Here is a 56,753-nt window from a genome sequence, read left to right on the forward strand (position 1 = left end):
AATTCGGGAAACGCGCGTTCCAGCCGCCCTTCGGTCAAATGATGCAGGCCGAACTCCTGGAAGCCCGGTGAGTCGATCAGCGCGCCCGCTTCGCCATCCGCGCCGTGCTGCACGTCGCTGCCGGTGTCATTGCGGGCGAAATCCGGCAGCGGATAAAGACGCGTGAACGTCGTAGTATGGCGGCCGCTGTTCAACGCAGTTGAAATCTCCCGAGTGGCGACCTCCGCATTGGGAATCAGCAGATTCACAAGCGTGGATTTGCCCATGCCGGATTGGCCGAGCAAGAGCGTCGAGTGACCGCGCAAGTGCTCGATCAACGCCGTGCGGGCCGCCTCGGGCTGCGCCTTGATCGACACCTCCACGACCGTATAGCCGAGCGCGCGATAGGGCTCCAGCCGTTTGCGCGCGCCTTGGAGCTCATCGGTCACGTCGATCTTGTTCAGCACGATCAACGGTTTCAGCTCGTTGGCTTCGGCGGCGACGAGCGCACGCCCAAGCAGGTCCTCGCTGAAATGCGGTTCGGTCGCGAGCACGATCAGCAACTGGTCGAGATTCGCGGCGAACAGCTTCGACTTGTACTGGTCGGAGCGATAGAGCAGATTGCGCCGCTCGCCGATCTCGACGATCACGCCTTGGTCCGCGGAAGTCGGCTCATAAATCACGCGATCGCCGACCGCTACTTCGCTGCGCTTGCCGCGCGGAAAGCATTGCAGCATCGGTCCGCCGTCTTCGGGCGCGACCAGATAATGGCGGCCATGCGCGGCCACGACGAGGCCGCCTACGCGCGTGCTGGAGGTGGCGCGCGGTGCTTTCGGGGAGCGGCCGCTCATGCGTGCCGCAACAGTCGGTCGATCCGCTGCGACGCCGGCGGATGCGAGTAGTAGAACGCGGTGTAGAGCGGATCAGGCGTCAGCGTGGACGCATTGTCTTCGTACAGCTTGACGAGCGCGTTGACGAGGTCTTGCGCGTCGGTTTGCGTGGCGGCGAATGCATCGGCCTCGAACTCGTGTTTGCGCGAAGTCAGGCTGCCAAGGGGCGTCACGAAGAACACAAACACCGGCAACGCGAGGAAGAACAGCACGAGCGCAAGCCCGCTATTGCCGCCGACGAGCGACGGGCGCACGCCGAGCCCTTCATAGAACCAGACACATTGCGAGAGCCAGCCGAGCAGCGCGAGCATCGCGAGGCTGATCGCGAAGGTCACGAGCATCCGCTTGATCACGTGACGGCGCTTGAAGTGGCCGAGCTCATGCGCGAGCACGGCTTCGATCTCGCTGCCCGACAGACGCGCGAGCAGTGTATCGAAAAACACGATCCGCTTGGCCGCGCCGAAGCCGGTGAAGTACGCATTGCCGTGTGCGGAGCGGCGGCTGCCGTCCATCACGAAGAGGCCCTTGGCCGCGAAGCCGCAGCGTTTCATCAGCGCCTCGATGCGGCTTTTCAGCGCTTCGTCCTTGAGCGGTTCGAACTTGTTGAAAAGCGGTGCGATAAACGACGGATAGAGGACCAACACGAGCATCTGAAAGACGACCCAGACAATCCACGTCCACAGCCACCAGAAGTTGCCGGCCTGGTTCATCAGCCACAGCACGACGAAGAGCAGCGGCAGGCCAAACGCGGCGCCGAGCAACACGCCCTTCAACCGGTCGACGATGAAAATGCGCTTGCTCATCCGGTTAAAGCCGAAGCGTTGCTCGATCACGAATTGCCGGTAGTAATCGAACGGCAGATCGATTGCACTCGTAATCGCGATCACGGCGGCGACGAGTGCGATCTGCCCGACGTAGCCGCGGCCCAGCCAGTCCGTGATTGCGAGGTCGAGCGCCTGCACGCCGCCGAGCAGCGTGAGGCCGATCAGCACCGCGGCGCCGACGACGATCTCGATCATCGTGAGACGCGTACGCTCGACGGTGTAGTCGGCGGCGCGCTGGTGCGCAGTCAGCGCGATGGTGCCGGCAAACTGGCTCGGCACCTGCTCGCGATGACGAGCGACGAAGCGGATCTGCCGCGACGCGAGCCACAGCTTGGTGCCGACCATCGCCACGACGGCGACGACGAACAGGACGGTGAAGTACAGGGTAGGCATCCGTGGATTCCGTGGTATCTATGCGAGAATTATATGTTTCTTCCCGCCTCGCAGCGGGACATGCTCAAACCATCTCAAACGAACAACCGCCGCAGCAACGGGGCTTCCCGCAAGCTTCCTGCCCGGCCATCAGGGCTGCCTTCATGACTGACATCCTCGAATCCGCCAAACAGCTGCCGCTCGTGCGCAGCGACATGAATCTCATCTGGCTGGACATGGAAATGACCGGGCTCGACCCCGACTCGGACCGCATCATCGAAATCGCGGTAGTGGTGACGAATTCGACGCTCGACAGAATGGTCGAAGGCCCGGTTCTCGCGATTCATCAGAGCGACGAGACGCTCGCGAAAATGGACCAGTGGAATCAGAACACTCACGGCCGGTCAGGACTGATCGACCGGGTGAAAGCTTCCACGGTGAGCGAAGCCGATGCCACCGAGCAGATCCGCGAATTCCTCAGCGCTTATGTGCCGCCCGGCAAATCGCCGATGTGCGGCAACTCGATCTGCCAGGACCGCCGCTTCATGGCGCGCTGGATGCCGAAACTGGAGAGCTTCTTCCATTACCGCAACCTCGACGTCAGCACGCTCAAGGAGTTGTGCCGCCGCTGGCAGCCGGTCATCTACAAGGGTTTTCAGAAGCGCGCGCTGCACACGGCGCTGGCCGACATCCACGAGTCGATTGACGAACTCAAGTACTACCGCGAGCATTTTTTGATTCCGCCCACGCCCGACGCTTCCATGAACGCGGAATAAGCAGACAATAAGCACGTAATAGGCGCGTAACAAGCCCGCAACAAGCGCGCAATAACTCAGTCCGTCCGGGGCGCGCGCACCGCGCTCTTTGGGCGGAACGCCTTCACCACTTCGGCGTTGGTCTCCACATACGGCCCGCCGATCAGATCGATGCAGTACGGCACCGCCGCGAAAATGCCCGGCACCTTCACCGCGCCGCCGGCTTCGGCATCGCGCAAGCCCTCCAGTGTTTCCTTGATCGACTTCGGCTGACCGGGCAGATTGATGATCAGCGCCGCGTGATCCGCCGTTTCGCGGATCACCGCGACCTGGCGTGACAGAATCGCGGTCGGCACGAAATGGAGGCTGATCTGCCGCATCTGTTCGCCGAAGCCCGGCATTTCCTTCGTGGCGACTGCGAGCGTAGCCTCCGGCGTCACGTCGCGGCGCGACGGGCCGGTGCCGCCCGTGGTCAGCACAAGATCGCAGCCGACTTCATCGACGAGTTCCGTGAGCGTTGCGGAGATGGTTGGCGCGTCGTCCTGAATGAGGCGCGTGACCACTTGCCACGGCGAACTCAGGGCCGCGCCGAGCCACTCCTGCAAGGCCGGAATGCCTTTGTCCTCGTAGACGCCGGTGGATGCGCGGTCGCTGATCGACACGAGGCCGATCAGAATCTCGTCCGGGTGATTGCGCTTGAGCTTGAGCGTGGAGTCAGGCGTCGCGGTCGTCATCGTCGTCTTCCAGGGCGTCGTCGGCATCGGAATCGGTCGCGGCTGCGGGTCCGTCCGCGTTCTTGATCCACTGGAACAACTCCCGGAAATAGCGCGGCGGCTTGTTCTGCTCCGCTTCCTTGCGGGCGTTGCGGATTAGCGTGCGGCCTTGCTGCGGATCGGCGTTCGGATGCTGGCGGATGAAATCCGTCAGCGCGGCGTCGTCGGCGAGCAGTTTTTCGCGAGTGCGCTCGATCCAGTGCAGCTTGGCCGTTTCTGCCTTATTGACACCGTTATACGTGTCGAGCGCGGTGCGCAGCGCGGCGGTTTCTTCGTCTAGCAGCGAGCGCATCACGCGGCCAACGTATTGCACCTGACGGCGCTTGCCTTCGTGGTCAGTGATGCGGCGTGCCTCGCGCACGGCGTCGTCGAGTTTTTCCGGCATCGGCATACGCTTGAGCGCGTCTTTCGGCAGTGCGATCAGCGCCGAGCCCAGCTCCTGCAACTCGTGCATTTCGCGCTTGAGCTGGGACTTGCTGGGACGGTCGTAGCCGTTTTCGTCGACTTCCGGCTCGGCGGATTCGATGGGTTGAATGCGGGTTTTGCGTGTCATGCCGATATTGTAGCGTGCCGGGCCCGGCGAACCGGTTGCGCCGCCGTGCACGGCAGCGGACCGCGCGCAAAGCGGGCAGCGAATGCCAGGTACGCCAGCGCTTAGCTTGCTATGATCGCGGGATGCGTGAGTGCACTCGAACGCACAACAAATGCAGACTGACACTGGCACTGACGCGCGTACGAGCAGCTCACGAGGCGCACGCAAGTCGCGCGGCATGTGCGAACACCCAAGGGCCGCTCGGCCCCGAACAGGACGGCAACGACAATGGCAGCAGACATGGACGTCAAGCAGCGCTTTTTTCCGCATACCCAGGATGAACTGAAGGAAATCGCCTCGGACATCCTTCGTCACGCGAAGTCGCTCGGGGGCACCGACGCGGCAACCGAAATTTCCGAAGGCGATGGCCTGTCCGTCTCCGTGCGGCGCGGCGAAGTCGAGACGATCGAGCACAACCGCGACAAGATGGTCGGCGTGACGGTTTTCATCGGTAACAAGCGCGGCAACGCGAGCACGTCGGACTTTTCGTCGCAAGCGCTGAAGGACACGGTCGCGGCGGCGTACAACATTGCCCGCTTCACGGCGGAAGACGATTGCGCGGGCCTCGCCGAATCGGAGCTACTCGAAACCGAGCCGCGCGATCTCGATCTCTATCACCCGTGGAATCTGTCCGCCGACGAAGCCGTGGAAATTGCCCGTCGCGCGGAAGACGCCGCGTTCGCAACCGATCCGCAGATCAAGAACTCGGAAGGCGCGAGCGTGTCGGCGCAGCACTCGCAGTTCGTGCTCGCCACGTCGCGAGGTTTCCTCGCGGGCTATCCGTACTCGCGTCATTACATCGCGTGCGCGCCGATTGCCGGCAGCGGCCGCAACATGCAGCGCGACGACTGGTACACATCCACCCGCAGCGCCGAGCAACTGGCCGATCCGGAAGCGGTCGGCCGTTACGCGGCGCAACGCGCGCTCGCGCGCATCGGCGCACGCGGCCTCGATACGCGCAAGGTGCCGGTGCTGTTCGAGGCGCCGCTCGCCGCGGGTCTGCTCGGTGCGTTCGTGCAGGCCACCAGCGGCGGCGCGCTGTACCGCAAGACGTCGTTCCTCGTCGACAGTCTCGGCAAGCCGGTGTTCGCGCCGCATGTGCAGATCGTCGAAGATCCGCATGTGCCGCGCGCAATGGGCAGTGCGCCGTTCGACGAAGAAGGCGTGCGCACGCGGCAGCGCTCGGTCGTGAAAGACGGCGTCGTGGAAGGCTATTTCCTGTCCACCTATTCGGCGCGCAAGCTCGGCATGCAGACCACCGGCAATGCGGGCGGGTCGCACAACCTGTCGCTGCGGAGTTCGGACACGCGCGCGGAAGACGACTTCGAGGAGATGCTGAGGAAGCTCGGCACAGGCCTGTTGCTGACCGAACTGATGGGGCAGGGCGTGAACTACGTGACGGGCGACTATTCGCGCGGCGCGTCCGGCTTCTGGGTCGAGAACGGCAAGATCCAGTATCCGGTCGAGGAGATCACCGTCGCGAGCACCTTGCAGGAGATGTTCCGCCATATTGTGGCGATCGGCGCCGATACGATCACGCGAGGCACCAAGCAGACGGGCTCGGTGTTGATCGAACGTATGACGATCGCGGGGCAGTGAGCGGTTTTTTGCGGCGCTTTAGCGGTACAAACGAAAACGCCACGCAAGTTTGCGTGGCGTTTTGCATCTGGCGACGTGCCTGACCGCGCTGATGCGGCTCGCCTCAGCGGCTTTTGCGCTTATATGTGACGAACGCGTAGTCGAAATCGTTCGGTGCATCTGCGCGATGCGTTTCGTGCGCGACTTCTTCCCATTCGTTCGAATCGACTGCCGGGAACGTCGCATCGCCTTCGAAATCGGCGGAAATCTCGGTCACGATCAGTTTGTCCGCGAGACGCAGCCCTTCCACATACAGCTGCGCGCCGCCGATCAGGAACGCTTCCGGCGCCTGGTCCTGCGCGGCGAGCTCGAGCGCTTCGGCGAGCGTGGTGGCTGCGTCGCAACCTTGAAAGCGCCGCGCAGCATCCCGTGTCACGACGATGTTGCGGCGTCCCGGCAACGGCCTGCCGATCGACTCATGCGTCTTGCGGCCCATGATGATGGGCGCGCCCATCGTCGTCCGCTTAAAGAAGGCGAGGTCTTCGGGGAGTCGCCAGGGCAACTGGTTGTCGCGGCCGATCACGCCATTGTTGGCGCGAGCGACGATCAGGGTGAGCGTCGTCATTGAATGGAAGGGGGAACGTAACCGGACCGATTCTACCTGACGGGCGTGCTCGGGCTGCCGCTCAGACATGCTCGGTTCAGCCGCAACGCTCGGCTATTCGCGGCGATAGTTAGCCGCGCTGCCTTCCCCAGCATGCGCGGCGGCGGCAGGAATCGGCAGTGGCAATGGCGGAGCAATTTCATCCCATAACGTGACGGTTGCGCCATTCGCGCGCGGGCGTCGCGGTGGCGCGGCCGCCGCGCCGACCATGCCACATGGGCGCGCCGCGCCTACCATCACCAAGCCGAACGAACTGCGGCCATGCCGCGTGAGTGTGTGGCCGGCGAGTGAGAAATCCGTGACGGGGACAATGCGCGACGCGCTGTCGAGCGAATGGCTCGCGGAAGAGCCGGTAGTCCGTGAGCGCAGCTCGAGCGCGGCGCTGCCGATGACCAGACGTGCGGCCGGTCCGCTGGACATCAACGCAAAGCTTTCCCGGGCGTCCAGTCTGCCGGGTGCGGCGAGCACGACGGATGCGCAGGAAAATGCCGCGTACAACGCCACGCGGACCGAATCGGCAAGCAATAAAGCTGATCGCATGATGAGTCTCCCGTCATGCGTAGCAATTAGCGAAACATGTGCCACCGCTCGCAATCCATTGGTGCATAGGGTTGCAACTCGCCCATCGCGCAATCGGATTAAACAAAGGCGTTGGAAACGTTTCAGCTCTGAAGCGGCGAGAAGAAAATACCTATTAAGCGTTAATTGCAGCGGTACGAACTACCTGCGCCGCTATGTATGAGAAAAGCGCTTCCACAATTCGTTATTCGTAAGTTGATTACTTATCTATCGACGCGCGCGCCTTGCTGGACAAGGGCAGGCGGATTAAATTCGCATAATTGTTTTCCAAGCCGCGCGCGTATAGTAAGCTCTCGGAAAGAGCCTCAATTTTAAAAAAAGCCCGCTAACGGGCCGTCTCAAACACACACGCCGCTTTCTGGGGATCAGCTGTCCGCACGGAATGGAATGGCCGTTCGGTTTTTGCTATTTGCGAATCCCGAATGGGTCAGCGTGTCTGAATTGCGGTTCAGGTGCGTGCATCATCCTTAACGTTCGTTGACGAGAGGATCTGAATAATGGAACCCGCAACGCGGCAACTGATTTACGTTTCGCGAGAGCCAAGCGCGGAACTGAACACCCGCTTCCACCAGCGCGGCTGGCATGTGGAAGTGGTGGGATCGGCGCGCGACGCGCGCCGGGCCGTACGCGCCGGTTCGGCAGCGGGTGGCCTGCTCGATCTTTCCAGCCATTTCCAGCCGCATGAAATCGCTGCCTTCGAATCCTGCCTGACCATGCCGAACGTCGGCTGGGTCGCTGCGACCATGCCCGGGCAACTTCAGGACGCGGCGCTGCGCCGTCTCGTGCGCGACTATTGTTTCGACTATGTGACCGTGCCTTATTCCGGTGACCGGATCGTCGATTCCGTTGGTCACGCATACGGCATGATTTCGCTCGGCGAACCCGCTTCGAACGACGCCTCGCAAGGTGCCGAAGGCGAAATGGTCGGCTCGTGCGACGCGATGCTCGCGCTATTCCGCTCGATCCGCAAAGTGGCGATGACGGACGCGCCGGTCTTTATCTCGGGCGAATCGGGCACCGGCAAGGAATTGACGGCGGTCGCGATTCACGAACGCTCGGCGCGGCGCAACGCGCCGTTCGTACCGATCAACTGCGGCGCGATCCCGCCGCATTTGCTGCAGTCCGAACTATTCGGCTATGAGCGCGGCGCCTTCACCGGCGCGAACCAGCGCAAGATCGGCCGGGTGGAAGCGGCCAACGGCGGCACGCTTTTCCTCGACGAAATCGGCGACCTGCCGCTCGAAAGCCAGGCGAGCCTGCTGCGCTTCCTTCAGGAGCGTAAGGTCGAACGGCTGGGCGGTCATAGCGCGATCGATGTCGACGTGCGGATCATTTCCGCAACGCACGTCGATATGACGGCCGCCATGATCGAAGGCCGTTTCCGCTCGGACCTGTATCACCGCCTGTGCGTGCTGCAAATCGACGAACCGCCGCTGCGCGCGCGCGGCAAGGACATCGAACTGCTCGCCCGCCACATGCTGGAACGTTTCAAGAAAGACGCGAGCCGCCGTTTGCGCGGCTTTGCGCCGGACGCCATCGCGGCGCTGCACAACTACGGCTGGCCGGGCAACGTGCGCGAGCTTATCAATCGCGTGCGCCGCGCGATCGTCATGTCGGAGGGGCGCGCGATCACCGCGCGCGATCTCGAACTCGCCGAGTATGTCGAGATCGTACCGGTTTCGCTCGCGCAGGCGCGTGAAGCGGCCGAGCGTCAGGCGATCGAACTTGCGCTGTTGCGTCACCGCGGGCGTCTCGGCGACGCGGCGCAGGAACTCGGTATTTCCCGCGTCACGCTGTACCGGCTGCTGTGCTCGCACGGCATGCGTCACATGGAAAGCGAACCGCTTGCGTCGCCGCACGGTACGTTGCCGGCATCGGTGCCGCATCTTTGATCCGGCGGCGCGCGCCGCGATTCTGAACGCCCACGCGCTGGCCGGCGGAGCGGCTCCGACGCGTAGGCGTTGGGCGCGCGGTTTTGCGTTGTGCGCGTTCCCGCGGTGCATGTCGTTGCTGTGAGTCGCTGCTATCGATGTCGCTCGTGTGCCGGTCACGGCTGCGCATGTCACATAACCGCGCTTTCCCTCGATAGATCTCTCGCTCGCGGCGTCGGCGTCGGCGTCAGCCGGCCGCGCTTGGTAAAATCGGGTTTTCCGCTCAATCTCGCGGCGCACCGCTTTCGGCTCGCGCCGCGTCGAAGGAACCCGCATGAAACAATATCTGGACCTTGTCCGCACGATTCTCGACACTGGCACGTGGCAGGAGAACCGCACGGGCATCCGTACCATCAGCATGCCGGGCGCCATGTTGCGCTTCGATCTCCAGCAGGGTTTCCCAGCGGTCACGACGAAAAAGCTGGCATTCAAGTCGGCCGTGGGCGAACTGGTCGGTTTCCTGCGCGCGTCGCGCAGCGCGGCGGATTTCCGCGACCTCGGCTGCAAGGTGTGGGACGCGAACGCCAACCAGAGTCCGCAATGGCTTGCGAATCCATACCGTGAGGGTCCGGACGATCTGGGCGACGTGTACGGCGTGCAGTGGCGCCAGTGGCCGGCCTACAAGGTGCTCGATGCCAGCGCGAGCGCGCAGCTTGCCGATGCGGCCGCGCGCGGCTTCCGGGCGGTCACCGAATTCGACGAAAACGGCAGCCGCAAAGTGCTGCTGTATAAGGCAATCGACCAGTTGCGCCAGTGCCTCGACACCATAATGCAGAACCCGTCGGACCGGCGAATTCTGTTTCATGCATGGAACCCTGCGGTGCTGGATCAGATCGCGTTGCCGGCGTGCCATCTGCTTTATCAGTTCCTGCCGAATGTCGCGCGGCGCGAAATCTCGCTCTGTCTGTATATCCGCAGCAACGATGTCGGGCTCGGCACGCCGTTCAATCTGACCGAAGGCGCGGCCTTACTGCACCTGGTCGGACGCTTGACGGGCTACACGCCGCGCTGGTTTACCTATTTCATCGGCGATGCGCACATCTACGAGAACCAGCTTGACATGCTGAAGCAGCAACTCACGCGCGAACCGTACGACAGCCCGACGCTCACGATTTCCGACCGGGTGCCGGACTACGCGAAGACCGGTGTGTACGAACCGGAATGGCTCGAGAAGATCGAGCCGACGGATTTCTCGCTCGTCGGCTATCGGCATCACGAACCGCTGACCGCGCCGATGGCTGTTTGAGGCATCTGAAGGAAAAGCCCCCGCGTGGAAATCGCGGGGGCTTTTTTTATGCCGATACGGAGCTGTGGCAATGAAGAAGGGCGCTCAACCCCTGTGATGCTCGTCGTGGCCACCGGAATGCTGCTCACCGTGTTGCGGCTGAGGTTGCGGACGGGGCTGTTGGGCCTGCGGTTGCTGGCGTGGCTCTGGGCGCGGCTGGGCTGGCTGCGGATGAAACTCGGGACGAGGCACCTGTTGGGCCTGCGGTTGCGTATCTGACTTCTGACGCGGCTCCGACTGCGGTCGCTCAACCGCCCCACGGCCGCGTGCCTGCTTCATCTGATCTTGCGCCGCGCGTGGCTGCTGCACACTCGCCGCATTTTGCGCAGGACGTGGCAGGTCGCCTTGGTGCGTCGCTGCGTTCGGCTGAGCGCCAGCCTGCTGCGCGAGGTTTCCCCTAGGCGCCCGCGGATCTTCGCCGCCTCGCTGCCGGCTTTGCTGTGCTTGACCTGCCATTGGCTCATGCGGTTGTGTCCAGATGGGCTCATGGCGTCCAGTCAGGGCAGCTGCCTGGCTTTGCTGCCGGCCAGGTTGCCGGGCAGCTATTCCGCGTTGTTGCGCAAAGCCAGTGTTGCCGCCGGTCGCCTGCGGCGGACGCGGCACACCGTTCGACGACACGCCCGCTGCGCCCGGCTGCTGTCCGTTTGCCTGCCCAGGCATCCCGGGCCGCTCCTGCTGCCCGCCTGCGTGCTCCGGTTGACCTCTGACAGGCGCTTCGCCCGGCCGGTGCCCAGGCTGTTGCCCGCCATTCAGAGCACCGCCGTTCAGAGCACTCCCCGAAAAAGTACCGCCCGAAGCGCCCGGCCCGGGTCGCCCGCCGTGCTCCGGCTGGGGGGCCGGTGCTCCCGCGGCCGCTCCAAGCACTCGTCCCGGAAGGTGCGACTGCACGACCCGCACGTTCTGCATCGGCAATGTACCGGGCCGGCCAGCCATGCGCGCCGGGACTGATGCCCGCACGATCGGCTGTCCCGCGCCAGGCACACGTCCGCCGTTTTGCGCGAACCGCTGTGCGAGGCCATCCCGGTAAGCGGGCGGCATCGACGGACTGCGCGTCGCGACTACCGGACGGGTGATCACGCCCGCTGGCGGCCGGTAATTGGCGTTGCGCTGACCCGGTCCGAAACTCTCGCGCACCGGTGCGATGCCCGGAGCGCCCGGATTGATCCGCGCGTTGCGCCACTGCGCGGGATCCACCTTCTGCGCAAAGCGTCCCGCGGGCTGTCCATGCACGAAAGCCGTCGCCGGCACTGCCGTCACGGCGCGCGGAGCCCGATAGTTGACGTACGTATTGCGGACGTTGGTGACGTTGCGGTTGTAGTTGTTGATGACCGTCGTCTGGTTCACGCGCTCGTAGTAACGTGGGCTCCAGTGATCATGACCGCCCCAATGCGGCTGCCACCGTTCGCCCGGTCCGAGCGGGAACCACGCGACACCAGCCGCCACCGCGCCGCCGATCGCCAGGTTCACGCCCCAGTCGACTCCTCCCGCGCCCCTGCCGCCGACGAAAGCCACCAGCGCAGGCGCATAGACGGGCGGCGCGCTGGCCACGACCGGGCCCGGCACCCATGCCCAGGAATCGTCGACGTAAGCCCAGCGGCCGTAGTGGTAGGGCGCAAAGCCCCACGGCGCGTCGTCGACCCAGGTCCAGCCCCACGGCGCCTGCCATACCCAATGGCCGTCGTGATACGGCGCCCAGCCGACAGGCGTCGAGCGCGGCACCCATACTTCGCCGTATTGCGGACTGCTGCGCCACGTGCCGTTGGCGTCGAGGTCCTGATAACCCGGGATTTCGCGCGATACATACCGCGCCGACACTGAGCGGTCTTCCGCGGCGTCACGGCTCGCGGCCCATTGATCGAAGCTGTCACGGCCCGGCGCGCCATTGCCGGCGAGCGTTTGCAGATTGGTGCCGGCAAAACGGATCTGCTGGCCGGCCGCGACCGGCACCTGTCCGCCGTCGCCATACGCGGTCGCGCTGCCGTCGCGAACCGTGACGGTGGTGCTGCTGCCGTCCGGCGCGACGTCGACGCGGTAATCGCCAGGACCGTTCAGGCCGAGAGCCAGATTCGGCGTGTCGATTTCGTACGATGAGCCCGGCGGCAATTCCCGGACGTGCGCTGACAGCGTGCCTTGCGCGACCTTCAACTGCGCGCCGTTGTCGTCGAGATTGAGCAGATCGAGGCTGGTGGATTGCCCGAGGCGCACGGCCGTCGAACCGATATGCAGTTCGGAGCGGGCGTTCTGATCGTTCCACAACTGATCGCCGGTCGTGAGAGGGCGGTTGATCTGTGCGTACGACCAGTCGGCGGCGCCCGCAGGCTCCGCGGTCACGGTTCCGGCCATATAGTTCAGGCGCGCGACGCGCCCCGGCGGATCGGTGTTCGCCGTCGCGACGCCTTGCGGCGCGGGAGCGGGTTCTTGCGCGAGCGCGACTTGCGTCGCCAGCACAAAAGCTGCCGTGGCGATGAACGCGTAGCCGATGCGACGTCTTGACGGTAGCTGTGGGGTCCTGATTCTCATGATTCGTTCTCCGACGGACGATGCACGCGCAGCATCCGTGAACCACTGTACCCGCAGCGCTTGTTTCAAGGCCCCCACTTTTGTAAGCCCGGCTCACCACCGGTAACAAAAGGTCTCGATCCGGTGAGCGCCGGGTTTAGGGGCTTCATGCGAGCTTCAGGGGACGGCAAGAGGAACCACTCCCAAGCCTTCCGGCCCCCGTCGGCTACTCAGCGAGAAACGCGTCGAAATGTGTATGCCCGGTCGGCGTGATGCGTAAAATCCGCGGCCGTTCGGTGCGTTCCACCCAGCCATGAGCCGCCCAGGAGTCGAGCAATGCCGCGCCGAGCGCGCCGCCAAGATGCGGGCGGCGCTCGCTCCAGTCGGGACAGGTGCATGCGAAGCGGCGCCGGCGACTGCGCTGCGCCGACAGGTCGATGCCCCAGTCGGCGAAGCGGGCGGTGCCCTCGGACGTGGCTTCGAGCGACGCCCCGTTCAAGGCCAGCAGTCCCCGTCCGATGAGCCGCTCGAACACACGTACCGACAGCTCGCCGGCCATATGGTCGTAGCAGGTGCGCGCGTAGCGCATTTCGGTCGGGACGGTGCGCACCGGGCGCGGCACCGGACGCTGTGGCGCGCTGACTTGCGCGACATTGGCGAGCGCTTCGATAGACGCCGCAATGTCGGCCGACGCAATCCGGAAATAGCGATGCCGGCCGCGCACTTCGAGGGCGAGCAGGCCGCCGTCGGTGAGACGCGCGAGATGCGCGCTGGCCGCCGACGGCGACAGTCCCGCAATCATCGTCAGTTCGCCGGCGGGCCGGGCGCTGCCGTCCATCAGCGCCCACAACATGGCCGCGCGGCCGGGATCGGCGAGCAGCGCGCCGATCCGGCTCAGGCCGGGAAAATGATTGTGTTCGTCTACGAGGATGGCGGGCATTGGGCGTCTCCGGTGTGCTGGACGGTTTTCGATGCGCGGGCGGCGCAACGTTGTCATGCAGCCACTGTACGCGGCCAGTGCATTCGATGTTTCAGCTTAGCGTGAACAGTGGATTGCAGCAGCTACGAGAATGCGGTTGCGAGCCGGCCGCACTTTTGCCTGTGCGCCCGAACGCCCGGACGCCCGGACGCTAAGCCTTGCCCGTGCAGGCGCTTGCCGCGCCAGGCTAGAATCGACGCCTGTCTTTGCGGGAACGCAGTTATGAAAACAGTTTTGGCCGTGGTCGCGTCGATTGTGATGCTGAGCGCCTGCGCGCAGGGCGGTTCCGGCTCGGCGTCGGGCACCGGTAGCGTCACCATGTACGGCACGATCGACGAAGGCATCACCTTCCACAAGTAGGGGCGTCGCAGCGTCAGCGCCTGGGTTGGGGGAACGGACGTGGCTGGCAGAAAGTGATGCATCATTGTCATTGCTGCCACGCGCAGTCATGTGACGATGACGCTTTTGCCACCTGGGCCTATCCAGGCCACTGGAGTCACTAGTGCCGCTCAGGCTAGTGAGGCCATCCAGGGCCATCCAGGGCCACCTAGGGCCACCAAGTCCACCAAGTCCACCAAGGCACCAAGCTCCATCGGCCACTTTCGCCCCCGGACCCATCCATGCCGCCTGCCGTTACCGTTTCTTCTTCCACTGCCGCTTCCGATTTTCCCGACGATTCCGCAGACCTGCGCGGCTCCGACCCGCATGGCCGTCGCGCTGCCCGTGTGCTGGCCATATGCCAGGCGTTGTACACATCGTCGGTGTCGATCGATCTCACACTGACGGGCCTCGTCGGCTACACGCTCGCGGACGATAAGGCGCTCGCCACGCTGCCTTTCTCCCTGATCACCGTGGCGGCGGCGCTCACGACCATCTTCGCGTCGTTTCTGATGGCGCGCATCGGACGCCGGGCGGGCTTCGTGCTCGGCGCGGGCGTCGGCGCGCTGGGCGGGGCCGTTTCCGTGTGGGCGATCTTTCATCACGACTTCTGGGCCTTTTGCGCAGGCACCGCGACGGTCGGCGTGTTTCAGGCGTTCGCGCAGTACTACCGGCTCGCCGCCGCCGACGCCGTCGGGGTCGAAGGCAAGAGCCGCGCTATCTCGACGGTGCTCACGGGCGGCGTGGTCGCGGCCGTGTGCGGCCCGCTGCTCGCCGCGTGGAGCAAGGACTGGCTGGAGCCGGTGGCTTTCGCCGGTTCGTATGCGCTCGTCACCGGACTCGGCCTCGCGTCGATCGTGCTGCTGATGCTGCTTTATCGCGACATTGCACCTGCGCCGGCGGTGGCCGGCACGCATGACGCCGCGCGGCCGCTCGGCGAGATCGTGCGACAGCCGATCTTCGCGGCGGCGCTCGCCAACAACGCGCTCGGCTATGCCGTGATGATGTTTGTGATGACCGCCACGCCGATCGCGGCGGTCGCGTGCGGGCACACCATCGGCGAAGGCGCGGCGATCATCCAGTGGCATCTGGTCGGCATGTTTGCGCCGTCGCTGTTTTCGGCGCGGCTCATCAAACGTTTCGGCGTGCTGCCGGTGATCGGCGCGGGGATCGGGCTATCGGCATTGTGCGGCGTGTTCGCGTTGCGTTCGACGGATCTGCCGCATTTCTACGCGGCGCTCGCGTGTCTCGGCGTCGGCTGGAACTTCATGTTCGTAGGAGGCTCGACGCTGCTCGCGCAATCGTACCGGCCGTCGGAAAGGGCCAAGACGCAGGCCACCAGCGAATTCACGACGTTTGCGTGCTCCGCGCTCGGTTCGCTGTTCGCCGGGCAACTGCTCGCGCGCTTCGGCTGGGCGACGATCAACGCGGCGATCTTTCCGCTGCTTGGTGCGGCAGCGCTCGCCACGCTGGCCTATGCACGGTCGTCCAAGCGCCGCGCGGCGGAAGGGGTTGCGCGATGAGCGTGCGTCATATCGTGTTTGCTGTCGCGCCGGATCTCGTGTTGCTCGACGCATGCGGACCGCTGGAAGCGTTCTGGCGCGCCGAACTGACGATGGCCGCGGGCGACGGCGGTTCGCCCGCACCGCCGCGCACGCGACCAGCCGCCTACCGCATGACCGTCGCCTCGATCGACGGCGGCGTTCTGCAGACCTTTCCGGGCCTGCCGGTCGTGACAGAACGACTCGATTCGCTCGACGCCGAGCCGATCGACACACTTATCGTCCCCGGCGTTCCGGTCGATCAGCACTGCACGCTGCAACCGGAACTCGTCGCGTGGATCAGGCGCAACGCGCCGCGCGCCCGACGGGTGTGCTCCGTGTGCACGGGCGCGTTCTATCTGGCGGCGGCCGAGCTGCTCGACGGCCGCCGCGCGACCACGCACTGGCGCGAGGCGCCGCATCTCGCGCGCCGCTTTCCGAATGTTCGTGTCGATGCCGATCCGATCTTTATCCGCGACGCAGACCCTGACGGAGCCGGAGGTGAAGGGCAACGCGCGGTCTGGACGTCGGCGGGCGTGACGGCGGGCATCGATCTCGCACTCGCACTGATCGAAGAAGACTTGGGCCACGCCGTCGCGATGCAGGCCGCGCGGCGCCTCGTCGTTTTCATGAAGCGGCCCGGCGGGCAGTCGCAGTTCAGCGCGGCACTGGCGGCGCAGGCGTCGGCGCAAGGGCCGTTCGAGGCCTTGCATAGCTGGATGGCCGCCCATTTGCGCGAAGATCTGACGGTCGAGCGGCTCGCCGAGCGCGCCCGCATGACGCCGCGGACCTTCGCGCGCCGCTACGTCGACGAGGTCGGGCGTACTCCGGCGAAAACCGTCTCCGCGTTGCGTCTTGAAGCGGCCTCACGGGCACTGGCCGAATCGCGCCGGCCGCTCAAACGCATCGCGCTCGATTGCGGTTTCGGCAGCGAGCAGAACTTGCGGCGCGCGTTCGTGCGGCGCTTCGGCGTGCTGCCGCTCGAGTATCGCGAACGGTTCATGTCGGCGGCTGCGCGCTCGTCCGCGGACTATGCCGTGGCGGCCGTCCAAGCGGCCGAGGAGTCTCGCTGAACGGCAGCGGTGAACGCATCGCTGCGGTCGAGCGAACCGGGCGGCGTCGCCGTACTGGATAAACCAAGCAGCAGCCAAAGCGGCGACTGACCTCGCTGAGCGGCAGCGCGTCGCGAGGCTCGGCGCGTCGGACGAAATAATTCCGCATCCCCATGCCCGATAAGTGGCGACGCCGTCAATATTGCGCTCGTATAATCGCCTCCTTTCAATGCATCCGATTGACCGGAGTCAAGATGAGCACCCATCTCTCAGCGCCGCTGGAACGTTCCGAAACTACCTTCCGTTTTCTCGCCGAACCGAGCTCGGTCAACTTCGGCGGCAAGGTGCACGGCGGCGCGCTGATGAAGTGGATCGACGAAACCGCGTATGCATGCGCGGCGGTGTGGTCGGGGCGTTATTGCGTGACGGTGAGCGTCGGCAATATCCGTTTCCGTCGACCGATTCTGGTGGGCAACCTCGTCGAATTGCGCGCTCGCGTGGTGGCGACGGGGCGCACCAGCATGCACATCCATGTGTCGGTGCAGGCTGGCGACCCGAAGGGTGGCGAGTTGCTGCAAACCACCGATTGCCTCGTGGTAATGGTGGCGGTGAATGAGAACGGGCATCCGGTGCAGGTGCCGTCGTTTGTGCCCGAGACCGGCGAGCAGAAGCGCCTCGCGAAGTACGCGATGGACGTGAAGGAAGCGCTTGACGCGATCGTCGAACTGAAGCCGGAAGAAGTGGCGCAGGGTAAGGTTTGAACGACGCCTGGCGGGCGCTGGGCCAGGCGCTCGGAAGCAGCGGGCGGCGAGCCACCGGCGGAGAACCACTAGCCTGGCCACTAGCCGCGACCCCCTGCCCACAAGCGCCCATTTAAGCGACCCGCCGATATCGAATCAACCCGGGCGACTCACGGCGAGTCGCCCAACCCTGCAAAGCGCGGAAGCGACCACGCGCCGATCAACGCGCCGAATGGCCGACCATATCGCCCGGCCGCACCCATTCGTCGAACTGCTGTGCGGTGACATGGCCGAGCGCAAGCGCCGCCGCTTTCAGCGTGGTGCCTTCCTTGTGCGCCTTCTTCGCGATCTGCGCGGCCTTGTCGTAACCGATGTGCGGATTGAGCGCCGTCACCAGCATCAGCGATTCGTTGAGCAGCGTGTCGATCCGCTCGCGATTCGGCTCGATGCCGACCGCGCAGTTCTCGTTGAAACTGAGCGCGCCGTCGGTGAGCAGACGGATCGATTGCAGCACGTTATGCGCGATCATCGGCCGGAATACGTTCAACTCGAAGTTGCCGCTCGCGCCGCCGATATTCACCGCGACGTCGTTGCCGAATACCTGCGCGCACAGCATCGTCAACGCTTCGGACTGCGTGGGATTGACCTTGCCCGGCATGATCGAGCTGCCCGGTTCGTTCTCCGGGATCGACAGCTCGCCGAGGCCGCAGCGCGGGCCGCTCGCGAGCCAGCGGATGTCGTTGGCAATCTTGTTCACGCTCGCGGCCACCGTCTTGAGCGCGCCGTGGGCGAACACGAGCGCATCGGCCGCGGCCATCACTTCGAATTTGTTCGATGCCGAAACGAACGGCACGCCGGTGAGCTGAGCGATCGCGGCCGCGACCTTCTCCGCGAATTGCGGATGCGCGTTTAAACCGGTGCCGACGGCCGTGCCGCCTTGCGCCAATTCGTACAGATGCGGCAACGTCGATTCGACATGGCGAATGCCCTGATCAAGTTGCGCGACATAGCCCGAAAACTCCTGGCCGAGCGTGAGCGGCGTCGCGTCCTGCAAGTGTGTGCGGCCAATCTTGACGATATCGACGAACGCCTTCGCCTTGTCGTCGAGCGTGTCGCGCAGCGTCTTAAGCGCGGGCAGCAGATGCTTGACGATGCCGTATGCAGCGGCCACGTGCATGGCCGTCGGAAACACGTCGTTCGACGACTGGCCGCGATTCACGTCGTCGTTCGGATGCACTTTGCGCGCTTCGCCGCGCTCGCCGCCGAGCAGCTCGCTAGCGCGATTCGCGATGACTTCGTTCAGGTTCATGTTGGTCTGCGTGCCGGAGCCGGTTTGCCAGACCGCGAGCGGAAATTCTTCCGGATGCTTGCCGTCGATGATTTCGTCGGCTGCCTGCATGATCGCATGCGCCTTCGTCTCGTCCAGCACGCCGAGACCCAGGTTTACCTCCGCGGCGGCGCGCTTGATGACGGCCAGCGCGGTGATCAATTCGGGCGATTGCTTCTCCGTGGAAATGCGGAAGTTCTGCAGCGAGCGCTGCGTTTGCGCGCCCCATAGACGGGCATTCGGCACGGCGATTTCACCGAACGTGTCGCGCTCCATTCGTACGTCTTCAGTCATGGTTCAGCTCCGCTTTAAAGTTCTGCGTTGACCGGCAATAGTGAGAATAGCCCCGTTAGCGCGTTCCGGTATAACCCTGCCTGCGGGTCGAAAATGTAGGTGCGGCGCTTGCCGTCTTCCACATCGATCCACACGAGCGGGGACAGCGGCGCGCCGATCGAACGAAGATAGGCGAGTTGCGCGTCGTCCGCGAGCGTCACGCGATAGCTTTGCTCGGGTGCCGTAGCGCGATCGAAAATGTCGGCGACCTGCGCCGCGAGCTGCGGGCTGTGGATCACGAGCGCGAGTTCGGTATTCAGATGCGCCGAGCGCGGATCGAGGTTCATCGAGCCGATCACCAGGATCCGGCGGTCGATCACATAGGTCTTCGCATGCAGACTGGCGCGCGAACGCGAGCCGGCGAAGCCCGCCACGGGCGTTTCCTGGCGCGGCTTGAACTCGTACAACTCGACGCCTTGTTGCAGGAGCGGCACGCGAAACGGACTGTAGCCGGCCTGCACGGCCACGGCGTCTGTGGCGGCAAGCGAATTTGTCAGGATCGCTACGCGTACGCCGCGGTGCGTGAGCGCGCCAAGCGCCTTGACACCTGTTTCGTGCGGAACGAAGTAGGGCGATACGACCAGAAAATCCTTGCGCGCATCTTTTATCAGGTCACCAAGGCGCTTCATCGGCGGGCTGACGTAGTCCGGCGACGGGCTTTCGATTTTCTCCGGCCGATCCACTTTGAACTCCGCGTGCGCCCAGGTGAGGCCGAGTTGTTTGCCGGAAATCTGCGCGGCGAGCGGCGTCGCGTTCAGTGGCTTCGCGTTGTACGGATCGGCGTTCGTACGCCAATGCTGTCGAAGATCGTCGCGCGTCTGGTCGAGTTCCTTCGGAGCGAATTTCTGCTTGTTGAGCACGCGCAGCGGGTAGGCGACGCTGCTGTTCCAGTAATCGTCGAAGCTCGCGGAAACTTCGGCGGTGATCGGGCCGGCGGCGAGCACGTCGATGTCGCGGAACTGCAGCACTTCGCTCGCGCTGAAGTATTCGTCGCCGAGATTGCGGCCGCCGACAATCGCCAACTGGTTGTCTGCGATCATCGCCTTGTTATGCATGCGGCGCGTGAAGTGGCCAATCTGCGTGAAGAGATTCGTGGTGCGCTCGAACATGCCTTCATGCGCGCTGCCGAATGGATTGAAGACACGAATCTCGATGTTCTCGTGCGAATTCAGCCCCGCCATGATGCGGTCGATGTCCTTGAAGTTCAGGTCGTCGACCAGCATGCGTACGCGCACGCCGTGATCGGCCGCGTACAGCGCTGCCCCGAGCAGCAGCTTGCCGGTGGTGTCCTCGTTCGCGATGTAATACTGCATGTCGAGCGTTTTCGTCGCCGCGCGGGCGAGCGCGATGCGCATCTGCAATGCGTCGGTGCCGCTCGACAGCACGCGAAAGCCCGACTCCTCCGGATGAGCGGCTTCGAGCGGTGCAAGTGCCGCGCGAAGCGGCGTGTTCGCGGTTGCGGGCAGCGCGCGAGTGACTGTGCGGTCGAACGCGGTGGCGGGAGGCTTGGTTGCGCACGCAGTCAGAATTGCCGACGTGCAGCACAGCAGGAAGAAATGTCTCGCGAAGCCGCTTGCGCGCTTGCGGTGCGTCGCGGTCTGCTTTTGTTCTGTATGCCACTGCACGCTTTTTCCCCTTGTTGTTCAGGCTTTTCGTAGCGGCAGCGTGGATGCTTCACCCTGCGCCGCCGAGAAATCCATTCTAAGGGGAATCGCGCCGCCGGGATGCGCATCGCGGCATTCGGGCGGCGGCGGTGGGCTGCTTTACCGCGCGCGGCGTTGCTGTGGCGATGGCGAACATCACGGCCATAGCCACAGCGCGATCGTTGTTGAAAGTCGCTCCGAGCCGTCAGACGTGTTCGGTGTTCAGCACGCGTTCGCCGTCGGCATGAGTCGAGCCTTTCGCCGGACGCCCTGCCCAGAAGCCCGCGAGAAGCGAGCCCGACAGGTTATGCCAGACTGAAAACAACGCGCCGGGCAACGCGGCGATCGGCGTGAAATACAGCTTGCCGAGCGTTGCGGCGAGGCCCGAATTCTGCATGCCGACTTCAATGGCGAGCGTGCGGCAGACGGCTTCGTCGAAACCGAGCAGACGGCCACCCCAATAACCGCCGAGCAGACCGATCCCGTTATGCAGCACCACGCCCAGCATCACTACGAGGCCGACCGACGCAATGCTCTTTTGCGTGCCGCCCACCACTGCGCCGATGATCAGCACAATCGCGACCATCGAAACTAGTGGCAGCGCCGGCTCGATTTTGCGAACTGCCTTGCCGAACAGATGATTGACCACGAGGCCGACGACGATCGGCAGTGCGACGATTTGCAGAATGCTCATCAGCATGCCGTGGACGTCGACGGCAATCGACGCATCCACGTAGAGACGCGTGAGGAGCGGCGTCGCGAAGACGCCGACGAGCGTGGACAACGCGCTGATCGTCACCGACAACGCGACGTCGCCGCGCGCCAGATAGATCATCACGTTCGACGCCGTGCCGCTCGCCACGCTGCCGACCAGCACCATGCCGGCGGTCAGATCGGGCGGCATGCGCAAGGCCTTCGCGATCACCCAGGCGGCGAGCGGCATCACGAGGTAATGCAGCACGATGCCCGCGATCACTGGCGCCGGCCGTGTGAAGACGCGCTGAAAGTCCGCGACGGACAGCGTGACGCCCATCGCCAGCATGATGATGGTGAGGAGCGTGGTGACGTGCGGAGCGACGCCGGAAAACGAGGCCGGCGAGAAGTACGCGGCGACCGAAACGAGCACGGCCCAAAGGGGAAAGAGACGGGTGATGCGGGCAAGCATGAGGCAAGGTCCTTGGTTATGTTTTATGGCGAGAAGAGAAGCATGGGTCGGCGCCGCGTATGCGGCGCGGGGTTGCTGCGGCTACGTCGCAAGAGAAGGGCAGGTTCTCAGCGGATGGCGGACCTGCCGGCGGCGCGGTCCTTTGTGAGGCGCGCAAGCGGAGCTTCGGCGGATGGGCGCAGGTTCGCGCGTCGCGTCGAAAAAGCCCTACATTTTAGCGTTGCGGCGAAGAGCTTGCTGTGGGCTCGTTGCGGACGCAAGCGGTTTCGAAGGGCGTGTTGTTGTGCCGGTGTGCCGCAGCGCGGCGACCCGGCAGCGTGGCAACACGGCAAACACCGACCTCTCGCACAGCGGCGCTGCCACGCAGGCGCGTGCGTGCTTCAAGCGACGAGTCCGTCCGCCGCATTCAAACCGATGCGGCAGGCGGCGCCTCCGCCGCCGGCACGCGCCGCAAGCTCAGCTTGTGAAAGCGCAGCGTCATCAGCAATGCGACGCTCGCGAGGCCGGCCGCGAGTCCCCACCACAGACCGCGAGCGCCGAGCCCGAAATGAAACGCAAGCGTATAGCCGGTCGGAAAACCGATCACCCAGTAGCCGAACGCGGCGGCGATCATCGGTATGCGCGTGTCTTTCAAACCTCGCAGGCAACCGGATCCGACGGTCTGCATGCCGTCGACGATCTGGAAAATTGCCGCCACGCCAAGCAGTGAACTGGCAAGCGCCACGGTCGCGGCATTGGCAGGGTCGTCCAGATGCAGATACAGGCCGACGATCCAGTGCGGCGCGGCGATCAGCACGATCCCCGACAGCGTCATGAAGCCGACGCCGAGCGCGAGCGCGACGAAGCCCGCATGGCGCGCGGCGAGCGGCTGCCCGGCGCCTGACCAGAAGCCGACTCTCACATTGGCCGCCTGGCCGATCGCGAGCGGCACCATGAATGCCACCGACGCGACGTTCAGCGCGATCTGGTGGGCGGCCAGTTGCGACTCGCCGAGCAGACCGACCATCAGGCCGGTCGCCAGAAAGAGCGTCGACTCGACGCCGTATGTGATTGCAACGGGCCAGCCGATGCCGAACAGCTCGCCCATCAGCGGGACGTTGGGGCGCGTCGCGACGACGAAATGGCGATAGCGCGGCCGCAGGTGCAACAGCGCCATCAGCACGAGTGCGGTCAGCCAGACGGTGATAGAAGTCGCCGCGGCAGAGCCGAGGAAACCGAGCCGCGGCAGGCCGTAAGCGCCGTGGATCAGTCCGTAGTTCAGAAAGCCGTTCACGCCGACGCTCACGAGCGACACCCACAGGAGCCGCCGCGCGGCGCCGATCGCCGGCAAAAACGAGCGCATCAGACCGACGCCGATCAGACTGCCCAGCGCGCCCCAGCGCAGCACCGCCGCATATTCGCCGACGTTGTGCGCGAGTAGCGCCGGCTCGCCGAACGCGAGCATGATCGGCGTCGCGAACGACAGCAGCGCGAACGCCGGCACCGACAGCAGCACCGAGAGCACGAAACCGGTCCAGTAGATATGCGGCACGCGGCTTTCGTCCTGCGCGCCGCGCGCATGCGAGACGCTCACGCTGACGGACGTCAGCACGCCCTGCAGCAGCGTCACGACGACGAAGAACAGATTGGCGCCCAAACCGCCGGCCGCGAGCGCGTCGGGGCCGAGCGAGCCGAGCAGGATCGTGTCGGTGACGGCCATCGCCATTTGCGACAGTTGCGCGATGGCGAGTGGCGCGGCGAGCCGGGCGGTGTCGGCGGCGTGGCGGGAGAAAGTCGGCGGACGGGTGGCCACCCGGGTGAAGCCGGATTGAGTCATGGAGCGCGCAAAGTTGACGGAATGACGACACGGCCGGCGCAAGATGCACCGGAGGGATCAGAGGCACCGAAGCCACCGAAGCCACCGCGACGCGGGCGATGCCGCCGCAACGGCACCCCGCCCTCGCGACGGCGCAACGCAGCGACGTTGGCGCTGGTCCTGGACCAGCGCCAACCGGCGATGTCAGCCAATAGGTTTGTCAGGCGAAACTGACAGCTTATTGCGTGGCTGCGGCAATGTCGATGGCAGAAGCACCTTTTTGGTGCCCGCTCCTGCTCCCGGTTTTCGTGGTTCGACGCGGGCGGCGCGCGTCACGCTTCGTGAACCGCGATTCGCGTGTCACCGAGCAGCACCACCTGACCCGCGCGGATCTTGCATGTTTTACGTGTTTCGACGCGACCGTCCACGGTCACAGCACCGCCCGCCACCATCATTTTTGCCGAGCCGCCACTGTCCGCGAGTCCCGTTAACTTCAGCAGATTATGTAATTCGACGTAGTCGCCGGTGAGCGTGAAAACGAGGTTGGGCATGGGCTTTGCACCTGCAGGCAAGGGGTTCGCATGATAAGCCACAAGCTTGCCCTCAAGAAGGCGTGCTGTCTCGTTGCAATGCGGTGCTAGGGCATCGCAAGCAAATGCAAGCAGATGTTATGCGGTCGTCAGAAAGTGAAACGTGGCGTAACACCAGTCGCCACGAAATGACTTGACTCGTAAAGTGCGTCTCAGCAGGAAAGCTTGCCGGATTTTGTTCGGCTCTGAGCAGACACGATAGACCTTCGGCAAGCGCCGCGGCGCGACGCTAGATAGCTCGATCGCGTCACAACAACTTTAGAGAGGAATTTGCCATGACCCAGATTCGTACGCTCCTGATCGGTACCGCTATCACCGCATTCGCCGCCACGGCAGCTGTGGCGCAGACTACGCAGGCCGTTCAGCCAGCCGCGGGCGTGAACACCCAGGTGCAAGTCCAGACACCCGGCGCCGACGTCGCCCCGGCAGCGCCCGCGGCACAGGGCGTGCAGCCGGTAACGCCCGCGCCGACCCGCCTGACGGCTTCTGGCTCCACCGATCCACTGGTGCAAAAGCGCGATGCCAACGCGAAGGCTAATGCGGAGTACCGCGCGTCGAAGAAGGCATCAAAGGCGGAGTTGAAGGAACAGCAGAAGGCTGCCAAGTCCGAATACAAGGAACAGGTGCGCGACGCGAAGATCAACAAGAAAGCGGACAAGCAAGCCGCCAACAACGAAATGAAGATGAACATGCAAAGCCAGGCCGGCGAACAGACTGACGGCGGCGAGGTGAAGCATTAACCGCGATTCGAGCAGGGGTGCCGCACGCTCACAGCGTCCGACGCCCGATGTCGCTCGACCCGCTGTGGTTGACCTGATGAGCTTGGGTAAGGAGGTATCGCATGAATAACATTCTCTCTACGAAGACCGCGAAATCCGCGGCCGGACGGTTTTGCGCGCTGCTGATCGCGGGCTGCCTGTCGTCGGTTGCGTTCGCGCAGGCTAGCGATCCGGCCGCCGCGCCGGTCACGCACGCCGATAAAAAGGCGGCGAAGCAGCAGGCCAAGGCGGACAAGAAGGCGGCTGTGGCGCAAGCCAAGGCCGACAAGGAAAAGACCGAAGCCCAGGCCGACGCGGATAAGGCCAGCGCCGAGGCCAATCTGAAGGATGCGAAGAAGCAGTAGGCTTCCCGCTTCCGAATGAGCAGGCGAGTCTTGCTCGACAAAACGGCCCGTTTGCGTGGAGCGAACGGGCCGTTGGTTTTTGGGCCAGTTCGCAGCCGTGCGTGCGGCGCGCGGCGGTACGCATAACGCGGCGACGCAGCGCTGATAAAAGAGTCGCTTGTGCGTGCAGGTTGTATGGATATACAGTATGCGTCGTCGTTCTCTATCCATTCAACGCTCAGATAAAGACCTTGCTTTCCGTCGCAGAAACTCCGCCGCCGTCCGATACCACCGCCTGGCTCGCAAAGCTCAACGACGCCCAGCGCGAGGCCGTCGAATTCGGCACGGATACGCCTCATGCGCCGCCGGGCGCGTTGCTGGTGATCGCGGGCGCCGGTTCGGGCAAGACCAGTACGCTCGCGCACCGCGTGGCCAATCTGATGGTGAAGGGCGCCGATCCGCGCAGAATCCTGCTGTTGACGTTTTCGCGCCGCGCGGCGCTGGAAATGACCCGCCGCGTCACGCGCATCGCCACGGCGGCGCTCGGCACGCGCGCCGCGCTCGCGCAGGGGCTGACGTGGGCGGGCACCTTCCATAGCGTCGGCGCCCGGCTGCTGCGCGAATACGCGGAGCCGATCGGCCTCGCGCCGGCCTTCACGATCAACGACCGTGAGGATTCCGCGGACCTGATGAATCTGGTGCGCCATGAACTGGGCTTATCCGCGAAGGAACGGCGTTTCCCCGCCAAGGGAACCTGTTTCGCGATTTACTCGCGCGTCGTGAACACCGGCGCGTCGCTCGGGCAGGTGCTCGAGAGCGCGTTCCCATGGTGCCGCGAGTGGGAAGCCGATCTGCGCATGCTGTTTGCCGCCTACGTCGACGCGAAGCAGAAGCAGAGCGTGCTCGATTACGACGACCTGCTGCTCTACTGGTCGCATATGGCCGCCGAGCCGGCGATTGCTGCGGATCTGTCGGCGCGCTTCGATCACGTGCTGGTCGACGAGTACCAGGACACCAACCGGCTGCAGGCGTCGATTCTCCTCGCGCTGAAGCCGGACGGGCGCGGCCTGACCGTGGTCGGCGACGACGCCCAGTCGATCTATTCGTTTCGCGGCGCAACCGTGCGCAACATTCTCGATTTCCCGGCGCAATTCGATCCGCCCGCGGCGCAGGTCACGCTCGAACGCAATTACCGTTCGACCGAGCCCATTCTCGCCGCGTCGAATGCGGTGATCGAACTGGCCAGCGAGCGTTATACGAAGAACCTGTGGACCGACAAGGCTTCGGCGCAGCGCCCTCGGCTCGTCACAGTTGCCGACGAGGCGGACCAGGCGCGCTATGTCGTCGAGCAGGTGCTCGAGGCGCGCGAGCAGGGCATGAAGCTGAAGTCGCAGGCCGTGCTGTTTCGCGCCGCTCACCACAGCGCCGCGCTCGAGATTGAACTCACACGGCGCAACATTCCGTTCGTGAAGTTCGGCGGCCTGAAGTTTCTCGATTCCGTGCACGTGAAGGATGTGCTCGCGGTGCTGCGTTGGGCCGAGAATCCGCGCGACCGCGTGGCCGGCTTTCGCGTCGTACAGTTGCTGCCCGGCGTGGGGCCGGCCACGGCCGCCAAGGTGCTCGACGAAATCGTCGCGCGCGTCGGCCCCGGCAACCCCGCCGACACCGCGGGCGGCGCGCTCGCCGCGTTCGCGCCGCCGCCTCGCGCGCAGGAAGACTGGCATCCGTTCGTCAAGCTGATGTCGAGCGTGTATGGGCGGCAGACGCCGTGGCCCGCCGAGTTCGAGATGGTGCGGCGCTGGTACGAGCCGCATCTCGAGCGCAATCATGAAGACGCCGCGATCCGTCACGCCGACGTGCTGCAGATGGAAAGCATTGCGGGCACGTATGCGTCGCGCGAACGCTTTCTTACCGAGTTGACGCTTGATCCGCCCGATGCCACGAGCGACGAATCCGGCGTGCCGCTCATCGACGAAGACTATCTGATCCTGTCCACCATCCATTCGGCAAAGGGGCAGGAGTGGCGCAACGTGTTCGTGCTAAACGGGGTTGACGGCTGCATTCCGTCCGACCTCGGCACGGGCAGCGAAGAGGAAATCGACGAGGAGCGCCGCCTGCTCTACGTAGCGATGACGCGCGCAAAAGAAGACCTGCATATCGTCGTGCCGCAGCGCTTTTACGTGCACAACCAGACGCATATGGGAGACCGTCATGTGTGGGCGTCGCGCACGCGTTTTATTCCCGCGCATCTGATGCCTTTGTTCGACGCCTATGCGTGGCCGCGCGTACCGGTGCCGAGTGCACCGACGGCCACGGGACTGGCCGCGGCGGCGCAGGCGAAGATAGAAATCGGAGCGCGGCTCAGGAAGATGTGGGACTGAGCGGGCCGCTCGCCTGGCGGCCAGAAGGGTGGTTGCCGGACCGGCTGCTGTAGCTGCGTGGTGGTTTTCAGGTCGCTGCCCGCTGGCTCCGCGCCATTCCACGCGGGCTGCTGACCAGGGCTAGCGCGACTGCCGTTGCTGCTGCTGCTGGGCGGTCGGACGCGGCGGCACGAAGAAGTTGCGCAGCCAGGCCGCCATCCGCGAAAACAAGTCGTACGGTTCCTCGACGAAAATTTCGGGCTTCAGCAGGCGCAGATATTCCATGATCTGTTGCGCTTCCTGCTTCTGGAACGAGCCGTGCGAAATGCCGAGGCGCAGCAGCCCACGCAGTTCGCCGAGCTTTTCGCGCGCGGTGCTGCCCACGCTCGTTTCGCACGCCACCTTCGACTCATACACCCGCTGACGCAGCGATTCCACGAGCCGCCATGCCGGCGTCTGCATGATTTCCTCGAGCGCCTGAATGTCTTGCACCGCGCCCTTGATCTGCGCCGAGAGCGGGTCGACCAGCACAGCGTCGCCTTCGGCTTCCTTGACGATCGCCGCCGCCCAGTCGCGGCACTGCTTGGCCAACTCTTCCGGCGTCCACTCCGAGCGGGCAGCGAAGCCGAAGCCGAATTCGCCGGCCTGCCGCATCAGAATTGCGACTACGTCCGGGAATTCCTTGTCGAGCGTGCGTTTTGCCCATGCGTACTGGCCGCCCTGCAACATCCGCTGAACCGCGTGTTCCGTCAGCGGCACCATGTTGTCGAGCAGCTTGGCGCGCAAAAAGTCCTCGAACGACGGCGTCGCGAACTGCGGATCGAGCTTCAGCGATACGCGCAGAAAGGCATCGAAATCCTTGCGCAGCGTCGCAATGGTCTCGTCTTTGAGCGTGAGGGTGAGTTGACCCATGTGTCTATCCCGTTTGGTCCTGCCGCGCGGCCTGGTCGTGTTCGCCTGGTCGCAAGCGGACCCGGAGACTCGACGCGTGACGGCCGCGCGTTCGATTCCTGCCTGTTGCCGCGTCGTTGGCGGGACGTATCCCGACGAGCGGACCTCGACTGCATATCGGCGGATTGACGGGAAACTTAAGGGTTTTGTCGGGTATGAGGCGGCGTGCGCAGCGATGCTCTGGTGCCTTCGCGGGGCGAAGCGGACGCCAGCGACCAATGCGCAAGCGACTGCCGCTGGCGGTTTGCGCGTGAGTGAGCCCTTACGTGGCGGCCCACGTGCGCTATCGAAGCACCACTCCTTGCCAGACAAAGAACACGGTCAGGCCAACCGCGATAGTGACCAGCGGCCGCCGCGTCGATGCGCTCACGAGGACGGCAGCCAGGGCGCCGACCAGTTGCGGATTGCGCCACGTCAACTCGGCGCCGGCGTCGGCGCCGTGCGGCGAGACGGCCATCGGCACGATGATTGCCGTCAGCACGGTGACCGGCACGAAGCCGAGGGCCGTGCGCACCAGAGGCGGAAACACCAGCCGGTCGCCGAGCACGAAGACGGCGGCGCGGATCACCCACGTAATGACCGCCATGCCGAGTATGAGAACAACGTAGTTCATCGCGATCCCTCCGCCGATCGGCGCTCGCGCCGCAAGCCGAAGCCCGAAGCGGAAAGCAGGACGCCGACCGCGACGCCCGCGAACACTGCGGCGAGCAGACCGAGCTTGTACGGCCACGCCTGCCAGAAAAACGCCAGCGTGCCCGCGGTCGCCGCGGCTGCGATATAGCGCAACGCCACCAGTTGCGGCACGACGATAGCGATAAAGGTGGCGACCATCGCGAAATCGAGCCCGAGCGATTGCAGGCCGGGGAAGGCCGCGCCGAACAGCAGGCCGGCGACCGTCCAGAGTTGCCAGTTCATGTACATCGCGAGGCCGGCGCCGAAGAAATAGTGCGGGCCGACGGTGCCCGGCTCGCGGTTCCGATAGTGCTCCCAGGCAACCGCGAAGACTTCGTCCGTGAGCAGCGCGCCGAGCGCCCAGCGCCAGCGCGCCGGCAGATGTGCCACGTGCGGCGCGAGCGTCGCGCTGTACAGAACATGACGCAGATTGACGACCAGCGTGGTGGCCCAAATCACCGCAAAGCTTGCGTGGCCCGCGATCAGCCCAAGCGCGATGAACTGTGCGGAGCCCGCGAATACGACGAGCGACATGAATTGGCCGTGCCACAAGTGCAGCGGTCCGGACGCGACAAGCGTGCCGAAAATGACGCCGAAAGGCGCCGAGCCGACCATCATCGGGATGATGTCGCGCGCGCCCGCGGTGAATTCCTTTAAATGGCCTGAGTGGGTCAAAACTTGCCTCCTTGAGTCGGGAAGCATAGCCGGCGAGGCGGCGCCGGGCTTGTACGTTCTTGCGACGATCAGAGTCCCTGCCAGCGTCCGGGCGGCACGCCGAACATGCGCCGGAAATGCCGCGTGAAGTGACTCTGATCGGTGAAGCCGCTGGCCGCCGCGACGTCCGTTACCGGGACGCCTGCACGCAACGGCGCAAGCGCGCGTTGCAGACGTACCTGATTGCGCCACGCATGGGGCGGAAGCCCGGTCGCGCGGTTGAAAAGGCGCGCTGCGTGAAACGGCGAAAGTCCCGCGGCCTGGGCCACGTCGGCGAGCGTGACCGGTTCGAGCAGATCGCCCGTCAGGCGTTCCTTCATGACGGCGACGCGGGTGTCGTCGGCGGCCACGCACGAAGCTTCGGGCTGTGTCTGCGAATAGCGCACGAGCAGCGTGGACAGCGCGTCGAACATCGCGGCTTCGGCGGCGAGCGCGTCGTTGCCCGCTTCGAGCATATGGTGTGCGTTCGCGAGCCGCGCGGCCAGGTCGGGATCGCGAATCACGCCGGGGGCGAACCACGGTAAAGACTGCGGCTTGCCGGCGATTTCCTCGGCGAGTGCGTGGATGAACTGCACCGGCGCGTACATCACGCGATACCGCCAGCCTGCTTCGACCGCCTTCGAGCCGGTGTGGAGTTCGCCCGGATTGATGATCGGCACGCCGCCAGCTTCGGCGACATAGTTCGAACCGCGATACCGATAACCTTCGGCGCCGGCGACGATCACCGGGATCGTGTACGCGTCGTGCCAGTGCGGCGCGAACTCGTGGTCGTGATATTCAGCGGTGAGCAGGTCCGCGCCGGGCAAAAGCGGCGTGCGCCAGTAACGGGCTGAATTCTGGAAACGATGGGCAGCGGTCATGACATGGCTCTCGCACAGCCAGTCAGTTTAGCGCGGAGCGGCGGCTGCGGGCGCCGCTGCGTGCGTCGTCCGGCAGCGCGCACGGTGCGCTTTTTCGTAGGACGCCGCTTGTGTTGCCACGGTTGCTCACTTGACTGGGATCGTCGTTCCGGCCGGCATGGGCACGGCGCTCACGCTGTTTTTCGCGCTGCCGCTGACAACCCGGTCGCTGTAGGTCAGGTACACGAGTGCGTTGCGCTTGGTGTCGACCACGCGCACCACGTGCAGCGCCTTGAAGATTAACGACATGCTCACCGAAAACACATCGGCTTGCTGCTTCACCGGGCCAATGAAATGAATCGCGCCGACCTGACGGCAGGCAATCGACGCCTCCGTGGGATCTTCCGCGATGCCGAGCGTCCCCTTCACGCCGCCCGTCCGCGCGCGTGACACGTAACAGGTCACGCCTTGCACGAGAGGATCGTCATAGGCTTCGACGACAACCCGGTCCGAGCCCGTGATGTGAAAGTTGGTATTGACGCTGCCGACTTCTTCGCCGTGCGCGAAAGGCACGATGACGGCGGCGGCGACTGCAAGCGAGATGCGCGATGAGGTGAGTTTCATAAGATTGCCGGATTGAGCAGGGTGCGTTTCGGGACGCGGCGCGTGCCGCAAAGCCGTCATCGTATACCGGCGAGGGATTGGCGAGACGATCGGCAAAGCGGCCGGCAACTAAGGCGTTCAAACCGCCGCGAAGGAGCGATAGAGCGCCAGACGCGAATGAAGCGCCAAAGCCAAGCGTGAATGAAGCCCCAAAACAAAAAGGCCCGCACGAATGCGGGCCTTTCAAATTCTGGCTCCTCGACCTGGGCTCGAACCAGGGACCTACGGATTAACAGTCCGGCGCTCTACCGACTGAGCTATCGAGGAACAGAAATACAACAGCAGAGAAACGAAATTGTAGGAGCAGCGTCGGCGCCTGTCAATACCTTGCGTTCATCTCGATTGATTCGAACCAGCAGGATGGTGACGGGCCGCAAACGTTCAACGCGCGAGCAGGGCGAGCTTTTCCTTGACGTCCTTGAACTCGTCGGCTTCCGGCAACGGAGCCTTGGTCTTGGTGATGCTCGGCCAGTTCTTGGCGAGATCGGCATTCAGCTCGATGAAGTTCTGCTGGTCGCCCGGCACGTCTTCTTCGGCATAAATGGCGTTCACCGGGCATTCGGCCACGCACACTGCGCAGTCAATGCATTCGTCGGGGTCGATCGCGAGGAAGTTGGGACCTTCGCGAAAGCAGTCCACCGGGCACACATCGACGCAGTCGGTATAGCGGCACTTGATGCAGCTTTCGGTCACAACGTGAGTCATTCAGGCAGCTCCTGCATGCGGAATCAGGGAAGGCGCAAACGCCAAAAACGCTATTGTAACGTAACGTCAAGAGGCGCATGCAGCATCCCGCAACGCCTTTTTATACGTTTTCGTGATTAGTTTATTGCTTGCGCAAAGAGTGATGGGTTCGCGGCCAGCGACGCGAACGCGGGCCGCGCGCTCGAGCCTGAAGGTCGGCGCATTCGGGTAACATGCGTCAAGCCGGTGCGCAGATGGCGCGCCGTATGCATGGGTTGAGTCAGGCCTTCCGTACTTCCTGCGGTCCAGTTCGCACCATCATGATTATTACTTCGCTGCTCGACACCGATCTGTACAAGTTCACGATGATGCAGGTGGTTTTGCATCATTTCCCCGCGGCCAACGTCGAGTACCGCTTCCGTTGCCGCACGCCGAACGTCGACCTCGTGCCTTACATCGGCGAGATACGCGACGAAGTGCGCAAGCTTTGCCAGTTGCGCTTCACCGACGAGGAGCTCGACTACCTTCGGCGCATGCGCTTCATCAAGGGCGACTTCATCGAGTTCCTCGCGCTCTTTCATCTGAGCGAGAAGTACATTTCGATCGAGCCGTCGCCGAAGAACAACGGCGAGATCGACATCGAGATTAAAGGACCGTGGCTGCATACGATCCTGTTCGAGATTCCGATGCTCGCGATCGTCAATGAGGTCTACTTCCGCAATACCCAGCAGGAACCGGACTACAGCGAAGGTCGCGGGCGCCTCGTCGACAAGATGAAACTTTTGGGCGCGCGGCCCGAATTCGCCGACTGCAAGATCGCCGACTACGGCACGCGGCGCCGCTTCTCGAAGCAATGGCACGAAGAAGTGATCCTCACGCTGAAAGATGGCCTCGGCGAGCAGTTCGCCGGTACGAGCAACGTCTTTTACGCGATGAAGCACAGCCTCACGCCGCTCGGCACGATGGCGCACGAGTATCTGCAGGCGTGCCAGGCGCTCGGTCCGCGGCTGCGCGATTCGCAGATTTTCGGCTTCGAAATGTGGGCGAAGGAATATCGCGGCGACCTGGGTATCGCGCTTTCGGATGTCTACGGCATGCAGGCGTTTTTGCGCGACTTCGACATGTACTTCTGCAAGCTGTTCGACGGCGCGCGTCACGACTCCGGTGATCCGTTCGACTGGGGCGAGCGCCTGCTCAAGCACTACGACGCGAACCGTTGCGATCCGCGCACGAAAATACTCGTGTTCTCCGACGCGCTCGACATTCCAAAGGTGCTGCAACTCTACGAGCGCTTCCGTGGCCGCTGCAAGCTCGCGTTCGGCGTGGGCACAAATCTGACCAACGACCTCGGCTATAACCCGTTGCAGATCGTGATCAAGATGGTCCGCTGCAATGGGCAGCCGGTGGCGAAGCTCTCCGATTCGCCAGGCAAGAACATGTGCGAGGACAAAGCCTATCTCGCGTATCTGCGCCAGGTGTTCGGCATCGCGCAGCCCGAGGAAGAGGCGGCGAAGTAACGGCATTTGCGTGGGTGTTTTCGCGCGTCTGATGTGTTCCTATGCCATTCGGCCAGGGTGTTCGCGCGGAGGGTGGCCGGTATAATTCCTCGCATACATTCCGGCATGCTTCCTGACACACCGCACGGCTGTCGACACGAGGACTTTCGCATATGGACACATCGATTGGCCGCCGCAACATCCTTGCGCGCATCCGAGCGGCGCAAGGCCGCGAGCCTGAACCGTCCGCGTCCGAGCACGAGGCCGCGGCGGACTATCTTGCGCGCCATCCACAAGGGCCGCGCCCGGACATGCCTGCGGATCTGACTGTGCGTTTCATTGAAGAAGCGCAGAAAATGGCGACCACTGTCGATACGGTCACGTCGCTCGCCGACGTGCCGGCTGCGGCGCATCGCTATCTCGCAGAACACGCGTTGCCGTTGGAGGCCATCGCTTGGCGCACGCTGGAGGATCTGCGCTGGAACGACGCGGGTCTCGCCGTCGAATTTCGCAAACCGAAAGATGGCGACGTCGTAGGTCTGACCGGCTGTTTCTGTGCGACTGCCGAGACGGGCTCGCTCGTCCTGCTCTCCGGGCCGGACACTTATGCGTCAGCCGGCCTGCTGCCGGAAACGCACATTGCAATCGTGCCGGCTTCGCGCATCGTGGCGGGACATGAGGAAGCGTTCGCGCTGATCCGCAGCGAGCGGGGCGAGTTGCCGCGTGCGGTGAACTTCGTTTCGGGGCCTTCGCGCACCGGCGATATCGAACAGACTATCGTTCTTGGCGCGCATGGGCCGTATCGGGTCCATGTGATCGTCGTTCTCGGTGCCTGAGCGAAAGGGCCGCTGTTTCTCAACGCGCGCGTGACTGCCCGCGGTGTCCGTTGCCATTTCAGGAATAGAAGGACCTTCAGCATATGACTAGACGTGCCGTGCCGATGAGCATGGTGCTCGTGGCTGCATTGACGCTAACGAGCTGGCCTCAACTTGCGTGCGCCGCCACACTCGACGGCGCATCGCTTTCCGCGCTATGGGGACTGCCCTTCGCCGGCATGCTGCTCTCGATTGCCGTGTTTCCGCTGGTCGCGCCGGCTCTCTGGCATCACCATTTCGGCAAGATCGCGGCCGCGTGGGCGCTGGTGTTTCTCGTGCCGTTCGCGTTTGCGTTCGGCGGGGGCATTGCGTTCGGCACGCTAATTCATGCGTTGCTCGAAGAATACATTCCGTTCATCGTGCTGCTCACCGCGCTCTACACGGTGGCGGGCGGCATCTGTGTGCGCGGCAATCTGCACGGCACGCCGCGCCTGAACACGACGATCCTCGCGCTCGGCACGTTGTTGGCGAGCGTCATGGGCACGACCGGCGCGGCCATGTTGCTGATCCGTCCGTTGCTGCGCGCGAATGACAATCGCCGGCACGTTGTCCACGTGGTCGTGTTCTTCATTTTTCTTGTGGCGAACGCGGGTGGTTCGCTGTCGCCGCTGGGCGATCCGCCGCTTTTCCTGGGCTTTCTGCAGGGCGTCAACTTCTTCTGGACTACCACGCATCTCGCGCTGCCGATGCTGTTCGTGTGCGGCGTGCTGCTAATCGCGTTCTATTGCCTCGACTCGTACTATTTCCATCGGCGCGAAGAAGAGCGCTCGCGTTTTCTGGACCCGACACCCGACTCGCCGCCGCTTGGCATCGACGGGAAGATCAATTTCCTGTTGCTCGGCGCGGTTGTCGGGCTCGTGCTCATGAGCGGGCTGTGGAAGCCGGGCGTGAGCTTCGATGTGCTCGGCACCCATGTCGCTTTACAGAACGCCGTGCGCGATGTCGCGCTCATCGGCGTCGCGTTGCTTTCGCTTGCATTGACGCCGCGTGCGGCTCGCGCGGGCAACGACTTCAACTGGGCACCGATCGAAGAGGTCGCTAAGCTCTTTGCCGGCATCTTCGTGACGATTGCGCCCGTCATCACGATACTGCGCGCGGGCGAGGCCGGTGCGTTTGCTGGCGTCGTCCATCTGGTCAACGATTCCGCGGGACGGCCGCACGACGCCATGTACTTTTGGGCGACGGGCCTGCTATCTTCGTTTCTCGACAATGCGCCGACGTACCTCGTGTTCTTCAATCTGGCCGGCGGCGATGCATCGTCGCTCATGACAACAGGCGCGACCACGCTCGCAGCGATTTCGGCGGGCTCCGTATTCATGGGCGCAAACAGTTATATCGGCAATGCGCCGAACTTCATGGTGAAGGCCATCGCGGAGTCGCGCGGTGTACGCATGCCGAGCTTTTTCGCTTATCTCGGCTGGTCCGGGGCGGTATTGCTGCCGCTTTTTCTTGTCACCGGCTGGCTGTTTTTCTGACACTGAGCTTGATGCCGAGGCCGTCGAACTCGACACGCTATACGGAGAATTGCAATGCAGAAGATACTCGTCGCCCGTCCGATTTTTCCCGATGTGATCGAACGGCTCAAACAGTATTTCGACGTCGACTGGAATCAGGGCGACGTGCTGTCCGCAGAAGAACTGAAGCGCCGCCTCGCCGACAAGGACGGCGCGCTCACTGCGGGCGACCCGGTCGGCGCTGACGTTCTCGCCGCTGCGCCGCGTCTTCGCGTCGTATCGAATATGGCGGTCGGTTACAACAACTTCGACATGGCGGCGTTCAACGCAGCCAACGTGCTCGGCACCAATACTCCGGACGTGCTCAATGAGTCGACCGCGGACTTCGGCTGGGCGCTGATGATGGCCGCGGCTCGGCGCATCGCCGAGTCCGAGCACTGGCTGCGCGCGGGCAAGTGGCAGAAGTGGGCGTATGACGGCTTTCTCGGCAGCGATCTGTACGGCTCGACACTCGGCGTGATCGGCATGGGCAGGATCGGCCAGGCGCTCGCGCGGCGCGCGCGAGGCTTCAACATGCAGATCATTTATCACAACCGCTCGCGCGTCGCGCCCGAGATCGAAGCTGAGCTGAATGCCGGCTATGTGTCGAAGCACGACCTGCTGCGGCGCGCCGATCATGTGGTGCTCGTGCTGCCCTATACGAAGGAGAGTCATCACACGATTGGCGCCGCCGAACTCGCGCTGATGAAGCCGACTGCAACGCTGACCAATATCGCGCGCGGCGGCATCGTCGACGACGCGGCGCTCGTCGAGGCGCTGCGCTCGAAGCAGATTGCCGCGGCCGGCCTCGATGTCTTCGAAGGCGAGCCGAACCTGAACCCGGATCTGCTGAGCGTGCCGAACATCGTATTGACGCCGCACATTGCGAGCGCAACGGAAGCGACGCGCCGCGCAATGGCTAACCTCGCCGCGGACAATCTGATCGCCGGTCTTGGCGAGGGTCCACGCGCCGGCCGGCCGTCCAATCCGATCAACGCCGAGGTCATCGGCCGGGCGCGTGCATGACGACGATTCTTGTCGCGACCGTCGCAGTGCTCGCGGTTGCCCTCGTGCTTACTGTGGTCCTGCTGATGCGAGGCAACAGCCGCGCTAACGAGCACGAGCAGTTTGAAATGCTGAACGAGCGTATTGATGCCGCAGCCGATGCGCAGGCGCATGCGTACGAGCGCCTGGAGCGGCAATTACGCAATGACATCGCCGAGACGGCACGCGTGTCGCGTACCGAGCAGAGCAGCGGCTTCGCGCATTTCCAGCAGACGCTGGCCGCGCAATTCAGCAGCATGACGACGGTGCAGGGCGGCAAGATCGACGGATTCGCGCAGCAGCTCGACGCCGTGCGTCACAGCCTCCAGCAGCAGGCACAGCAGGCGCGCGACGAACAGGGGCGCTCCCTCAAGCAGTTCGGCGACACGCTCAGCCAGCAACTCGGCCAGCTGACCGAGGCGAACGATCGCCGTTTCGCCGAGGTTCGCGCGACCATCGAGCAGCGGCTGAAGGACATCGAGGCGAACAATGCCAGCAAGCTGGAGGAAATGCGCCGCACTGTCGACGAAAAACTGCACGCCACGCTCGAACAACGTCTTGGCGAATCGTTCAAGCTCGTGTCCGACCGGCTCGAACAGGTGCATCGCGGTCTAGGCGAAATGCAGACGCTCGCGGCCGGCGTCGGCGATCTGAAGAAAGTGCTGACCAACGTAAAGACGCGCGGCACGTGGGGTGAAGTGCAATTGGAAGCGTTGCTAGAGCAACTGCTCACCGCAGATCAATACGCAAAGAACGTGGCGACGGTGCCGAAGAGCGCGGATCGCGTCGAATTCGCTATCCGCTTGCCGGGGCGCGCAGAGGTAGGCGAGGCAGGCAGTCCATCCTCGCCCGTCTGGCTGCCTATCGACGCCAAGTTCCCGCGTGAAGACTACGAGCGCCTGATCGATGCCCAGGAACGAGCCGACCCTGTCGCGGTGGAAGAAGCTTCGCGCGCGCTCGAAGCGCGGATTCGCGCGGAAGCACGCACGATCGCCGAGAAGTATGTGTCGCCGCCGCACACTACCGATTTCGCGCTGCTATTCCTGCCAACCGAGGGTCTCTACGCGGAAGTGCTGCGTCGGCCGGGTCTGTCGGATCTGCTGCAACGCGATTACCGCGTGACGATTGCAGGCCCCACCACGCTGACCGCGTTGCTCAACAGTTTGCAGATGGGTTTTCGCACGCTTGCCATCGAACGGCGCTCGAGTGAGGTGTGGCAAGTGCTCGGCGCGGTGAAGACGGAGTTCGGCAAATTCGGCGACGTGCTGGCAAAGACAAAAGTGCAACTGGAAACGGTCACGCGTTCGATCGAGGCGGCCGAGACGCGCACCCGCGCGATGAATCGCAAGCTGCGCGATGTGGAGGCGCTGCCGGGCGAAGAGGTGAATGGTCTGATAGGCGGCGCGTTGCCGGGCGTCGATCCGGACGAGCAATGAGGCAGTAACGCAGTAACGCTGGCTGACGCCGCGCGTGCGCGTCAGCGGTCCGCGCCGGCCGGGTCCGCAGGCGCGGAGTCAGTGGCGCGGAGCGGGGCACGCATCAGGCTTCTTCCGGTGCGTCGGTCAACTGGATTTCAATGCCGCCGAAACGCGAGGCAACCCAGTTGTATGCGTGGCATGCGATCCACAGCAGGATGAAGCCGAGAATCGCATTCAACAGCAGCGCGCTGAACACCGTGCTCAATTCGACTGAACCGTAGCGCACGAACGCGACCAGCACGCCGAGCAGCACGATCGGCACGGAGAACGTCAGATAGACGAGGATGAGTGCTTTGGCCGTCTGTCCCGGTGCAATGAACGAGATCTGTTTTTTCATGTAAGTCAAACCCGCATGTCGTAGTGGTAAGGGTAAAGCTAATATGACCGTGGATGAAAGCGCCGCAAGGCAAAAGCGTTAGATCAAGCCGTGGAACAGCATGATACTTACGCGTTCACCCTCGGCAATATCGCCTTCTTCATGGCCGAGCACGATAAAACAATTGGCCTCGCTCATCGAACTCAATACGCCGGAGCTTTGCGAGCCTGTCGGCGTGACTTGCCACTGGCCGCTCGCATTCTGCACGGCTATGCCGCGCTGGAACTCCGTGCGCCCTGCGCGTTTGCGGATTGGCCGCAGGCTCGCCGCGTGAATCAGCGGCAGCGGCTGCGGCGTGGCGCCCGACATGAGCAGCAGCACCTCGCGCACGATCTGATAGAACGTCACCATCACGGCAACCGGATTGCCCGGCAGACCGAAGAATAACGCAGGCAGCCCAAGACCCGGCCGCTCGCCGGACCATACGCGGCCAAACGCGAGAGGTCGGCCTGGGCGCATGGCGAGGCTCCAGAACGCGACGTCGCCGAATGTCTGCAACAACTGCCTCGTGAAATCCGCCTCGCCGACAGAAACGCCGCCCGAGGTCAGCACCACGTCCGCGCTCGCCGCGGCGCTGCGCAGAGCGGCCTCGAGAGCGGCGGGTTCGTCTCGAATCACGCCGAAATCCAGCGTGTCCACATTTAGCCGCCGCAACATGGCAAAGAGCGTATAGCGATTGCTGTCGTATACCGAGCCCGGGTCGAGCGGCTCGCCCAGCGAGCGCAGTTCGTCGCCGGTTGAAAAGAATGCGACGCGCAAGCGCCGCCGAACATTGATCTCGCCGATGCCAAGCGAAGCCAGCAAGCCGAGGTCGGAGGCGCGAACTACGCGGCCCGCGCGCAATGCGGCATGGCCACGAGCGAGATCCTCGCCGGCCAGGCGCCGGTTTGCTCCGGGCTGGACCGCATCGGCTGCAAACCTGATCGAAGTGGAGTCGGCGCTGCGTTCGACCAGTTCCTGCGGCACTACCGTGTCGCAGCCTTGCGGCACGCATGCGCCGGTCATAACCCGCACGCATTGCGCCGCTTCGACGCGGCCCGCGAACGGATGCCCCGCCAAAGCCTTGCCCACGACGCTCAACTCGACCGACGGCGCGCCGCTCGTCAATGCAGTGCCGTTGAACGCATAGCCGTCCATCGCGGAATTGTCGTGCGACGGCACGTCGATCGGCGAAACGATGTCTGAGGCCAGCACGCGGTCGAGCGCATCGCGCAAGGCCACGCGTTCGACGGTAGCAACCGGCGTGGCCCACTGGCGAGTAATCGCCTGAGCAGCCGAAACGGGTAGCGCGTGAGGATCGTACTGCGCGACGCAGCGGGAAAATTCGTTATGCGTGGTCATGAAGGGCTGGACGTCGCGGCCGGCGGCGGGAGCGGCGCCGGCCGTGCGGCGGAGCGGGATTTCAGCCGGGGCCCCGATGACGGTCGAGGTCGGCGAGTTCTTGTAACGAATTGATATTGTAAAACGCGTGCTCGTCGGTAAAGGCGACTTCCACGGTCTTGTGGCGCGCGTACCACGCGCGAACCTTGCGCTCGCCGGCTGCCAGAAAGGCCGCGAGGTCCGCGGCGAGACCGGTGCGCAGCAGCGCGAAAACCGGATGGAGCGATACGTTGCCGTCGGCGTCCGCGGTGGTGACGGTGGCAATGTCGGCCGCATTTGAAGCAAGCGACTGCGCAAGGCGTGCGGCAAGCTCGGCGGGCAGCCAGGGCGTGTCGCACGGTGCGCTCAGCACGTATTCGCTACGAGCCGCGCGCAGACCGGCGAGCAAACCGGCCAGCGGTCCCGGAAATTCGGGCAGCGTGTCGGCGACAATCTTTGCGCCGAACGGTGCGCCGAGTACAGCATAAATGTCGGGGTGACGATTGGCGCTGATGAGGAGCGCGCCCGTCTGCGGCGCAAGGCGCTTCAGCACATGGGCGGCGAGCGGTTCGCCGTGCAGCGTTTGCAGGCCTTTGTCGGCGCCACCCATGCGCGTGCCGCGCCCACCCGCGAGCAGCAGGCCGGTGATCTGTTCGCGCGTCGGTTGGCGGGTTTGCTGCATGACTGCCGATCAGCCGCCGATGTATGACATTTCAACGCGGCGCGCATCCCGCTCGCGTGGGTCGGCCGCATTGCTGCCGCGCAATTGCGAATAGCGGTCGCCGCGCCCTTGCCAGATTTCTGCGACGGCAGTTGCAATCTCGGCGTCGCTTGCCCCGCTGCGCAGCAACGCGCGCAGATCGTGGCCCGCCGACGCGAACAGGCACAGATACAGCTTGCCCTCGGTCGAAAGACGCGCCCGCGTGCAGCTCCCACAAAACGCGCGGGTCACGCTGGAAATGACGCCGATTTCACCGCTGCCATCGACGTAGCCCCAGCGCTGCGCTGTTTCGGCTGCACTGTGCGCTTCAAGCGGTTCAAGCGGGAAATGCTCGGCGATGCGCGCGATCACGTCCGCCGACGGCAGCACCTCGGACATGTTCCAACCATTGGACGTGCCCACGTCCATGTATTCGATAAAGCGCAGCACCGCGCCCGAGCCTTTGAAATGGCGCGCCATCGGTACGATTTCGCTGTCGTTCGTGCCGCGCTTGACCACCATGTTGACCTTTACGGGCGCGAGGCCCACGGCATGCGCGGCGGCAATTCCTTCAAGCACGTCGGCCACCGCGAAGTCCGCGTCGTTCATGCGGCGAAACAGCATGTCGTCGAGCGCGTCGAGGCTGACGGTTACGCGGGTGAGGCCCGCGTCCTTGAGGCTGCGCGCTTTGCGAGCCAGCAGCGAGCCGTTGGTAGTCAGCGTCAGATCGAGCGGCCCGCCGGCCGGCGTAGTCAGCTGCGCGAGCCGCTCGATCAGAAATTCGAGATTCTTGCGCAACAGCGGCTCGCCGCCCGTCAGGCGAATTTTCTCGACACCATGCGCGACGAAGAGCCGCGCGAGCCGCTCGATTTCCTCGAAGCTCAGCAATGCGCTGTGCGGCAGGAACGCATAGTCCTTGTCGAATACGGCGCGCGGCATGCAGTAGACGCAGCGGAAATTGCAACGGTCCGTCACCGAAATGCGCAAGTCGCGCAACGGGCGCGCGAGCGTATCGTGCAGCACGCCGCTAGGCGTCTGCGTCGGGCCGGAAATGACCGGCGCCGCGCTGAGGTCGGCAACAGGGATGATGCGTCGGGACATGAGTTGCTTGCGTTGTGCCAAACGGGGAAGGCGAGTTCTTTATTCTATCGGAAATGCCTGTAACAGCAGGGCGATGCACGCGGTGTCGGGGTTTACGGGGAGGGCGCCCTGCAGGTACGGGCAATGGATTTCCGCGCGCAAAAAACAAAAAGCCCGCCGGTGAGGGCGGGCTTTCGACGCGGCGTCGCAAACTTACTGCGAGTGCTTGCCGGTTTCTACTTGTTGCATCGGCGCAGTGTCGAGCGGCGGCAAAGGCTTGCGCTCACGCACGACGCGCGGCGGTTTCACCGTCTGCGCGGCCGCTTCTTGCGCTGCGCGCAGCTTGTCGGCGTCTGTATTGACCCAGACGAGACCGGCTTGCTCCAGCACCGGCTTCAGCGCTTCAGCCGAGACGCCGCCATTGAACGACGCCCGGGACGGCGCCGGCACTTGGGACGCCTGCGGCGCCGAAGCGGCTTCCGGCGCGGCTTCCGGTGCCGCGGTTGCGACAGGCGTCGGCTCGACAGCTGCCGATTCCACAGCCGGCGCGACTGCTGCGACGACTGGTTTCGGCTCGACGATCTCCACTTGTGGCGCGGGCTCAGCGGCCGGCGCTGCGATCACTTCCGCGGGAGCGGCCGGAGCGTCAGGTTCGACCGGAGCCGGCGCGGTTTGCGCTTCGATTTCCGGCGCGGCAGCCGCAGGCTCTTCACGAACGACCGGTTCCACCAGCGACACCGTCTCCGCCGCGGCAGGTGCGGCCTGCGCCGGTTCGACCGGCGTCGCGGCTTGGGCAACGGACGTTTGCTCGACCGGTTCAACGGCGGCCGGAGCAGCCGGTACTTCGGCGACTGGCACGACCGTTTCCGTCTTCGCGGCCTTCTCGGCAGCGAGAGCCGGCGTTTCAGTTGCGGCGTGGAGTTCCGTGACGACAGCCGTCTGCGTTGCAACAGCGGCAACGACGACTTCCACCGGCGCCACTTCCTTCGCTTCGCGGATTTCGTTCGCTTCCGGCTTCGCTTCCGCCTTTGCTTCCACCGGCTGATGCGCGGTGCGTACCGGTGCATCGTCGCTCACGTTGACGTTGTCGCCTTCCGCTTCCGCGACGTCCGCAGCCAGGTTGCCGTTCACGTCTTCCTCACGCTCGCGACGACCGCCGCGACGGCCGCGACGGCGACGACGACGCTCTTCGCCCTCACGCGCCACTGCTTCCTGATCGACCGGCGCAGCGTTGTCAGTAACCGCGGTCTGGTTTTGCGCCAGTGCCAGTTCTTCCGCGGTTTGGGCCTCTGCCTGCGTCAATGCATCGGCGGTTTCTGTCTGCTGCTTGCGGCGCTCGCCGCGCTCAGCGCGTTCGCCGCGTTCACGGCGCTCGCCGCGCTCCTGGCGTTCGCCACGCGGTGCACTTTCCACTGCTTCGGCACGGTCGCCGCCGCGGTTGTCGCGGTCGCGGTTTTCACGGCCTTCGCGTGGTTCACGTGCTTCCCGCGGCTCGCGGCCTTCACGCGCTTCACGGTTGCCGCGCGGTTCGCGCGGTTCACGGCCTTCGCGCACCTCGCGGCCTTCGCGCGGCTCGCGTTCCTCACGGCGCTGCGACGGCTGCTGGCCTTGACGGCCGCCGTTCGCAGCTTCGCCACGTGCTGCCGCATCGCCACGTGCTGCCCCATCGCGGCCACCCGCGCCACTCCGGCGATTACGGTTGCGATCGCCGCCGCGTTCGCCGGTGCGCTCACCGCGCTCCGACCGTTCGCCACGTTGCGGACGCACCTGCTTTTCGGTCACTGCCGGTGTAACGGGAGCAGGCGCCGCCGGCTGCATGCCGAACAGATTCTTCAACCAGCCGATGAAGCCGCCGCTCGCCTGCGTCACCGCGACCGGAGCCGGTGCTGCAATCGGGCGAACCGGCGCGCTCGGCGCCGGCTTCTCGGGCGTGATGCCCTTGACCGCCGCTTCCTGCTTCGGCTTCACTTCTTCAGTGCGCTTGCTGTAGCCGGTTTCCGACTCCAGCTCGCGAGCCGCTTCTTCGGCCATCTTCCACGAAGCGAGCGGTTCGTCGAGGCGCGCGTCGTCGTGACGCAGACGCTCCAGCTTGTAATGCGGCGTATCGAGGTGCTTGTTCGGCACCAGCACAACGTTGACCTTGAAGCGCGATTCGATCTTGTTGATTTCCGAGCGCTTTTCGTTCAACAGGAAGGCCGTCACTTCGACAGGCACCTGGCAATGGATTGCCGCGGTGTTTTCCTTCATCGCTTCTTCCTGAATGATCCGCAGCACTTGCAGCGCGGACGATTCGGTGTCGCGGATATGGCCCGTGCCGTTACAGCGCGGGCAGGTCACGTGGCTGCCTTCCGACAGTGCCGGGCGCAGACGCTGACGCGACAGTTCCATCAGGCCGAAGCGCGAGATCTTGCCCATCTGCACGCGCGCACGGTCGTGCTTGAGCGCGTCTTTCAGGCGCTGTTCGACTTCGCGCTGGCTCTTGGCCGACTCCATGTCGATAAAGTCGATCACGATCAGGCCGCCCAGGTCGCGCAGACGCAGCTGGCGCGCGACTTCGTCGGCGGCTTCGAGGTTGGTGCGCGCGGCCGTTTCCTCGATGTCGGCGCCCTTGGTGGCGCGAGCCGAGTTCACGTCGATCGCGACCAGTGCTTCGGTGTGGTCGATCACGATGGCGCCGCCCGACGGCAGCGGCACCGTGCGCGAGTACGCCGTTTCGATCTGGTGTTCGATCTGGAAACGCGAGAAAAGCGGCACATCGTCGTGATACCGCTTCACTTTGCTGACGTTGTCCGGCATCACGATATCCATGAAGGCGCGCGCCTGGTCATGAATTTCGGTGGTGTCGATCAGAATTTCGCCGATATCCGGCTGGAAATAATCGCGAATCGCGCGAATCACAAGGCTCGATTCAAGATAGATCAGCATCGGCTGGCCGGCCGAGCCGCTTTGCGACGCAGCTTCGATTGCGCGCCACAACTGCATCAGGTAGTTCAGGTCCCACTGCAGCTCTTCGGCGCTGCGGCCAATGCCGGCCGTGCGCGCGATGATGCTCATGCCTTCCGGCAATTGCAGCTGCGCCATCGTTTCGCGCAGTTCCTGACGGTCATCGCCTTCGATCCGGCGCGACACGCCGCCGCCGCGCGGGTTGTTCGGCATCAGGACCAGATAGCGGCCGGCGAGCGAAATGAACGTGGTGAGGGCAGCGCCCTTGTTGCCGCGCTCTTCCTTTTCGACCTGAACGATCAGTTCCTGGCCTTCCTTCAGCGCGTCCTGGATGCGCGCGGAGCGCATATCGACGCCGTCGCGGAAATACTGGCGGGCGACTTCCTTGAACGGCAGGAAGCCGTGGCGGTCTTCGCCGTAGTTGACGAAACAGGCTTCGAGCGACGGCTCGATGCGGGTAATGATGCCCTTGTAAATATTGCCTTTGCGCTGTTCGCGCCCGGCGGTTTCGATGTCGATGTCGATGAGTTTTTGCCCATCGACGATGGCGACGCGCAGTTCTTCCTGCTGCGTCGCATTGAACAACATGCGTTTCATGGAACGGCTCCAGAGCGGCTCGGCCGGCGCGCATCGCTTCGCGGTTGTCAGTCGCGAGGGGAAGCGGGCAACGGCAGACCGCGCCTTATTGTGTTTTCACAAGCACGCTGGAGCGGGAAGAATGGCGGGAGAATTGCCTGAGAGGGCCCGGCTCCATACATGAAGGAGCACGGTGCCGCAGGGCACATGCGAACACGGCTTCAAATAACGACCCGACACGCCGCGGGTTATGCCAGCAGACCTTCATAAGCCTTTCGTCCCCTCTCGCCGGTGCGCCAACTGGGCGCGTGACCGGAGGGTCGAAGGCTGCGGTCATGCCGCAACGGGAAGTTCGCGCAAGCGGCGCGTCTTTTCCTGCTGGGGGTGTCTCGCCTCATTTTGACGTCGCCAGGTCTTGTACTTTCTACAAGACCTCATCGGCGCACGCCGTATTTTCGCAACCTGCAGCTTCGTACAGCAGGGCGAAAGACGCCCGATATCGAAGCTGGAAGTTAAATTCTTTTTTACCAAATTTCCGTTACCGTCGAAGCCGACCTTGACCGAACGCGCCTGTGGGCGCCGTCCCTGCCGGGCACTGACTTCGTGCGTGCAACTTGTTGCATCTCATTTTCAGGGTGAGCAACCAGACCCCGGCGCAAGTAAAATAACGATTTACGCTTGCACCTGCGCAGTCCGCCCGAATTCCGGACACTGCGCCGGCCGCCGCAGACTGCTGGGCAAATTATATTCAGAATGAAAGAGTTAGGCAAAATATCCCAGAAATCGGTAACAAGCGCGGTCGCAAGCGATCAGGTCTCGATGATCGAGATCGACGACAGCGCGGCCGGACAGCGCATCGACAACTTTCTGTTGCGCGTGTGTAAAGGCGTGCCCAAGAGCCACATTTATCGCATTCTGCGTAGCGGGGAAGTGCGCGTGAACAAGGGCCGGATCGACGCGCAATACCGGCTCGAACTCGGCGATCTTGTACGCGTGCCGCCCATCCGCGTCGCGCAGCCTAATGAGGCGGTCGCTCACATTCCGGTGCCAAGCGCCGAGTTTCGGACCATTTTCGAAGACGAGCACCTGCTGGTGATCGACAAACCGGCTGGCGTTGCGGTTCACGGCGGCAGCGGCGTCGCCTTCGGCGTGATCGAGCAGATGCGCGAGGCGCGGCCGCAGGCGAAATTCCTCGAACTGGTGCATCGGCTGGATCGCGAAACGTCCGGCATCCTCATGCTCGCGAAGAAGCGTTCGGCGCTCGTGAATCTTCATGACCAGATTCGCGAGAACCGGATGGATAAGCGCTACTATGCGTGCGTCCACGGTGAATGGGCGAGCGACTGGGGCCGCCGCCGGGCCGTCAAGGAGCCGCTGCACAAATACCTGACCGCGGACGGCGAGCGGCGCGTACGCGTGCAGGCCGACGGCCTCGCGTCGCACACTGTCTTCAATCTGATCGACCGCTGGCCCGACTATGCGCTGCTCGAAGCGGAGCTGAAAACGGGGCGCACACATCAGATTCGCGTCCATCTGCAGCATCTGGAACTGCCGATCGTCGGCGATGCCAAATACGGCGACTTCGCGCTGAACAAGGCGCTCGCCCGCGCGAATGCCAAGCCAGGACTGAAGCGCATGTTCCTGCACGCTTACCGGCTGAAGCTCACGCACCCGGCAACCGGCGCGCCGCTGCAACTGGAAGCGCCGCTGCCGGCGGAATGCCGCAATTTCATAGCGCAGCTCAACGAATTACGAAATGGGTCACACCCGGAGACGGCACCGCATGGCTAGAGAGCAATTTGATCTGATCGTCTTCGACTGGGACGGCACGCTGATGGATTCCACCGCGCACATCACGCGCAGTATCCAGGCGGCCTGCCGCGATCTCGGTCTGCCGGTGCCCGCTGATGAAGCGGCGAGCTATGTCATCGGCCTCGGCCTGCGCGACGCGCTGCAAATCGCCGCGCCCACGCTCGATCCGAGCGACTACCCTCGGCTCGCCGAGCGCTACCGGTTCCACTATCTGGTGAAGGATCAGACCACCGAGTTGTTCGTCGGCGTGCGCGAAATGCTGCAGGAACTGCGCGATCAAGGCTATTTACTGGCGGTGGCGACGGGCAAGAGCCGGGTCGGGCTCAACCGCGCGCTCGATCAGGTGCGGCTGACCAGCCTGTTCGACGGCACACGCTGTGCGGACGAGACGTTTTCCAAGCCGCATCCGGCCATGCTGCACGAATTGACGCGCGAACTCGGGCAGGACCCGGTGCGCACGGTGATGGTCGGCGACACGACGCATGATCTGCAGATGGCGATCAACGCCGGAGTCGCCGGTGTTGGCGTGACTTACGGTGCGCATCCGGCTGGGTCGTTGAGCGCGCTGTCGCCGAAATACGTTGCGTCTAGCGTCAGTGCGCTGTCCGGCTGGTTGCGAGAAAACGCATGAGCACCGGCACGACTGAAGGCGGGGGCGGCGCCGCTGCGCAGGCGGTGCGCGTGTGCGCGTCCGAGGAACTCGTGGATGGCAGCATGGGCGTTCGGCGTGCTGCCAGAATCGGCGCGGACGAAGTCGTGGTGTTCTTTGTTCGCTACGACGGCCGCGCCTACGGCTATCTGAACCGCTGCGCTCACGTTCCGATGGAGCTGGACTGGGCAGAGGGCCAGTTCTTCGAATCGTCCGGCTTATACTTGATGTGCGCCACGCATGGCGCGATCTACGCGCCGGATACGGGCAAATGCGTAGGCGGTCCATGCCGCGGTGGCAGGCTGCGGGCCCTCCATGTAGACGAGCGTGATACGCCCGAAGGCCGGGCCGTTTTCTGGCTTCCTGACGGCGAACTGCAACCCGCCGCGTCCTGATCTGCTTTTTGATCTGTCTTCCTCGAATATTCCACTGCACGCATGTCCGACAATTTGACGCCTGAAACAAAAGAACCACCCATTAGCGGCCGCAGCCGCGTTTCCGCCGATGAACCCGGCTGGGAACGGGCGGCGCTCGAGCGCATAGCGCTCGCCGCAATCAACGAACAGCGCGCCGCTCGCCGCTGGAAAATTTTTTTCCGCCTGCTGTTTCTCGCTTTGCTTGGGCTCGTGATCTGGGCGGTGTTCATTTTTTCTGGCGACAAGCTGGCGGCCACGGGCCGTCACACAGCGTTGATTGCACTTGACGGCGAGATATCCGCCGACACGAACGCGAACGCGGAAGACATCGGCACAGCGCTGGAAAGCGCGTTCGACGACACCGGCACTGCGGGCGTGATTCTCCGCTGCAACAGCCCCGGCGGCAGTCCGGTGCAAGCCGGCATCATTTACGACGAAATCCGGCGACTGCGCGCGAAACATCCGTCCATCCCGTTGTATGTCGTGGTTGGTGACATGTGCGCGTCGGGCGGGTACTACGCCGCCGCCGCTGGCGACAAGATCTACGTCGATAAGGCCAGCATCGTGGGCTCGATCGGCGTGTTGATGGATAGCTTCGGGTTTACCGGCCTCATGGACAAGCTCGGCATCCAGCGAAGACTGCACACTTCCGGCGAGAACAAGGGCTTTTACGATCCGTTCTCGCCGGAAACACCGAAGATGGATCAGCATGCGCAAGAAATGCTCGACCAGATCCACGGGCAATTCATCGACGCCGTGCGCCAGGGTCGCGGCAAGCGCCTGCACGAGACGCCGGACATGTTCTCTGGGCTTTTCTGGACCGGCCAGAAGAGTGTCGAGCTAGGTCTCGCCGACGGTTTCGGCGATGCCAACTACGTCGCACGTGAAATCATCAAGGCCCCGGACATCGTCGACTACACGGTCAAGGAGAGCATTACCGACCGCGTGGCGCGCAAATTCGGCGCGGCCGTCGGCAACGGAGCCGTGCACGCGATGGCGCTCGGCGGGAAGCTGAATTTGCGTTGACGGCGAGGCGAAAACCGGTCGCAACAAAAAGCCCCGCGCGATCTGACAGACCGCGCGGGGCTTTTTGTTTGCATCGAAACGGCCGGGAGCCGTTGGCGCTCAGGCCGCCAGTATCAGGAAGATTGCCGGCCGCTTGTGCAGGTCGAGCGCCGGTTTCTTCTTCCAGTCAGCTACCGTGTGACTGCGAATGGTTTCGCCGCCCAGCGTCAAATCCACCGCGACGCAAACAAGTGTCGACGGCGCGCAGGTTGCGAGCAACGTGTCCAGCAGCGCGCGGTTGCGGTACGGCGTCTCAATGAAGATCTGCGTCTGCTTGTCCTTGCGCGATTGCAGTTCGAGATCGCGCAGGCGCCTGGCGCGCTCGATAGCGTCGACCGGCAGATAACCGTGGAACGCGAAACTTTGGCCATTGAGCCCGGACGCCATTAGCGCGAGCAGAATCGAGCTCGGCCCCACGAACGGCACGACCTTGACGCCGCGTTCGTGCGCCCGGCGCACCAGCAGCGCGCCCGGATCGGCTACCGCCGGACAACCGGCTTCCGATACGAGGCCAGCGTCCGTGCCGGCCAGAATCGGCGCAAGCAGTTTATCGATCTCGCCGGCCGGCGTGTTGATGTTCAGTTCGCGGATCTCGATTTCCTGAATGGGCCGCTCAGTGCCGACTTTCTTCAGGAATGCTCGCGTGGTTTTCGCGTTTTCGCCGATGTAGTACCGAAGCGCCGCGGCTCGGGCGCGCACGGGGGCGGGCAGCACGGCGTCGAGCGCCTCCGCGTCGCCTTCGCCCAGCGTGTTCGGGATCAGATAGAGCGTGCCGTTCATGGCGCCCCCAATAGCGGATAGCCCGCTGTTAGCAGCATGTTCGACAGTGTTATTAGCGGCAGGCCGACGAGCGCAGTCGGATCGTCGGAATGGATCGCCTGGAGCAGCGCAATGCCGAGGCCTTCCGATTTGGCGCTGCCGGCGACGTCGTATGGCGTTTCGGCGAGCAGATAGGCTTCGAGCGCCGCATCCGGCAGTTCGCGGAATCGCACGCGGGTAATCACGTCGACGCTCTGAGCGGTTCGCGAGCGGCTGTCGAACAGACACAGCGCACTATGAAACAGCACCTCGCGGCCGCGCATGGCCTGCAATTGGGCGAGCGCCTTGTCGTGAGTGCCCGGTTTGCCGATCTGTAGGCCGTCGTAAGTGGCGACCTGGTCGGAGCCTATTACGAGGACGGCCTCATCGGCGCAAAGCGCTTCAGCCACCGCTCGTGCCTTTGCCTCGGCGAGCCTCAACGCGGTGGCGTCGGGCGTTTCACCGGCGCGCGGAGTTTCGTCGATCGCGGGCACCGCCACATCGAATGGAATGCGCAGGCGTTCGAGCAGATCGCGGCGATACGGCGAACTCGACGCCAGAATCAGGCGTGGCGGGCTTTTGGGGGAATCTGGCATGGTCGATCAACGGCTGGAAGGGCGGGGCGTACGAAGTTGCGCGCAAGCCGCGCTAGTACGGGCTTAAGTGTTTGACTCGAAAAGACAAAACGGATATGATTTTGGGCTTTTCATCGGTATGCTTGCGTCAGGCGGGCCTCGGTGTGAGCCGGAAGGTTGTTGCGGGTGTTGTTCGGGCGTGGCTGCGGTGTTGCCGCAATCGTGCAGTCTAGTGGCAATGCAATGGCATATCGCTGAAGTTTCGCGGGCTTCTCGCAGACTGATCTATTCCGTGACATAGTCGTGACTTAACCGGCGAAATCATTGCCGACGCAGGAGCGCACATGACTCAACATCCTGGCAAACCTGCAGGTCTGTCCGACCCGCATGAATTCGATCTGTTCGAATTTGCGCGGAGTGGGCGGCAGGCCGCGGGTGTCGTGCGCGTCTCGCAACTGCCGCGCATGTTAAACGAAGTCCCGGCAGAAGCGCCAGAGCGCGACACCGCGTTCACCTGGCAAGCCGAAGGGGCGACGCAGTCGGAATTGCAGGGCGACGGCACCGAGGGCCCTCAACCTTATTTGAGGTTGGCGATTCACGGCGCTGCATGGCTCGAATGTCAGCGGTGCATGACACCGTATTCGCAGCCGTTCAACGTCGACGCAACCTACCGGATCGTCAACACTGAGGCGGAAGCCGAAGAGTTTCCGCTCGACGAGGATGAAGTCGAAGTGATCGTGGGCTCGCGCCAGTTCGATCTCGTCGACTTGATCGAAGAAGAGTTGCTGCTTTCCTTGCCGCTCGTGCCCAAGCACGAGGTTTGTCCCGAGGTGCACGAGAGTCTCGTCTCGGGCGTGGCCGGTGCCGAAGGCGAGGGCGACGAAGCTGCGGTGGACGAAGCGGGCGAAGGCGGTGAGCCCGAGCGGCCGAATCCGTTTGCGGCGCTCGAAAGTCTCAAGCTCGGTGAGCCGGGCGACAAGAAGCATTGAACAGTTGCATGGGAGCGCGATGCGGGCGCATTGGCCATTCGGCCAATGGCGGACACCGGGTCGGGCTGTGTTAGAATTCGGAAAATTTTTAGGAGTTAGTCATGGCAGTTCAACAAAATAAGAAGTCACCGTCGAAGCGCGGCATGCACCGTTCGCACGATTTCCTGACGGCAGCGCCGCTGGCCGTGGAACCGAGCACGGGCGAAGTGCATCTGCGTCATCACGTTAGCCCGAATGGCTACTATCGCGGCAAGAAAGTCGTCAAGACGAAGAACGACTAATCGTCTCACTGCGTTGCGCCCAACGGCGTTCCGCGTGGCGATCAGCTCGCTTGACATTTTCCTGGCTCGGCAAAAAGGCGGCATTCGATTGCCGCTTTTTTGTGTCGATCGCAGTTGCAGCTTCAGCGCTTACTGCGATCCCACGCAGAGCGCCTGAAATTCGCCGCACTCCATGACAGTAAAGCTCACGATAGATTGCATGGGAGGCGACCACGGCCCGTCCGTGACCGTTCCCGCTGCCGTCAACTTCGTTCGTTCGCATCCCGACGCGCAACTGCTGCTCGTCGGCATTGAAAGTGCGATTCGTGCGCAGCTGAAGAAGTTGAAGGCTCAGGACCTGCCGGCGCTGACGGTGGTATCCGCTTCCGAGATCGTCGCTATGGACGATCCGGTCGAAGTCGCGCTGCGCAAGAAAAAAGATTCATCCATGCGCGTGGCGCTGAATCGCGTCAAGGAAGGCGAGGCGCAAGCCTGCATTTCCGCCGGCAACACCGGCGCACTGATGGCGGTATCGCGTTACGTGCTGAAAACGCTGTCGGGTATCGAACGCCCGGCCATTGCGTCCGCCTTGCCGAATCCCAACGGCTACACGATGATGCTCGACCTGGGCGCCAACGTCGATTGCGAACCGCAGCATCTGCTGCAGTTTGCGGAGATGGGGCACGCGCTCGTGTCCGCGCTCGAGGGCCGCGAGCGGCCCACCATCGGGCTCCTGAATATCGGCGAAGAAGTCATCAAAGGCAACGACACCATCAAACGCGCCGGTGAATTGCTGCGGGCCAGCACGCTCAATTTTCACGGCAATGTGGAAGGCAATGACATCTTCAAGGGCACGGTCGACGTGATCGTGTGCGATGGTTTCGTCGGTAACGTGGCGCTGAAGACTTCTGAAGGTCTCGCGCAGATGCTGTCGAACATCATCAAGGAAGAGTTCGGCCGTTCGTGGCTCACCAAGGTGATGGCGGTGCTCGCGTTGCCCGTATTGATGCGCTTCAAGAAGCGCGTCGATCATCGGCAATACAATGGTGCCGCGTTGCTTGGGCTGCGCGGACTGGTGATCAAAAGCCACGGTTCCGCGGATGCCTACGCGTTTGAGTGGGCTATCAAACGCGGGTATGATGCCGTCAAAAACGGCGTGCTGGAGCGCCTTGCGCAAGCGATGGAAGAGAACGCCGGTTCTCTTGAACAGGCAGCGCGCGACGCAAGCGGTGCGGGTCACGCAAGCCCCATCGCAGGCCAGCCGGCCGAGCCCTACGCTGCGCAATCCTCGAAGGCATAATGGCTCAATCGACAATTTATTCCCGCGTTATCGGAACCGGCAGCTATCTGCCGCCCGCGCGCGTCACCAATCAGGATCTCGCTGAGCGTCTGGCGAAGCAAGGCGTCGAAACGAGCGACGAATGGATCGTGGCCCGCACGGGTATTCATGCACGTCACTTCGCGGATCCCGATGTCACGACCAGCGACCTCGCGCAGTTCGCGTCGCTGCGTGCGATCGAGGCGGCGGACATCGACCCGCAATCCATCGATCTGATCATTGTTGCTACGTCCACGCCGGACTTCGTGTTCCCGAGTACGGCGTGCCTCTTGCAAAACAAGCTCGGTATCAAGAACCACGGCGCGGCTTTCGACGTGCAGGCCGTTTGCTCCGGTTTCGCTTACGCGGTGGCTATGGCGGACAGTCTGATTCGCGGCGGCCAGCATCGCACCGCGCTTGTCATCGGCGCGGAGACTTTCTCGCGCATTCTCGATTTCAACGACCGCACCACCTGCGTGCTGTTCGGCGACGGCGCGGGCGCGGTGATCCTGCAGGCGTCGGAAGAACCGGGCGTGCTGGCAAGCGCATTGCACGCCGACGGCAGTCATTCGAGCATTCTCTGCACGCCAGGCAATGTGAACGGCGGCGTGGTGGCCGGCAGCGCCTTCCTGCATATGGACGGGCAAGCCGTGTTCAAGTTGGCCGTCAACGTGCTCGAGAAGGTCGCGGTCGAGGCGCTTGAAAAAGCGAATCTTTCGGCTGACCAGATCGACTGGCTGATTCCGCATCAGGCCAACATCCGCATCATGCAGAGCACCTGCCGCAAGCTCGGCTTGCCGCAGGAACGCATGGTCGTCACGGTGGGCGAGCACGGCAATACGTCGGCTGCGTCCATTCCGCTTGCACTCGACGTCGCGGTTCGCGACGGTCGAATCAAGCGCGGCCAGAATGTGCTGATCGAAGGCGTCGGCGGCGGCTTCACGTGGGGCGCGTCGGTCATCCGCTACTGACAGCAGGCTGACTTCGAAGGGCGCGGTTCAGCACGCCCGCGCGCCGCGTGCTTTTCAGTTGCGCCCACCTCACATCCAACTAAGTCGATTTTGGGGACGATATGAAATTTGCGTTCGTTTTTCCCGGACAGGGTTCGCAATCGGTCGGCATGCTCAACGCTTTCGCCGACCACGCGATTGTGCGCGAGACGGTTCAGGAAGCGTCCGACGCGCTCAATCAGGACCTCGGCAAGCTAATCGCCGAAGGTCCGGCCGAAGATCTGAATCTCACCACGAACACACAGCCGGTCATGCTGACGGCGGCCTACGCGATCTACCGCGCGTGGCAGCAAGCGGGCGGCCACGCGCCGGCGCTCGTTGCGGGCCATAGCCTCGGCGAATACACGGCGCTCGTCGCGGCCGGCGCAATCGCGTTTCGCGATGCCGTGCCGCTCGTGCGTTTTCGCGCCCAGGCGATGCAAACGGCGGTGCCGGTCGGTGAAGGCGGCATGGCGGCGATTCTCGGTCTGGACGACGACACCGTGCGCGCCGTTTGCGCGGAAGCGTCGGCGACGGGCGTCGTCGAAGCGGTCAATTTCAATGCGCCGGCGCAAGTCGTGATCGCTGGCCACAAGGCAGCAGTCGAAAAGGCGTGCGAAGTGGCGAAAGCAAAGGGCGCAAAGCGCGCGTTGCCGCTGCCGGTTTCCGCACCGTTTCACTCATCGCTGCTGAAGCCCGCGTCGGATCAACTGCGCGAGTATCTGGCGAGCGTCAACGTTCAGGTGCCGTCGATCCCCGTCATTAACAATGTGGACGTCGCCATTGTCAACGAACCGGCGCAGATCAAAGATGCGCTCGTGCGCCAGGCGGCCGGTGCGGTGCGCTGGGTCGAAAGCGTGCAGGCGATGGCGGCTCAGGGTGTTACGCACGTCATCGAATGTGGGCCGGGCAAGGTCCTTGCGGGCCTGACGAAGCGTATCGACGGCAATCTGGTCGGCGCGTCCGTGTTCGATCCCGCTTCGCTCGAAGAAACGCTCAAGCTCGTAACGGCAGGCTGAGCGCTGCATCGCAAAGACAGCAACAGGCATCAGCAATCAATCAGCCCTCCGAAGGGCATTCGGACCGACAGATGGAAAAGAATCTCGACAAGCAGATCGCAATCGTAACCGGCGCCTCGCGCGGCATTGGCCGCGCCATCGCGATGGAACTCGCGCGCCAGGGCGCAACGGTGATCGGCACGGCGACCAGCGAAAGCGGCGCGGCGGCGATCAGCGAAGCGTTTAACGCGGCCGGCGTGAGTGGCCGCGGCGCGGTGCTCGATGTGAACGATGCGGCTGCTGCGGAAGCGCTGATCGACGGCACGGTGAAGGAATTCGGCGCGCTGCACGTACTCGTGAACAACGCGGGCATTACGCAAGACCAACTCGCGATGCGCATGAAGGACGACGACTGGGATGCAGTGGTCGACACGAATCTCAAGTCGGTGTTCCGTCTGTCGCGCGCGGTGTTGCGTCCGATGATGAAGGCGAAGGGCGGGCGCATCATCAATATCACGTCGGTGGTCGGCTCGGCGGGCAACCCGGGGCAGATCAACTATGCCGCGGCGAAAGCGGGCGTGGCAGGCATGACGCGCGCCCTCGCACGCGAGATCGGCAGCCGCGGCATTACGGTGAATTGCGTCGCGCCTGGTTTCATCGATACGGACATGACGCGCACGTTGCCGGAAGAGCAGCAAACCGCGCTGAAAACACAGATTCCGCTGGGCCGTCTCGGCAGCCCGGAAGATATCGCACACGCTGTCGCATTCCTCGCGTCGCCGCAAGCCGGTTACATCACCGGCACGACGATGCATGTGAACGGCGGAATGTACATGTCGTAACCAAATTCGGTTACTATCCGCGCCTTGATGCGTTTGCAAATGCGTAAGGCGTGCCTTGACAGCAACCTGATGCGCCGCTTTTTTGCCGGGTCAAACCTGATAAAATGCGCGCACCTGTATTTTTGAACTTCTTTCCCTTGGAGGGGTAATGGACAATATCGAACAGCGCGTCAAGAAGATCGTCGCAGAACAACTGGGCGTGGCCGAAGCTGAAATCAAGAACGAAGCTTCGTTCGTGAACGACCTCGGCGCCGACTCGCTGGACACGGTTGAACTCGTGATGGCCCTCGAAGACGAATTCGGCATGGAAATTCCGGATGAAGAAGCCGAGAAGATCACCACCGTTCAGCAAGCGATCGACTACGCTCGCGCG

The 56,753-nt window shown here is 63.8% G+C and carries 53 protein-coding genes and 1 tRNA gene (2 of these 54 only partly in view); 27 read left to right on the forward strand and 27 right to left on the reverse strand.

Going from position 1 to position 56,753, the window contains the following annotated elements; genetic code table 11:
• Window positions 1–830, reverse strand: partial view of a ribosome small subunit-dependent GTPase A gene (gene rsgA / locus F759_RS0136240; RefSeq protein WP_027804032.1) — the 5' portion only. 157 nt of this gene lie to the left of the window's left edge; 830 of the gene's 987 nt are visible here — the first part of the coding sequence; its start codon is at window positions 828–830; its stop codon lies beyond the left edge, outside the window.
• Entirely contained in the window at window positions 827–2,086 is a 1,260-nt protein-coding gene (locus F759_RS0136245; protein ID WP_027804033.1) for a M48 family metallopeptidase, read from the reverse strand. The genes rsgA and F759_RS0136245 overlap by 4 nt, the downstream gene beginning before the upstream one ends.
• 143 nt (window positions 2,087–2,229) lie before the next feature.
• On the opposite strand from F759_RS0136245, the gene orn reads away from it, so the two are divergent.
• A complete protein-coding gene (gene orn, locus F759_RS0136250) occupies window positions 2,230–2,841 on the forward strand; it encodes an oligoribonuclease (RefSeq protein ID WP_027804034.1) in 612 nt (203 codons plus the stop codon).
• 56 nt (window positions 2,842–2,897) lie between these two features.
• Here orn and mog read toward each other — a convergent pair whose 3' ends face one another.
• Both mog and yjgA read right to left on the reverse strand, forming a co-directional pair.
• Window positions 2,898–3,554 (reverse strand): molybdopterin adenylyltransferase, encoded by a 657-nt coding sequence (mog, locus tag F759_RS0136255; RefSeq protein ID WP_051377607.1) that lies wholly within the window; start codon window positions 3,552–3,554, stop codon window positions 2,898–2,900.
• Window positions 3,535–4,146 (reverse strand): ribosome biogenesis factor YjgA, encoded by a 612-nt coding sequence (gene yjgA / locus F759_RS0136260; RefSeq protein WP_027804036.1) that lies wholly within the window; start codon window positions 4,144–4,146, stop codon window positions 3,535–3,537. Before yjgA ends, mog begins: the two co-directional genes overlap by 20 nt.
• Window positions 4,147–4,413: 267 nt before the next feature.
• On the opposite strand from yjgA, the gene pmbA reads away from it, so the two are divergent.
• Window positions 4,414–5,784 carry a metalloprotease PmbA gene (pmbA, locus tag F759_RS0136265; RefSeq protein ID WP_027804037.1) on the forward strand — a complete coding sequence of 457 codons (1,371 nt, stop codon included), beginning with the start codon at window positions 4,414–4,416 and terminating at the stop codon, window positions 5,782–5,784.
• A gap of 103 nt (window positions 5,785–5,887) precedes the next feature.
• Here the strand turns inward: pmbA and F759_RS0136270 are convergent, their stop codons facing one another.
• A complete protein-coding gene (locus F759_RS0136270) occupies window positions 5,888–6,388 on the reverse strand; it encodes a dihydrofolate reductase (RefSeq protein ID WP_027804038.1) in 501 nt (166 codons plus the stop codon).
• A 93-nt stretch (window positions 6,389–6,481) separates the two neighbouring features.
• On the reverse strand, window positions 6,482–6,967 hold the full coding sequence (locus F759_RS39995; RefSeq protein WP_152530811.1) for a hypothetical protein: 486 nt from the start codon (window positions 6,965–6,967) through the stop codon (window positions 6,482–6,484).
• Between the two features lie 536 nt (window positions 6,968–7,503).
• Between F759_RS39995 and F759_RS0136280 the strand changes: the two genes are divergently transcribed.
• Window positions 7,504–8,898, forward strand: a complete 1,395-nt coding sequence (locus F759_RS0136280) for a sigma-54 dependent transcriptional regulator (RefSeq protein WP_027804039.1) — start codon at window positions 7,504–7,506, stop codon at window positions 8,896–8,898.
• Between the two features lie 313 nt (window positions 8,899–9,211).
• A complete protein-coding gene (locus F759_RS0136285) occupies window positions 9,212–10,183 on the forward strand; it encodes a thymidylate synthase (protein WP_027804040.1) in 972 nt (323 codons plus the stop codon).
• Window positions 10,184–10,267: 84 nt separating this feature from the next.
• Here F759_RS0136285 and F759_RS0136290 read toward each other — a convergent pair whose 3' ends face one another.
• Window positions 10,268–12,742, reverse strand: a complete 2,475-nt coding sequence (locus F759_RS0136290) for a DUF6600 domain-containing protein (RefSeq protein ID WP_027804041.1) — start codon at window positions 12,740–12,742, stop codon at window positions 10,268–10,270.
• A gap of 205 nt (window positions 12,743–12,947) precedes the next feature.
• Window positions 12,948–13,661 carry an ArsR/SmtB family transcription factor gene (locus F759_RS0136295; RefSeq protein WP_027804042.1) on the reverse strand — a complete coding sequence of 238 codons (714 nt, stop codon included), beginning with the start codon at window positions 13,659–13,661 and terminating at the stop codon, window positions 12,948–12,950.
• Window positions 13,662–13,922: 261 nt separating this feature from the next.
• On the opposite strand from F759_RS0136295, the gene F759_RS43580 reads away from it, so the two are divergent.
• The 4 genes from F759_RS43580 to F759_RS0136315 all read left to right on the forward strand — a co-directional run bounded on the left by F759_RS43580 (window position 13,923) and on the right by F759_RS0136315 (window position 17,432).
• Complete coding sequence (locus F759_RS43580) at window positions 13,923–14,060, forward strand: hypothetical protein (RefSeq protein WP_167334059.1); 138 nt, start codon at window positions 13,923–13,925, stop codon at window positions 14,058–14,060.
• Between the two features lie 260 nt (window positions 14,061–14,320).
• Window positions 14,321–15,601 carry an MFS transporter gene (locus F759_RS0136305; protein ID WP_027804043.1) on the forward strand — a complete coding sequence of 427 codons (1,281 nt, stop codon included), beginning with the start codon at window positions 14,321–14,323 and terminating at the stop codon, window positions 15,599–15,601.
• Entirely contained in the window at window positions 15,598–16,692 is a 1,095-nt protein-coding gene (locus F759_RS0136310; RefSeq protein WP_027804044.1) for a GlxA family transcriptional regulator, read from the forward strand. The genes F759_RS0136305 and F759_RS0136310 overlap by 4 nt, the downstream gene beginning before the upstream one ends.
• A gap of 233 nt (window positions 16,693–16,925) precedes the next feature.
• Window positions 16,926–17,432: an acyl-CoA thioesterase gene (locus F759_RS0136315; protein ID WP_027804045.1), complete on the forward strand. Its 507-nt coding sequence runs from the start codon at window positions 16,926–16,928 to the stop codon at window positions 17,430–17,432.
• 199 nt (window positions 17,433–17,631) lie between these two features.
• On the opposite strand, the gene fumC is transcribed toward F759_RS0136315, so the two are convergent.
• The 5 genes from fumC to F759_RS0136340 all read right to left on the reverse strand — a co-directional run bounded on the left by fumC (window position 17,632) and on the right by F759_RS0136340 (window position 24,225).
• Window positions 17,632–19,032 (reverse strand): class II fumarate hydratase, encoded by a 1,401-nt coding sequence (gene fumC, locus F759_RS0136320; protein ID WP_027804046.1) that lies wholly within the window; start codon window positions 19,030–19,032, stop codon window positions 17,632–17,634.
• A gap of 14 nt (window positions 19,033–19,046) precedes the next feature.
• On the reverse strand, window positions 19,047–20,696 hold the full coding sequence (locus F759_RS0136325; protein WP_027804047.1) for a phospholipase D family protein: 1,650 nt from the start codon (window positions 20,694–20,696) through the stop codon (window positions 19,047–19,049).
• A gap of 223 nt (window positions 20,697–20,919) precedes the next feature.
• Window positions 20,920–21,879, reverse strand: a complete 960-nt coding sequence (panS, locus tag F759_RS0136330) for a ketopantoate/pantoate/pantothenate transporter PanS (protein ID WP_027804048.1) — start codon at window positions 21,877–21,879, stop codon at window positions 20,920–20,922.
• A 406-nt stretch (window positions 21,880–22,285) separates the two neighbouring features.
• Entirely contained in the window at window positions 22,286–23,695 is a 1,410-nt protein-coding gene (locus F759_RS0136335) for an MATE family efflux transporter (protein WP_027804049.1), read from the reverse strand.
• A 311-nt stretch (window positions 23,696–24,006) separates the two neighbouring features.
• Window positions 24,007–24,225: an RNA-binding S4 domain-containing protein gene (locus F759_RS0136340; protein ID WP_027804050.1), complete on the reverse strand. Its 219-nt coding sequence runs from the start codon at window positions 24,223–24,225 to the stop codon at window positions 24,007–24,009.
• 314 nt (window positions 24,226–24,539) lie between these two features.
• Between F759_RS0136340 and F759_RS0136345 the strand changes: the two genes are divergently transcribed.
• The 3 genes from F759_RS0136345 (at window position 24,540) to F759_RS0136355 (ending at window position 27,747) form a co-directional block, all read left to right on the forward strand.
• On the forward strand, window positions 24,540–25,004 hold the full coding sequence (locus F759_RS0136345) for a hypothetical protein (RefSeq protein WP_027804051.1): 465 nt from the start codon (window positions 24,540–24,542) through the stop codon (window positions 25,002–25,004).
• Between the two features lie 101 nt (window positions 25,005–25,105).
• Entirely contained in the window at window positions 25,106–25,387 is a 282-nt protein-coding gene (locus F759_RS0136350) for a hypothetical protein (RefSeq protein WP_027804052.1), read from the forward strand.
• 230 nt (window positions 25,388–25,617) lie between these two features.
• A complete protein-coding gene (locus F759_RS0136355; RefSeq protein WP_027804053.1) occupies window positions 25,618–27,747 on the forward strand; it encodes an ATP-dependent helicase in 2,130 nt (709 codons plus the stop codon).
• Between the two features lie 120 nt (window positions 27,748–27,867).
• Here F759_RS0136355 and F759_RS0136360 read toward each other — a convergent pair whose 3' ends face one another.
• The 7 genes from F759_RS0136360 to fdxA form a co-directional block, all read right to left on the reverse strand.
• Entirely contained in the window at window positions 27,868–28,638 is a 771-nt protein-coding gene (locus tag F759_RS0136360) for a DUF4088 family protein (RefSeq protein ID WP_027804054.1), read from the reverse strand.
• A 322-nt stretch (window positions 28,639–28,960) separates the two neighbouring features.
• Complete coding sequence (locus F759_RS0136365; protein ID WP_027804055.1) at window positions 28,961–29,290, reverse strand: AzlD domain-containing protein; 330 nt, start codon at window positions 29,288–29,290, stop codon at window positions 28,961–28,963.
• Window positions 29,287–30,051: an AzlC family ABC transporter permease gene (locus F759_RS0136370; RefSeq protein WP_051377608.1), complete on the reverse strand. Its 765-nt coding sequence runs from the start codon at window positions 30,049–30,051 to the stop codon at window positions 29,287–29,289. The genes F759_RS0136365 and F759_RS0136370 overlap by 4 nt, the downstream gene beginning before the upstream one ends.
• 41 nt (window positions 30,052–30,092) lie before the next feature.
• The gene (locus F759_RS0136375; protein WP_027804057.1) at window positions 30,093–30,923 is read right to left on the reverse strand and encodes a helix-turn-helix transcriptional regulator; all 831 of its coding nucleotides are present in this window, start codon (window positions 30,921–30,923) and stop codon (window positions 30,093–30,095) included.
• Window positions 30,924–31,049: 126 nt separating this feature from the next.
• Entirely contained in the window at window positions 31,050–31,526 is a 477-nt protein-coding gene (locus F759_RS0136380) for a CreA family protein (protein WP_027804058.1), read from the reverse strand.
• 230 nt (window positions 31,527–31,756) lie between these two features.
• Window positions 31,757–31,832, reverse strand: a tRNA-Asn gene (locus F759_RS0136385).
• Between the two features lie 114 nt (window positions 31,833–31,946).
• Entirely contained in the window at window positions 31,947–32,270 is a 324-nt protein-coding gene (fdxA, locus tag F759_RS0136390) for a ferredoxin FdxA (protein WP_020069367.1), read from the reverse strand.
• A gap of 299 nt (window positions 32,271–32,569) precedes the next feature.
• Here fdxA and pncB point away from each other — a divergent pair, with 299 nt between their 5' ends.
• From pncB to rmuC, 5 genes are all read left to right on the forward strand, one after another.
• On the forward strand, window positions 32,570–33,766 hold the full coding sequence (pncB, locus tag F759_RS0136395) for a nicotinate phosphoribosyltransferase (protein WP_027804059.1): 1,197 nt from the start codon (window positions 32,570–32,572) through the stop codon (window positions 33,764–33,766).
• Between the two features lie 152 nt (window positions 33,767–33,918).
• Window positions 33,919–34,581 (forward strand): LutC/YkgG family protein, encoded by a 663-nt coding sequence (locus F759_RS0136400; protein ID WP_027804060.1) that lies wholly within the window; start codon window positions 33,919–33,921, stop codon window positions 34,579–34,581.
• 110 nt (window positions 34,582–34,691) lie between these two features.
• Window positions 34,692–36,095, forward strand: a complete 1,404-nt coding sequence (locus F759_RS0136405) for a sodium:proton antiporter (RefSeq protein WP_244439015.1) — start codon at window positions 34,692–34,694, stop codon at window positions 36,093–36,095.
• Window positions 36,096–36,149: 54 nt separating this feature from the next.
• Window positions 36,150–37,139, forward strand: coding sequence for a 2-hydroxyacid dehydrogenase (locus F759_RS0136410; RefSeq protein ID WP_027804062.1), 990 nt, complete (start codon window positions 36,150–36,152; stop codon window positions 37,137–37,139).
• The gene (gene rmuC / locus F759_RS0136415; RefSeq protein ID WP_027804063.1) at window positions 37,136–38,593 is read left to right on the forward strand and encodes a DNA recombination protein RmuC; all 1,458 of its coding nucleotides are present in this window, start codon (window positions 37,136–37,138) and stop codon (window positions 38,591–38,593) included. Before F759_RS0136410 ends, rmuC begins: the two co-directional genes overlap by 4 nt.
• A gap of 103 nt (window positions 38,594–38,696) precedes the next feature.
• On the opposite strand, the gene F759_RS0136420 is transcribed toward rmuC, so the two are convergent.
• The 5 genes from F759_RS0136420 to F759_RS0136440 form a co-directional block, all read right to left on the reverse strand.
• Window positions 38,697–38,972: a hypothetical protein gene (locus tag F759_RS0136420; protein WP_006053283.1), complete on the reverse strand. Its 276-nt coding sequence runs from the start codon at window positions 38,970–38,972 to the stop codon at window positions 38,697–38,699.
• 78 nt (window positions 38,973–39,050) lie between these two features.
• The gene (moeA, locus tag F759_RS0136425) at window positions 39,051–40,352 is read right to left on the reverse strand and encodes a molybdopterin molybdotransferase MoeA (protein ID WP_027804064.1); all 1,302 of its coding nucleotides are present in this window, start codon (window positions 40,350–40,352) and stop codon (window positions 39,051–39,053) included.
• Between the two features lie 61 nt (window positions 40,353–40,413).
• Entirely contained in the window at window positions 40,414–41,052 is a 639-nt protein-coding gene (gene mobA, locus F759_RS0136430; RefSeq protein ID WP_027804065.1) for a molybdenum cofactor guanylyltransferase MobA, read from the reverse strand.
• 9 nt (window positions 41,053–41,061) lie between these two features.
• A complete protein-coding gene (moaA, locus tag F759_RS0136435) occupies window positions 41,062–42,171 on the reverse strand; it encodes a GTP 3',8-cyclase MoaA (RefSeq protein ID WP_027804066.1) in 1,110 nt (369 codons plus the stop codon).
• Window positions 42,172–42,363: 192 nt separating this feature from the next.
• Complete coding sequence (locus F759_RS0136440; protein WP_027804067.1) at window positions 42,364–45,690, reverse strand: Rne/Rng family ribonuclease; 3,327 nt, start codon at window positions 45,688–45,690, stop codon at window positions 42,364–42,366.
• Between the two features lie 732 nt (window positions 45,691–46,422).
• Here F759_RS0136440 and F759_RS0136445 point away from each other — a divergent pair.
• From F759_RS0136445 to F759_RS0136460, 4 genes are read left to right on the forward strand one after another with little or no spacing between them, the layout of a single operon-like run.
• A complete protein-coding gene (locus F759_RS0136445; RefSeq protein ID WP_027804068.1) occupies window positions 46,423–47,460 on the forward strand; it encodes an RluA family pseudouridine synthase in 1,038 nt (345 codons plus the stop codon).
• On the forward strand, window positions 47,453–48,112 hold the full coding sequence (locus F759_RS0136450; protein ID WP_027804069.1) for an HAD-IA family hydrolase: 660 nt from the start codon (window positions 47,453–47,455) through the stop codon (window positions 48,110–48,112). The genes F759_RS0136445 and F759_RS0136450 overlap by 8 nt, the downstream gene beginning before the upstream one ends.
• Window positions 48,109–48,525 (forward strand): Rieske (2Fe-2S) protein, encoded by a 417-nt coding sequence (locus F759_RS0136455; RefSeq protein ID WP_027804070.1) that lies wholly within the window; start codon window positions 48,109–48,111, stop codon window positions 48,523–48,525. Before F759_RS0136450 ends, F759_RS0136455 begins: the two co-directional genes overlap by 4 nt.
• A 42-nt stretch (window positions 48,526–48,567) precedes the next feature.
• On the forward strand, window positions 48,568–49,572 hold the full coding sequence (locus F759_RS0136460) for a S49 family peptidase (protein WP_027804071.1): 1,005 nt from the start codon (window positions 48,568–48,570) through the stop codon (window positions 49,570–49,572).
• 99 nt (window positions 49,573–49,671) lie between these two features.
• Here F759_RS0136460 and F759_RS0136465 read toward each other — a convergent pair whose 3' ends face one another.
• On the reverse strand, window positions 49,672–50,391 hold the full coding sequence (locus F759_RS0136465) for an SAM-dependent methyltransferase (protein WP_027804072.1): 720 nt from the start codon (window positions 50,389–50,391) through the stop codon (window positions 49,672–49,674).
• Window positions 50,388–51,005, reverse strand: coding sequence for a Maf-like protein (locus F759_RS0136470; RefSeq protein WP_027804073.1), 618 nt, complete (start codon window positions 51,003–51,005; stop codon window positions 50,388–50,390). Before F759_RS0136470 ends, F759_RS0136465 begins: the two co-directional genes overlap by 4 nt.
• Before the next feature lie 323 nt (window positions 51,006–51,328).
• On the opposite strand from F759_RS0136470, the gene F759_RS0136475 reads away from it, so the two are divergent.
• The 7 genes from F759_RS0136475 to acpP all read left to right on the forward strand — a co-directional run.
• Window positions 51,329–51,973 carry a DUF177 domain-containing protein gene (locus tag F759_RS0136475; RefSeq protein ID WP_027804074.1) on the forward strand — a complete coding sequence of 215 codons (645 nt, stop codon included), beginning with the start codon at window positions 51,329–51,331 and terminating at the stop codon, window positions 51,971–51,973.
• Between the two features lie 101 nt (window positions 51,974–52,074).
• Window positions 52,075–52,254, forward strand: coding sequence for a 50S ribosomal protein L32 (gene rpmF, locus F759_RS0136480; RefSeq protein ID WP_006051932.1), 180 nt, complete (start codon window positions 52,075–52,077; stop codon window positions 52,252–52,254).
• A 172-nt stretch (window positions 52,255–52,426) separates the two neighbouring features.
• Window positions 52,427–53,533, forward strand: a complete 1,107-nt coding sequence (gene plsX / locus F759_RS0136485) for a phosphate acyltransferase PlsX (RefSeq protein WP_027804075.1) — start codon at window positions 52,427–52,429, stop codon at window positions 53,531–53,533.
• Window positions 53,533–54,522 (forward strand): beta-ketoacyl-ACP synthase III, encoded by a 990-nt coding sequence (locus tag F759_RS0136490; RefSeq protein WP_027804076.1) that lies wholly within the window; start codon window positions 53,533–53,535, stop codon window positions 54,520–54,522. The genes plsX and F759_RS0136490 overlap by 1 nt, the downstream gene beginning before the upstream one ends.
• Before the next feature lie 101 nt (window positions 54,523–54,623).
• Entirely contained in the window at window positions 54,624–55,559 is a 936-nt protein-coding gene (gene fabD / locus F759_RS0136495; RefSeq protein WP_027804077.1) for an ACP S-malonyltransferase, read from the forward strand.
• A gap of 71 nt (window positions 55,560–55,630) precedes the next feature.
• Window positions 55,631–56,380 (forward strand): 3-oxoacyl-ACP reductase FabG, encoded by a 750-nt coding sequence (fabG, locus tag F759_RS0136500; protein WP_027804078.1) that lies wholly within the window; start codon window positions 55,631–55,633, stop codon window positions 56,378–56,380.
• A gap of 148 nt (window positions 56,381–56,528) precedes the next feature.
• Window positions 56,529–56,753 carry the 5' portion of an acyl carrier protein gene (gene acpP, locus F759_RS0136505; RefSeq protein ID WP_004197638.1) on the forward strand. It continues 15 nt past the right edge of the window, so 225 of the gene's 240 nt are visible here — the first part of the coding sequence; it begins with the start codon at window positions 56,529–56,531; its stop codon lies off the right edge, out of view.

The organism is Paraburkholderia dilworthii (assembly GCF_000472525.1).
In the GTDB taxonomy this organism is placed as follows: Bacteria; Pseudomonadota; Gammaproteobacteria; order Burkholderiales; family Burkholderiaceae; genus Paraburkholderia; species Paraburkholderia dilworthii.

Coding starts and splice junctions, on each gene's coding strand:
- F759_RS0136245 (WP_027804033.1), bottom strand. CDS start 2,086: ATGCCTACCCTGTACTTCACCGTCCTGTTCGTCGTCGCCGTCGTGGCG.
- orn (WP_027804034.1), top strand. CDS start 2,230: ATGACTGACATCCTCGAATCCGCCAAACAGCTGCCGCTCGTGCGCAGC.
- mog (WP_051377607.1), bottom strand. CDS start 3,554: ATGACGACCGCGACGCCTGACTCCACGCTCAAGCTCAAGCGCAATCAC.
- yjgA (WP_027804036.1), bottom strand. CDS start 4,146: ATGACACGCAAAACCCGCATTCAACCCATCGAATCCGCCGAGCCGGAA.
- pmbA (WP_027804037.1), top strand. CDS start 4,414: ATGGCAGCAGACATGGACGTCAAGCAGCGCTTTTTTCCGCATACCCAG.
- F759_RS0136270 (WP_027804038.1), bottom strand. CDS start 6,388: ATGACGACGCTCACCCTGATCGTCGCTCGCGCCAACAATGGCGTGATC.
- F759_RS39995 (WP_152530811.1), bottom strand. CDS start 6,967: ATGCGATCAGCTTTATTGCTTGCCGATTCGGTCCGCGTGGCGTTGTAC.
- F759_RS0136280 (WP_027804039.1), top strand. CDS start 7,504: ATGGAACCCGCAACGCGGCAACTGATTTACGTTTCGCGAGAGCCAAGC.
- F759_RS0136285 (WP_027804040.1), top strand. CDS start 9,212: ATGAAACAATATCTGGACCTTGTCCGCACGATTCTCGACACTGGCACG.
- F759_RS0136290 (WP_027804041.1), bottom strand. CDS start 12,742: ATGAGAATCAGGACCCCACAGCTACCGTCAAGACGTCGCATCGGCTAC.
- F759_RS0136295 (WP_027804042.1), bottom strand. CDS start 13,661: ATGCCCGCCATCCTCGTAGACGAACACAATCATTTTCCCGGCCTGAGC.
- F759_RS43580 (WP_167334059.1), top strand. CDS start 13,923: ATGAAAACAGTTTTGGCCGTGGTCGCGTCGATTGTGATGCTGAGCGCC.
- F759_RS0136305 (WP_027804043.1), top strand. CDS start 14,321: ATGCCGCCTGCCGTTACCGTTTCTTCTTCCACTGCCGCTTCCGATTTT.
- F759_RS0136310 (WP_027804044.1), top strand. CDS start 15,598: ATGAGCGTGCGTCATATCGTGTTTGCTGTCGCGCCGGATCTCGTGTTG.
- F759_RS0136315 (WP_027804045.1), top strand. CDS start 16,926: ATGAGCACCCATCTCTCAGCGCCGCTGGAACGTTCCGAAACTACCTTC.
- fumC (WP_027804046.1), bottom strand. CDS start 19,032: ATGACTGAAGACGTACGAATGGAGCGCGACACGTTCGGTGAAATCGCC.
- panS (WP_027804048.1), bottom strand. CDS start 21,879: ATGCTTGCCCGCATCACCCGTCTCTTTCCCCTTTGGGCCGTGCTCGTT.
- F759_RS0136335 (WP_027804049.1), bottom strand. CDS start 23,695: ATGACTCAATCCGGCTTCACCCGGGTGGCCACCCGTCCGCCGACTTTC.
- F759_RS0136340 (WP_027804050.1), bottom strand. CDS start 24,225: ATGCCCAACCTCGTTTTCACGCTCACCGGCGACTACGTCGAATTACAT.
- F759_RS0136345 (WP_027804051.1), top strand. CDS start 24,540: ATGACCCAGATTCGTACGCTCCTGATCGGTACCGCTATCACCGCATTC.
- F759_RS0136350 (WP_027804052.1), top strand. CDS start 25,106: ATGAATAACATTCTCTCTACGAAGACCGCGAAATCCGCGGCCGGACGG.
- F759_RS0136360 (WP_027804054.1), bottom strand. CDS start 28,638: ATGGGTCAACTCACCCTCACGCTCAAAGACGAGACCATTGCGACGCTG.
- F759_RS0136365 (WP_027804055.1), bottom strand. CDS start 29,290: ATGAACTACGTTGTTCTCATACTCGGCATGGCGGTCATTACGTGGGTG.
- F759_RS0136370 (WP_051377608.1), bottom strand. CDS start 30,051: ATGCTTCCCGACTCAAGGAGGCAAGTTTTGACCCACTCAGGCCATTTA.
- F759_RS0136375 (WP_027804057.1), bottom strand. CDS start 30,923: ATGACCGCTGCCCATCGTTTCCAGAATTCAGCCCGTTACTGGCGCACG.
- F759_RS0136380 (WP_027804058.1), bottom strand. CDS start 31,526: ATGAAACTCACCTCATCGCGCATCTCGCTTGCAGTCGCCGCCGCCGTC.
- fdxA (WP_020069367.1), bottom strand. CDS start 32,270: ATGACTCACGTTGTGACCGAAAGCTGCATCAAGTGCCGCTATACCGAC.
- pncB (WP_027804059.1), top strand. CDS start 32,570: ATGATTATTACTTCGCTGCTCGACACCGATCTGTACAAGTTCACGATG.
- F759_RS0136400 (WP_027804060.1), top strand. CDS start 33,919: ATGGACACATCGATTGGCCGCCGCAACATCCTTGCGCGCATCCGAGCG.
- F759_RS0136405 (WP_244439015.1), top strand. CDS start 34,692: ATGGTGCTCGTGGCTGCATTGACGCTAACGAGCTGGCCTCAACTTGCG.
- F759_RS0136410 (WP_027804062.1), top strand. CDS start 36,150: ATGCAGAAGATACTCGTCGCCCGTCCGATTTTTCCCGATGTGATCGAA.
- rmuC (WP_027804063.1), top strand. CDS start 37,136: ATGACGACGATTCTTGTCGCGACCGTCGCAGTGCTCGCGGTTGCCCTC.
- F759_RS0136420 (WP_006053283.1), bottom strand. CDS start 38,972: ATGAAAAAACAGATCTCGTTCATTGCACCGGGACAGACGGCCAAAGCA.
- moeA (WP_027804064.1), bottom strand. CDS start 40,352: ATGACCACGCATAACGAATTTTCCCGCTGCGTCGCGCAGTACGATCCT.
- mobA (WP_027804065.1), bottom strand. CDS start 41,052: ATGCAGCAAACCCGCCAACCGACGCGCGAACAGATCACCGGCCTGCTG.
- moaA (WP_027804066.1), bottom strand. CDS start 42,171: ATGTCCCGACGCATCATCCCTGTTGCCGACCTCAGCGCGGCGCCGGTC.
- F759_RS0136440 (WP_027804067.1), bottom strand. CDS start 45,690: ATGAAACGCATGTTGTTCAATGCGACGCAGCAGGAAGAACTGCGCGTC.
- F759_RS0136445 (WP_027804068.1), top strand. CDS start 46,423: ATGAAAGAGTTAGGCAAAATATCCCAGAAATCGGTAACAAGCGCGGTC.
- F759_RS0136450 (WP_027804069.1), top strand. CDS start 47,453: ATGGCTAGAGAGCAATTTGATCTGATCGTCTTCGACTGGGACGGCACG.
- F759_RS0136455 (WP_027804070.1), top strand. CDS start 48,109: ATGAGCACCGGCACGACTGAAGGCGGGGGCGGCGCCGCTGCGCAGGCG.
- F759_RS0136460 (WP_027804071.1), top strand. CDS start 48,568: ATGTCCGACAATTTGACGCCTGAAACAAAAGAACCACCCATTAGCGGC.
- F759_RS0136465 (WP_027804072.1), bottom strand. CDS start 50,391: ATGAACGGCACGCTCTATCTGATCCCGAACACGCTGGGCGAAGGCGAC.
- F759_RS0136470 (WP_027804073.1), bottom strand. CDS start 51,005: ATGCCAGATTCCCCCAAAAGCCCGCCACGCCTGATTCTGGCGTCGAGT.
- F759_RS0136475 (WP_027804074.1), top strand. CDS start 51,329: ATGACTCAACATCCTGGCAAACCTGCAGGTCTGTCCGACCCGCATGAA.
- rpmF (WP_006051932.1), top strand. CDS start 52,075: ATGGCAGTTCAACAAAATAAGAAGTCACCGTCGAAGCGCGGCATGCAC.
- plsX (WP_027804075.1), top strand. CDS start 52,427: ATGACAGTAAAGCTCACGATAGATTGCATGGGAGGCGACCACGGCCCG.
- F759_RS0136490 (WP_027804076.1), top strand. CDS start 53,533: ATGGCTCAATCGACAATTTATTCCCGCGTTATCGGAACCGGCAGCTAT.
- fabD (WP_027804077.1), top strand. CDS start 54,624: ATGAAATTTGCGTTCGTTTTTCCCGGACAGGGTTCGCAATCGGTCGGC.
- fabG (WP_027804078.1), top strand. CDS start 55,631: ATGGAAAAGAATCTCGACAAGCAGATCGCAATCGTAACCGGCGCCTCG.